This is a genomic window from Pseudogemmobacter humi, from assembly GCF_900609055.1.
GTDB classification, from domain to species: Bacteria; Pseudomonadota; Alphaproteobacteria; order Rhodobacterales; family Rhodobacteraceae; genus Pseudogemmobacter; species Pseudogemmobacter humi.
Genome location: NZ_UXAW01000066.1, coordinates 1 through 51,389 on the forward strand (window position 1 = coordinate 1; position 51,389 = coordinate 51,389).

The window sequence follows — 51,389 nt, forward strand, 5'->3', positions numbered from 1 at the left end:
GGCCAGGGGCGGGCAAGGGATCAGGCTGCCGCTCCTTTGCCGGGCGCGGGCGGGGAAAAAAGCCCCGGTCTGCCGCTGGCGGCGCAAAGAGGCGCGCAAGCGGGCCGCCCCAAAAATCTGGACGCTCCGAATACCATCGGCGGGAACCTTTCCTGTCAACAGATCCCGCAGCCACAGGGACATATTCACCCTTCCCGCGCCACGGGGATCTTGCCGTTTTCGCTGCGTTAACGCGACCTCCGCCGCCCGGTTCCCTCGTCATCGGAAAATAATCACTGTCACAGTTGTTTTCTTCACAAGGGGTTAATGCCGGATGGAACGCCCGCGAGCGGCGATGCCGGCCCGGTCTGCCGCCCGGCCTGCCTTTTGCCGCAGCGTCATTCAGGAACCATCCGCTGTCTGCTGCGTTTCAGCTTTTGCGGTGCGGCGCAAAGTCGCGTCATGAACGGGGAAATCAGGAGAGAGAACCATGGCGGTTTCCACCAAAAAGCCAGCGAAGCATCTGGAACAGGCTGGCGAGGAACTGCGCGAAGCCGCCTCGTCCGCGGTCGGGGCCGCGCGCGACGCGGGCGCCGAGGCGACACGCCGCGCGGCGAAGATCCGCGACAAGGCGGTAGATAAGGCCGAAGAGGCGCGCGACGCGCTGGAGGAAACCGGCGAGCGGCTCTCTGATCGGCTGCGCGAGGCGGCGGGCCGCGCGCGAGACAGCGTGCAGGCGGTGCCGGAACGCCTGGCCGAGGGCCTGTCGGTCGCGGTGGAGCGCGTGCGGGACGGCAGCCTCGCGGATGTGGCCTCGGACATGCGGCATATGGTGCGTAAGAATCCGGGGCTGTTCATGGCAGGGGCGGCGCTGGCGGGCTTTGCGCTGGCGCGGATCCTGTCGGCGCGCACGGGCCGCGACGATTGAGCCGGGATCCGCAAAGCGGCCCGGGGGTCAGTGCCCTGATCCTTCAGATCCTGGGTGGGGCCCTGCGTCTGATGGGCGGCGAGATCGCGCTGGCGCGGGCAAGCGCGCGGCGGGCGGTGGCGCTGGCGCTGCGGGGGCTGGTGCTGCTGGCGCTGGCGCTGGTGCTGGCCTCGCTGGCGCTCGGACAACTCGCGGATGCAGGCCATGCGGGGCTGGTGGCGGCCGGGCTCGGTCCGCTCGGGGCCTCGCTTACGCTCGGTCTGGGCCTTTTGCTGCTGGCCGGACTGCTGGCCTGGCTGGGGCTGCGGCTGATCCGCGCCGCGCCGCACGAGCCGCGCCGCAGCTTTTCCAGCCTGAGACGCGACATTCAGACCCTGATGGACCGGGAAACCCGCCCGGAAACCGATGCTTCCGAAGGAGCGAGAGATGACCGACGCGCGTGACCACGATCACCCCCGCCGGATCGAGGCCGATCTGGCCCGCGAACGCGACGAGCTGGCGCTTGCGCTGGCGGCGCTGCGCGAACGGCTGCGGCGGCCCGCCGAACCCGCCCGCAACGGCTTTGCCGCCACGGCGGCGCCGGTGGCGAAAGCCGCAGTCCGCGCGGCGCAAACCTGGCCGCTGGCCTCGGCCGTTGCGGGGGCCGGGCTGGCCTGGCTTGGCTGGCGTGCGGTGAACGGCCTGCGTGGGAAAGACGCCGATTCAGCGCCGGAATGGCTGGTCGAGGCCGGGGAACTGCATGATCGCGCCGCGAAACTGCGCGCGCGGATCGAAGAGGCCGCAGCGGCGGGGGGTCTGGACGAGGCCGGGGCGCGCGACAGTCTCGCGGAGGTGGACGAGGCGCTGAAGAAAGAGGTGCGTCGTCTGATGGGGCGTGGTCTCGACGGGCTGGAGGCCGAGGCGCGTGCCGCCGCTCTGGCCGCGAGGGAGGAGGTCTGGCAGGCGAAATACGGCGGCGGGCGCCCGAAGATCGCGGCGCTGCTGACCTCTGGTCCGGTGCTGGCGCTGGCCGGGGCGGCGCTGGCCGCGGTTATTCCGCGTGCCTCTGCGGCGAAAGACACCGAGCAGGCCGCGCGCGATGCGGTCGAGGCGGCGCGGCAGGTGATCGGGGAGGAGGCCGACCGCCTGACCGCCCTGGCGGAGGAGCTGAGCCGCAGTCTGCGCGAGGCGCTGGATGCCGCAAAGACGGGGGACGAGACCACGCGGCGCTGAATCCGTTCCCTGCCCCCGTGCCGGTGCCCCCGTGCGATCCCCCCGTGCCGGTCAGGCGATGGCATCCGCCTTTTGCGGGGCGGGGGCCGGGTCGGGATCGTCGCGGTTGTGGCTGATGGTGAAGGTGATCATCACCGTTATCCGCGGCCCCTGGTCCTCGACCGCCATGGTGGCGGAAAGCTGGTTGACGAAGCCGCGGATCAGCCGCGCGCCGATCACCGCCGGCGCGCCGGCATGTTCCCCGGTGGCATATTCGCCGGTCAGCCGCGCGCGCGCCGCGGCCGGACCCGAGACCTCCAGCCGGGCGGTGTTGCCCGCGCCGGGCACCGGGCCGAGGCGGATCAGGATCGGCGGACCCGCTTCACCGCCCGAGGGGAAGCACGACAGGATCTCGGCCAGCAGCAGCGCAAGCGGCACCGCCTGGGCCGAGCCCAGCACCAGCGGATGCAGGTCGGCGGTGATCGCATCCTTGTGGCCGGAGCGGCCGTAGATCTGATCGACGCGGCCGATCACCTCGGCCATCAGCTGATCCACCTCGACATCGGCGCCCCCGGCCATGCGGTAAAGCCCCAGATGAACGGTGGAGAGCGACATCACCCGGTTGTGCAGATCGTCGAGCACGGCGCGGATGTTCTCTTCCTCGGTCTCGCGCCGGTGCATGCGCAGGAAAGAGGCGATCAGCTGAAGGCTGTTGCCGGTGCGGTGATGCACCTCGCGCAGGAGCCCCGCCTTCTGGCGCAGCAGGTTCTCCAGTTCGGCCTCGTCGCGCAGGATGGTCGCGGTCATGGTGCGATAGGCCTCGGCGAGGCTGGCGATCTCGGCCGGCGGGTTGTCGAGATCCAGTTCCGGCATGCTGCGGCTGTCCGAGCCGAAGGCGCGCATCGCTTTGGCAAGGCGGCGGACGTGGCGCGTGACCAGCCGCTCGACGCCGAGGAAGGTCACGCCCACCCCGGTCAGCCACATCAGCGCGGGCAGCAGATAGGCGAGGGCGTTGCGCCCCAGAAAGCCGCCGTCGCGCGGCAGCGGCCAGACCCCGAGCAGGTGAAGATCATGCGTCAGCGGAACCGAGGCGAACATCCGGCGCATGCCGTCGGGGGTGGTGTCGGCGAAGCTCTGCGGCGGCGCGCTGTTGATCCGGGCCAGATCGCGGGTCGCGGGCAGATAATCCGCCGCCGCCGCGATACCCACCGAGGCATAGACCACCTCTCCGGCGCGGTTGCTGGCGATCAGCGCCAGCGGCCTCTCCGCCCCGCCCCGGGCGCTCATTTCACCGCCGGTCATCGCCGTTTCGGGCAGCGAGATCAGCACGAAGCCCATCGGCTCACCCGTGGCGGTGGCGACGGGCGACACCACCGAAATCTCGACTGCGCCCGATGAGGACCAGCCGGGGTCGCTGAAGATCTGCGGCGCGCGGGCGTCGCGCATCCGGGCGAAATGGGCAAGCCCCGTGAAATCCTGGGCCGAGCCGTCGGAGCTGCATTCCATCCGCCCCGACAGCGGCACGAAGGCGGCGCGGGCGATCCGCGGATCGGCGGCGGCATAGCTGGCCAGATGGGTGCGGCAATGCGCCATGTCGTCGCGCAGGACCGAGGCCAGAAGCTGGGCGGTGATCTGGCTGGCGCGGATCAGCCGCACCTCGCCGAGCGCCTCCTGAAGCGTGCGCCCGATCGAGGCCGCCATCGCCGTCTCATCCGCCTGGCGCTGGCTTTGCCGTGCCTGGGCCAGCGCCAGCAGGCCAAGCGGCAGCAGCGCGACCAGGATCATCGCGGCAAGCCGCAGGCCGAGGGCCGAACCGGAGCCCGCAGCAGACCCTCTGCCGGCCGCCGCGCTCATGCGGCGGTGACGGCGGACCGGCTCAGAACCGCTGCGGTCATGGTGTCGGTGCCCGAGAACAGATCCTCGCCCTCGGCCAGGCCCATAAGCTCGGCCAGGCGCGCGCGGGCGCGGCTGGCGCGGCTTTTCACCGTGCCGACCGCCACACCCATCATCCCGGCGGCCTCTTCGCAGGAATAGCCCGAGGCGCCGATCAGGATCAGCACCTCGCGGTGCTGCGGCGAAAGCTGGTCGAAGGCGCGCTGAAAATCGCTGTAGGCGAGGCGGCCGTCATGGGCGGGCTTTTCGAACATCTTCGCGGCATAGGTGCCGTCGCTGTCCTGCACCTCGCGGCGGGTCTTGCGCAAAAGCGAGTAATAGGTGTTGCGCAGGATGGTGAAGAGCCAGGCCTGGAGATTGGTCGCGGGATCGAACTTGTCCAGATTGGACCAGGCCTTGAGGATCGTTTCCTGCACGATGTCGTCGGCCATCGCCACATTGCGCGACAGGCTGATCGCGAAGGCGCGCAGACCGGGCAGGAGCGTGGCGATCTGGTCGCGCGGATCGGGGGGAGGAGCGTCATCCGCACCATCCGGCGATCCGCCCCCGGCCGCCGGTTTGCCGCGCGGGTTCATTTTGCGGCCTCACCGGCCTGAAGCCGGGCCAGAAGTTCCTTGAAACGGTCGGGCACTTCCTCGGTCAGAACCTCATCATAGACCCGCCGGAGATTCTCGTCGATCTGCGCCCTTACCGCTGAGCGATCCTTTGCCCGCCCGGGGTTGCCTGATAGCATCTTGCTCATAGTCCTGCCATTGGTTCGGGAACCAACGTCGCTTGCGCGCGTTCGGTTCCGCAGCGAGCGCGCATAATGGAGAATTTTTTTATGACCGATTCCAGGGCTTCCGCATTTTCACAATCGGTGGCCAGAGAGCTTCCCTGCCTTCGCCGCTACGCCCGCGCGCTGACCGGCAGCCAGACCAGCGGCGACAGCCATGCCCTTGCCGCGCTTGAGGCGGTGCTCTCCGATCCTTCGGCTGTTTCCGGGGCGCCTTCGCCGCGCATCGGTCTTTTCACCATCTTCCATCTGGTCTGGCAAAGCGCCGATTCCCCGGTGAGCGGCGGCGACAACCGGCTTGCCGCGGCGGCGCAGGTCCATCTGTCGCGGCTGACCCCCAATTCGCGCGAGGCGCTGCTGTTGCAGTCGATCGAGGGCTTCACCCTGGCCGAGATCGGGCTGATCCTCGGCACCGGCGAAGAGCGCGCGGGTGATCTGGTCGAGCGCGCCCTGCACGAGATGGAGCAGTCGATCCTCGGCAAGGTGATGATCATCAAGGACGAGGCGATCATCGCCATGGATCTCGCCGCCATTGTCGGCCTCATGGGCCATCAGGTGACCGGCGTTGCCCGCACCCGCGACGAGGCGGTGGCGCTGGCGTCAGGGATCCGGCCGGATCTGATCCTCGCCGATATCCAGCTTGCCGACAATTCCTCGGGGATCGACGCGGCGAACGACATTCTCGCGCGGTTCGAGGTGCCGGTGATCTTCGTCACCGCCTTCCCCGAACGGCTGCTGACCGGAGAACGGCCCGAGCCGGCCTTCCTGATCAACAAGCCCTATACCGAGGAACAGGTACGCTCGGCGGTCAGCCAGGCGATGTTCTTCTCCTCGACCGAGACGCTGAACGCCTGAAACGGGCCGGGCGCGGTGTTCCGCGCCCGGTTTCTCCGCATCACTTCAGATTGCGCACCACGTGGTCGGCGAAAGTGTCGATCATCGCGCGATAGACCCGGGCGGTGTCGATATCGGCGGCGGTCAGGTCGAAGCCCTCGCCCAGGGCGGGCATGCTGGCCTTCACATCGACCGTCAGTTCATAGCTGTCGCCCCGGCCCGGCTGCGGCGGGTCGCTGACCTTCACCAGCCCGCTCAGACGGGTGTCGGCGATGCCGATGGCCTCGGCGAAGCCGCTGGCCAGCGAAACCTCGTCGATATCGACGGTGATCATGGCGCCTTCCTCGGCGGTGCGGTCGGCCACCCGCGACAGGATCGCGGTTTCCAGATCGTTCTCCAGCGTGCCCCAGTATTCGGCGGCGGCAGCGTTCTGCACGGCGGCGATATCGACGGACACGTCGATCGACTGCACCGCATCGGCCCGGTCCTGGGCGAAGGCGGGCAGGGTCATCGCGCTGGCGGCCAGCGCGGCGGCAACGATTCGGGTAAAACGGTTCATCCGGTGTCTCCTTGATCCGGGCGCCGCGAAGAAGGCGGCGCTTGCAATGCCGGGACAACGCGGGCGCGGCGGGCGCGGTTCCTCTGCCGGGCGGCACCAAAAAGCCCGGGAACCGTGGAGCGTGTTTTGCATCACATTGAAAGATATGAACTTATCGGGAAGATCCTGCCGATGCGGGCCGGGCGCATCCCGTCGCTCTGCCGCTTTATTTGCGAAAACCTGCCGGAATCGCCGGACTCCCCTGGCGAATTCCCGCCGGTTTTAGCGCAGCCAGAGCCCCTCGCGTTTCAGCGCGTTGCGGATCATCTGTTCGCGCCGGGGCAGATCGTTGCGGTCGAACAGCGCGCGCGCCTTCCGGCCGCGGTTCTGATAGACCATCTGCTTCACCTGCGGCCAGTCGCGCAGGATGCGGCGGTTCTCCTTGTCGCCCGCCACCGCCTCCAGCATCGCCACCGCGGCGTCTGATTCCCGCGCATACAAGAGCGGCAGGCTGCGGTAATGGCAGGTGACATCGCGGTCCAGCCCCGCCAGTTCCGGCCCCGGCCGCCCGCCCCCGAACGAGGCGATCACCAGCGGCAGCGCGATCTGGTCGAGCCAGGGCCAGAGCTCCTGGCACACCAGTTCCGGCGGGCGGTTCTTGTGGATGTCGGTGGCATATTCCAGGAAACGGCTGCCGAAGGCGCGCGGGCTTTTGTGGAAGAACCAGCCCGCGTTGAAATACATATAGCGCTGCCAGTATTCGTCGGGCCAGGACAGGTCCAGCGAGGCCTGGAAATCCAGCCCGTAGCGGCGGTAGAGCGCGCCCCAGGTCTCGGCATAGCCCGGGCCGTAAAGCTCGATCTGCGGCCAGGTTCCCTCGCGCCGCATCGAGGCGGCGGGGCGGTCGAAATCGCAGGGCAGGGCCGAGACCGCGCCGGTGATCAGCGTATCGGTGTCGAGGAACAGGAAGGGCTCGTCCGGCAGCGCCGCCAGCCCCTCGATCTTGTTGCCATAGGCATAGGGCTCGCCGAAGATCCTGCTCTCGAACGGCACGAATTCGGCGCCGAGCGCGGTGAGCCGCTCGCGCAGCCCGCCCTCGGGCAGGCGGGGATCGTCGGGCCAGAGCCGGCCGGGCTGCGGCTCCATCAGCAGCAGGCGGCCCCGGAACCCCGGATCCGCGCGGCGCAGCGAAGCGGCCAGCAGCAGCGCCTCGAACCCGAGGCGGCCGCGCTGCACCACCGCGGCGATGTTGAAGGGGGCCGGTGTCATCGGGCCGGGGTAAAGCGCAAAGACAGGCAGGACATGCCGCCGTCAATCTTCGCGCATTCGGAATTGCCGATCTCGGTCAGGTCGTAGCCCGCCTTGACCAGACGGTCGCGGGTGCGCGGGAAACCGGCGGGGAACAACACCTTGCCGTTGAAGCGGATCGCATTGGCCGCAGCTTCCTCGCCCGCGGCGACCGGGATCACCCGGTAGCCGGCAAAGCAGCCCGAGGCGGCCAGCCGGTCGGTGGCCAGCACGGTTTCCTCGTCCATCAGCGAGCAGTCGGTCTTGAAATGCAGGACGCCCGGCGGGGTATGGACCTCATGCACCCTGTGGCCCCAGTCGGCGGTCAGCCGTGCCAGTTCCGCCACTCCGGCGGCATTGGTGCGCGCCGAGCGGCCGACGAGGATCCCGGTCTCGGTCATCAGGATGTCGCCGCCCTCGATGAAACTGTCCTCGCCTTCGATCCGGCGCAACTCGCCGTAGAGCGCGGCCAGATGCGGCGCCATTTCCGCGGCCTCGCCCAGACGGCTGGGCGCGCCGGGGCGCATGATCACCGCCCCTTCGGGCAGGCAGAGTGCGGTATCCTCGACGAAAACGCTGTCGGGATACTCCTCCAGCGGCGCGAGTTCGATCACCTCGGCCCCGGTCGATTTCAGCGCCGCGACATAGGCCGCGTGATGGTCGAGCATCAGTGCCAGATCCGGCGCCCCGGTGTCCACCGCGCGCAGCCCGTCCACGATGGCCGCCGAGGGCCGGCGGGTGATCGCATGGGTGAAAGTGTAGGAACGCGGCATCGTCTCTCCTGCGGCAGGGCCGCTTCATGGCTAGCCTGGAACCGGCCCGGGCGAAAGGGTTTGCTCTCTCGCGCGCGCCCCGCGGGGATCGGGCGTATGCCGCTGGCGGGGATTTTCGGAGATTGCCGCGTAATTTTTCAGATCGGTGTGGCAGGGGCGCAGAAGTCGGGCGTTTCTTTCTCCCGGCCGAATTCATGCCATTGGCCCGCCAGACCAGAAGCGAGCCTCGTCGCTTCAGCGCGTCGTTGCAGGATTTGCGGTTCGCCGTAGCTGTAGCGGGCAGGCTCAGGCTTACACCTGCCAGATACCCGAGAACATGGATCCGCAGCGGGAAGCCTGCCGACGCGCAATTTCTACACCAACGCCCCTCTCTGTTTCAGCCTGGCGGAATGCAGGTCGCCCCGTTCTTCGCATGATTGCGACGCATCTCGTCTCCGGCCCCCGCCGTCAGGCCGCAAGGCCCGGGTCATCGGTCGGCGGGGCAGCGGGCCTGATGCAGGCCTCTGCCATATGCGCCGGAGCCCGTCCGCGATGCCCCCAGGGCGCGCTGCCGGCGGGAAGAGGGGTCACGGCCCTTCCGGCCGCCCCTTCCCTTGTGCCGCCACATCGGCAAGACTGTGTTCCGGTAAGGCCCGGTCAGAGGAAGGAGGGTTGCATCAGATGTGTGAACTTTTTGCGAAGCAGGATCCCGCCCGCTATGTGCCGGTCACCCGGCGGATCCGGCTGAACGGGCAGAGCACCTCGGTCCGGCTTGAGGCCGCCTTCTGGACGATTTTGGATGAAATCGCCCGCGAGCAGGGGGAATCCACCGCGGCTTTTCTCTCGACGCTGCACCGCGAAGTGCTGGAATTCCATGGCGAGCCGGTGAATTTCGCCTCGCTTCTGCGCTGCACCTGCCTTGTGCGGCTGGAAACCGGACGTGCGGCGACGCCCCCGGCGCTGCGCGCCATCGCCTGAGGGCGCGTGACGGCGAATGTAGCATGATACTACCCGCAGGCGTCTGAACTGTCGCAGTTTTCAGCCAACCGGGGGAGAGCATGACGACAGAACGCGGAGAGGGGCCGGCGGTCAGCGCGGGCGCGCTGCTGGTGGCGATGCGGCGGATCGTCGGGCGCAATCACGTGCTGACCGGCGCGCGGGCCACGCGGCGCTATGCGACGGGGATCCGTTACGGCGGCGGCCCGGTCGAAGCGGTGGTCCGCCCCGGATCGCTGGTCGAGATGTGGCGGGTGCTGAACCAGGCCATCGCGGCCGGGCGGGTGGTGATCTTCCAGGCGGCGAATACCGGGCTGACCGGCGGCTCGACGCCCTGGGGCGCGGATTACGGGCGCCCGGTCCTGCTGATCAATGTCCTGCGGCTGACCGGCATCCATCTGCTGGGCCGGGGCCGCCAGGTGGTCTGCCTGCCCGGTGCCACGCTCGACCGGCTGGAGCGCCGTCTGAAACCGCTGGGACGAGAGCCGCATTCGGTGATCGGCTCAAGCTGTATCGGCGCTTCGGTGCTGGGCGGGATCTGCAACAATTCCGGCGGCGCGCTGATCCGGCGCGGTCCCGCCTATACCGAAATGGCGCTTTACGCCGAGGTGCGCGCCGACGGCTCGGTGGCGCTGGTCAATCACCTCGGCCTCGATCTGGGCGAGGATCCCGAAACCATTCTCGCGCGGGTCGAAGCCGGGGACCTGCCGGCGCCGGGGGCCGGGGGGGCCTGGGCCTCGGATCATGATTACGCGGCCCATGTCCGCGATGTCGAAGCCGCGACACCCGCGCGCTTCAACGCCGATCCGCGCCGCCTGCACGAGGCTTCGGGCTCGGCGGGCAGGGTCGCGGTCTTTGCCGTGCGGCTGGATACGTTCGAGGCCGAACGCGAGACGGCGGTGTTCTGCATCGGCAGCAACGATCCCGCCGAGCTGACACGGATCCGCCGCGACATGCTGACCGGCTTTGAAAACCTGCCGGTGGCCGGGGAATATATCCACCGCGAGGCCTGGGACATCGCCGCGCGCTACGGCAAGGATACCTACCTTCTGATCCGCTGGCTGGGAACGCAGCGCATCTCGGCCGTCTTCGCCCTGAAGGCGAAGCTCGATGCGCTGACCGAACGGCTGGGGCTGGGCGCCGCGCTCACCGACCGGATCGCGCAGGGTCTGTCGCGGCTGCTGCCGCAACATCTGCCGCGCCGGATGCAGGCGTTCCGCGACCGCTACGAGCATCACCTGTTCCTGCGGATGGGGGGCAGGGGGATTGCCGAGGCGCGGGACTATCTGGCGCGGTTCTTCCCCTCGGCCAGTGGCGACATGTTCGAGGCCACGCCCGCGGAAGGCGCGGCCGCCTTCCTGCACCGTTTCGCGGTGGCGGGCGCCGCCAACCGCTACCGCGCCATCCATTCCCGCGAGGTCGAGGACATCGTCGCCCTCGATATCGCTTTGCGCCGAAACGACCGCGACTGGGTCGAGGCGCTTCCCGCCGAAATCGACGGGCAGATCCTGAGGAAACTCTATTACGGGCATTTCTTCTGCCATGTGTTCCACCAGGATTACGTGGTGCGCAAAGGCACCGACTGTCTTGCGCTGGAACATGCGATGTGGGCGCTTCTCGACCGGCGCGGGGCGCGATACCCGGCCGAGCACAATGTCGGCCACCTATACGAGGCCGCGCCGGAGCTTGCGGCGTTCTACCGGCGGCTCGACCCGACCAACAGCCTGAACCCGGGTATCGGCCAGACCTCGCGCCGCCCGCATTGGCAGGATGATTGCGGCTGCCCGCCTTAAGCGCCCCGGATCGCACAGCGCCCTGCGCGCGCGGGCCGCCGGAGAGGCGCATGAGGCACGGAGCCGCAAAGTTCCTCTCGTCCTTGCAGGACGTCCCGCCTCGGCGGCGCCCGTCGAAGGCGATGCGGAGAACGGCGGGAAGGGGGTGAGGAAATGCCGCGCCTGTCCTGCGCCGCGGAAAGCCAGCCCGCCCCTGTTCGGCATCGGACGGCGCCCTGGTCGAAGGCCAGGGGCGGGGAAGGCCATATTCGGGCGCCGGAAGAGACCGACGCCTTTCCCCGAGGCGCTGCGGCAGGGCCCGCCGGGAAACAGGACGGCCTTTGCCGGGCTGACGAAACCTGAGGAACGCGCCTGTCTGCCGGGGTTTCTGGCGACGCGGAAGCCTTGACAGGACAAAAGGGGCGGAACTTTCGTTCCGCCCCTTTTTCGTGGCCGGCCCCTCGCTCAGAGGTTCTGCCGGCTCAGCTCGCCCGCGATGAATTCGGCCTGGCGGATCGCCAGCGCCACGATGGTCAGCGTCGGGTTTTCCGCCGCGCCGCTGGTGAACTGGCTGCCGTCCGAGACGAAGAGATTGGCGATGTCATGGCTCTGGCCATGTTTGTTCACCACCCCGTCGCGCGGGTTTTCCGACATCCGGTTGGTCCCCAGGTTGTGGGTCGAGGGATAGGGCGGCGTCGGGAAGGTGCGGGTCGCGCCCGCCGCGCGGTAGATCGCCTCGCCAAGCGCATAGGCATGGTTGCGCATCGCGACATCATTGGGGTGATCGTCGAAATGCACGTTCGGCGCCGGCAGGCCGAACTGATCGGTCGCCGTGGCCGAAAGCGTGATGCGGTTGGTTTCCTGCGGCATGTCCTCGCCCACGATCCACATCCCGGCCATGTTCTCGTAGCCGTCCAGCGCCGAGGTGAAGCTGCGGCCCCAGCCACCGGGATCGAGGAAGGCCGCCATGAACGGCAGGCCAAGCGCCAGCGTCTCCAGCTCATAGCCGCCGACGAAGCCGCGCGACGGATCGAGGCGCGCCTCGTCCTGGACGATCCCGGCCATGGTGGTGCCGCGCCACATCTTCACCGGCTTCTCGAACACGCCATAGACCGAGCCGGTGACGTGCCGCATGTAGTTGCGCCCGACCTGGCCCGAGGAATTGGCCAGCCCGTCGGGGAACATGGCCGAGGCCGAGTTCAGCAGGATCCGCGGGCTCTCGATCGAGTTCCCGGCGACGCAGACCACGCGGGCCTTCTGGAAATGCTGGTTGCCGTCCTTGTCGGCGTAAAGCACGCCGGTGACGCGGCCGGTGTCGTCATGCTCGATCTTCAGCGCATGGCAGCGCTCGCGCACTTCCAGGTTGCCGGTGGCCTCGCCCTTCGGAATGTCGGTATAGGCCGCCGACCATTTGGCGCCCCATTTGCAGCCCTGGAAGCAGAAGCCGGTCTGCTGGCAGGCGAGGCGGTCGTCGTAATCGACCGAGTTGATCGCCATCCGGCCGGTCGAGACCTCTTTATAGCCAAGCGCCAGCGCGCCCTTCTCCAGCACCTTGTAATTGTTGTTGCCGGGCAGGCCGGGGCGGTCGCCGGTGCGGGTCACGCCCAGCTTGGCCTCGGCCAGATCATACCAGGGCGCCATCTCGGCGCCGTCGATCGGCCAGTCGAGCAGATTGGCGCCGCCGACCTGGCCGTAATTCGTGCGCGCCTTCCATTCGTGCTCCTGGAAACGCAGCGACGCCCCGGCCCAGTGGATCGAGGTTCCCCCCACCGCCTTGACGATCCAGGCCGGCAGGCCGGAGAAATCCTTCGCCACCCTCCAGTCGCCCGAGGTGGTGCGGTTGTCGAGCCAGGCAAGCTGGCCGAAACTGTCCCATTCGTCGTTGAGGTAATCCTCGGGCAGATAGCGCCCGCCCGCCTCAAGCGAGACCACCTTGACGCCCCGTTGCGCCAGTTCGTTCGCAAGCACGCCGCCGCCCGAGCCGGTGCCGATGATCAGGACGACGGAATCGTCATTAAGGTCGAATTTCGCAACCATATCCCGGTCCTCCCTTACAGCCAGTTGATGTCGTCGAAGCCGCGGTGCAGATAGCCGCCCTGGCTGAAGGACTCGCCCTCGTAGCCGAACAGCGGCCAGACCGCCTTCTGGTTGTAAAGGCCGGTGACAAGACCGCCCCGGATCTGCTGGAAGAAGGCCGAGTTCTCCATCGCGCGCAACAATGCCACGCGGTCGTCCTCCCAGCCGATGGCGAGGTAATTCGCATGGCCCGCGCCTTCGGCCGCGGCGTTCAGCGCGGCGATCCCGGCCTCGATCCCGGGCGCGGCCTCGGGTGTGTCGTAGCCCTTGACGGCGATGACGTAGAATTCGTCCGCGATCCGGTCGTGCGGGTAGATGTCGCGCGCCATGCGGATCAGCGTCGCCATGGTCTCGGGTTTCAGCGCGGTGGCCTCATAGGCCCAAGCCGCATCGGGGGCGGCGACAAAGCCCGCGCCGACGATCATGCCGGCGGTTGCGGCGAAACTGCGGGAAATCAGCTGGCGGCGGGTCAGGGTCTGACGGCTCGGGCCGCGCCCCTCATACTGGGTGGTCATAGTCTCCTCCTTGCTGCTTTATCGGCTGGGAGTCCCCGCCCGGCTCCTCTTCCGCGCGGGGGAGCCGGGTCTTTAAAGGTAGCGGCCTGCGCGTTGCAGCACCTCGATCTGATAGCCGTCGGGATCGGCGATGAAGAAAAAGCGCGCGATCACCGCGCCGCCGGGGGCGAAATCCACCAGCTTGCGCGGGCCAAGCCCGGCGGCGTCCAGCCGGGCGTGTTCGGCATCCACATCGGCGACGGAAAACGCCAGATGGCCGTAGCCATCGCCGAGGGCGTAGGGTTCGGTGCGGCCCTTGTTCACGGTCAGCTCCAGCTCGAAGCCGGTTTCCGTATTGGCCAGATAGATCAGGGTGAAACTCTCGAAATCCAGCCGCTCGACGATCTTCAGCCCGAAGGCCTTGTCGTAGAATGCGACCGAGCGCTCTTCCTCAAGCACCCGAATCATCGAATGGATCATCTTTGCCATGTCTGCTCCTTGCCTTTCGGTCAGGAGACGGCAGTTTCCGGCGGCCGGGGTAGTATCATGCTACCGGCACGCGATTTAGGGGCATTTTATCTTGCCGGCCCCGGTCCTGCGGCAAGGCCCGGAGCCGTCTGCGAAGCGCGGCCCCTGGCAGCCCCCGCGTGCCGCCGGGTTGTGGGCCCGGTCGCCTCTCGTTTCTTCCGGGGGCGCGAGGCTCTTTCCCGCGCCGGACGCAGGCCTGGCCGGTCCGCCCTGCGCGACCCATTGCCCGAGGGCTTGCTGCCGCTCCTCTCCCCTGAAGTCGTCGAAGAGATCTCCGCAAGGCATGGGGCGGCTCAGACCCCCGGATGGATGGCCCGACCCAGGCGGGCCGGAGGCGCCCCGCCCTTGCCTTAAGGCCCGGCCATTCGTGCAGCACGGGCTGTGTCGCGGTGGAATGGTGCGGCTGATGCACCATTCCGCCTGCCGGAAACTGCTTGTTTACGACCTGTCGCAGCCTAGGCTCCGGGCAGAAGAAACGATACGAATTCCAACAGGAGAAGTTACAATGCAAAGCATGACGCGTCGTTCTCTTTTGTCGGTCGGCGCCGCTGCGGGCGTGGGCGCGGCACTGGGAATCCGTCCGGCCCTGGCCGGGGACTCTGCGCTTTACGAGGCGGCGAAGGCCGAGGGCGAACTGAACCTTTACTGGGGATCCTACGAGCAGAAGACGATCGACGAGCTGATCGCGGCCTTTACCGCCCGATATCCCGGGATCGGTGTCAATCTGTTGCGCCAGGCCTCGCAGACCGTCTACACCCGGCTGCGGCTGGAGATGGACAATGACGCGGTGCAATGCGACTCGCTCGGCACCACCAATGTGCTGCATTACAACGAACTGAAATCGCTCGATGCGCTGCGCCCCTACAAGCCGGCCGCGGCGGAGATGATCCCCGAGGCCTTCCGCACGCTCGACCCGGACGGGCTGTTCCATGTCGGCGCGATCAGCCTGATCTGCATCAACCGCTCGGCTTCGGTCGAGGGGCCGAAATCCTGGGCCGAGATGGTCGGCGGCGGTTTCGCCGGCGAGATTTCCTGCGGCAGCCCCGCCCATTCCGGCGATGTGGCGCATTGGACGGTGGCGATGCTGGCGAAATTCGGCGAGGATTTCCTGCGCGATTTCGCGGCGCAAAAGCCGAAGATCGGCCAGTCCAGCGTCGATTCCGTCACCGACATCCTGGCAGGCGAGCGCACCGTCGGCGCCAGCGCACCCTACAGCTATACGCTGACCCAGAAAGCCGCCGGCAATCCGATCGACGTGACGATGCCGTCGGACGATGCGATCCTGAACCTCGGGATCACGGGAATTCCCGCGAAGGCGCCGCATCCCAACGCGGGCCAGCTTTTCAACGAATTCCTCTATTCGCCGGAAGCCTCGCAGGTTCTGGTCGCCAACAACTGGCCCAGCCTGCGCAGCGATGTGCCCTGGGCCGGCGGGCTGAGCCTCGATCAGATCGGCTGGTATCGCAATCCCGCCGAGGGCCTGACCGAGGCCATGGCGGAGGCGATCGAAAAGTGGAAAGACATCGTGGCCTGACCACGGCGCTATGGCCGCCGGGCCCATACCGGCGGCCGCGAAATCCGGCGACCCGGGCGGCAGCGCCCGGGCTTCGCCCCTTTGCTGCCCGACCGTTCCGCGAGACCCCGAGATGACCTCACAGCCCCGCCCGGCCCTGTCCGGCATCATCGGCCACAACCTGCCGCGCTGGCTGGTGCTGACGCTGGTGACGCTGGCGCTTTTGCTTCTGGTTGCCCATCCGCTTGGCTGGATTCTGTGGAACAGCTTCCACGATGACAGCACCAAAGAGCTGACGCTCGGCAACTACCAGCGGATGTTCACCCGTCCGTCGCTCTGGATTCCCATCGTCAACTCTCTGCTGCTGGCCTTTTCGGTCGCCTTGTTCTCGACGCTGATCGGAGTGCCTCTGGCCTGGCTGGTCGCGCGCACCGACATGCCCGGGCGGGGGTTCATCCGGGCGATGACGATGACCGCCTTCGTGACCCCCTCGTTCATCGGGGCGCTCGGCTGGATCCTTCTGGCGGCGCCGAGGGCGGGCTGGCTGAACGTGGGCTGGCGCAACCTCACCGGGGCAGAGGGGCAGCTTCTCGACATCTACACCATGACGGGGACGATCTTCGTCTGCGCCATCTATACCGTGCCCTATACGTTCGCTCTGGTCGCCAGCGCCTTCGACGAGATGGCGGTCGAGCTGGAGGACGCCGCAACCACGCTTGGCGCGGGAAAATGGCGCACGATGCTTTCGATCACCGTGCCGCTGGCAAGCCCGGCCTTCCTTGTCGGCTTCATCCTGTCCTTCATCCAGGGCATGACGCTGTTCGGCGTGCCGGCCTTTCTGCTGACCCCTTCGGGCACACGGGTCGTCACCACCCAGCTTGCGGAATTCTATCAGCTTTTCCCGCCCGAGATCTTTCTGGCCGCGGCCTATTGCATGCCGCTGCTGATCGTGACGGCGGGGCTGTTCTGGATCCGCCGCCGTATCCTCGGGCGCCGCCAGTTCACCACCATCGGCGGCAAGACCCGCCGCACGCGGCGGATCGCACTGGGCGCGCGGGCACGCTGGCTGGGCTTCGCCTTTGCCATGATCGTGCCGGTCACCGCGGTCATCCTGCCCTTCGCCGCGCTGCTGCTGGTGTCCCTGTCGAAAGCCTGGGGGATGGGGCCGGTGTCGGGGAATTTCACCCTCGACTGGTATCGCTGGGCGCTGCTGGAAAACGGCGAGACGCAACGCGCCATCGTCAATTCGCTGCTCTATGCCGGGATAGCCGCCTCGGTCTGCATGCTGCTTGGCGTGGTTGTCGCCTATATCTCCGAGCGCCGGCTGTTCAGCGGCGCCGCCATCCTCGGCGCGCTGGCGACCACGCCGATCATCATCCCGGGGATCGTGCTCTCGGTCGGCTTCTTCTCGGCCTATACCCGCCCGCCCTTCGGTTTCTATGGCTCGGCCGTGCTGGTGATCGCAGCCTTCGTCGCGACCTTCCTGCCGATCGCCTATTCCCAGGGCACCACCACGATCAAAGGCATCAGCCCCGATCTGGAACGCGCCGCCCGCAGCGTGGGCGCCGGAGAGATCCGCACCTTCCTGTCGATCACCGCGCCCCTGATGCGGACGGGCCTCGTCTCGGGCTGGCTTCTGGTCTTCATCCCGATCATGCGGGAACTGTCGGTCGCGATTTTCCTCGTCTCGCCGAAAACGAATGTGATGACCACGCTGATCTACAATTACAAGGACGGCGGCAATTACGAGGCCGTGGCAGCGACCAGTGTGGTGCTGCTGGCCGGAACCCTGGTGATCGTGCTTCTGGCCCGGCTTCTGGTCGGTCAGGGCAGCCGCCGCACCCGCAAAACCCCGACCACGGACTCTGCCGCATGAGTGATATCCGCATCAAAGGGCTGAACAAGACGTTCGGCACCTATCAGGCCCTGCGCAATCTGAACCTGGACCTTGCCGACGGGCATCTGCTGGCGCTGCTCGGCCCTTCGGGCTGCGGCAAATCCACCACCTTGCAGATGCTGGCCGGGTTCGAGGCGCCGAGCAGCGGCGAGATCTGGGCGGGGGACCGGCTGATCTCAAGCCCCACCTCGGTGGTGCCGCCCGAGAAGCGCGGCATCTCGCTGGTGTTCCAGAACTATGCGGTCTGGCCGCATATGACGGTGGCGGAGAACATCGCCTTCGGTCTGAAGATCCGGCGGCTGTCGCGCAGCGAGGTGGCCGAGGGAACCAGGGCGGCGCTGGATGCGGTGCGCCTTGGCCAGCTTGCCGACCGCTACCCGTCCGAGCTTTCGGGCGGTCAGCAGCAGCGCGTGGCGCTGGCGCGGGCGCTAGCGGTCCGGCCCGGCATCCTGCTGCTGGATGAGCCGCTGTCGAACCTGGACGCCGCCCTGCGCGACGAGATGCGCTTCGAGATCCGTCGGGTGCATGACGAGCTGGGGATCACCACCGTCTATGTGACCCATGACCAGTCCGAGGCCCTGGTGACGGCGGACCGGATCGCGGTGATGAAACTGGGCGAGCTTCAGCAGCTCGGGGCGCCCGAAGAGGTGTTCGACCGGCCGGCAAATGAATTCGTCGCCTCTTTCATCGGCAACAACAACACCGTTCCGGGCATAAGCGCCGGCAAGGGTGCGCTCAGGTTCGGCGGCGAGACCGTCACCGCACTTGATCGCAGCGGGGCGGGTGAGGGGGGCGGGGCCGTTCTGATCATCCGCCCCGGCAAGATCCGGCTGTATGAGGAGGGAACCGCGCCCGCCGGTCTGGCGAACGCCCTGCCGGCGACGGTGCTGCGCTCGGCCTATCTGGGCGAGAGCCGCGATATCCTCGCCGAACTGGCGACCGGGGCCACGATGCGGGTGCTGGTGCCGCCGGAGCAGCGCCCGGCGCCGGGCGACAGGGTGGTCCTCGAACTGCCGGCCGCGCATTGTCAGATCCTGCCGGGAGGCTGATCCGGCCGCAGGACGAGGCGGCGGCCACCGGGCGCCAGTCCTGGCGGCTCGGCCAGTTCTACGCCGTCAGCATCCTGGCGCGCAGTCTGCTGATCGCGGTCATTCCCGCCATCGCGCTGTTGCGGCTCGGGGACGCGGGCCTCGTCAGCGCGGTCTATTTTGCGTCGAGCTGCCTGACGTTCACGATCAGCCTGGCGCTGCCGCGGGTGCTGCACCGGCTCGGGCTGCGCGGGATCCTTGCCGCGGGCACCCTAAGCGGGGTGCTCTGCGGTCTTTCCTTCCTGCTGCCGGGCCTTGCCGGTCTGGTTCCCGGGCTGACGCTGCATGTGCTGATGGTGCTTTGCTTCGAGAATGCCAGCAATCTCGCGGCTTTGCGGCTGATCGCCCGCCGCGATCAGCCCGCGTTCGAGGCCCGCCGCGTCATGCTGGCCGCCCCCGCCTATATGCTGGGCCCGGTGATCGGCACCGCCTTGCAGGAGGCGGGACTGGTGGGGCTGGTCTTTGCGGCGGCCGCGCTTTGCGCCTGTCTTGCGCCGCTTCTGGTTTTCATGGCCGGGCGCGGGGCCGCCGCCGTCCGCCCCGCCCCGGCGGCGCCTGCCGCAAGCGGTTTCGCGCTGCGCGGCTTCCTGTCTGCGCCGCGTTTGCGGGCGGCATGGCTGCTGGCCGTCGGCCGGGCGATGTGGTGGCAGATGCTTTTCGTCTACACCCCCCTGATGGCGCTGTCCCTTGGCGAGGGGCTGGCGCAGGCCGGGATCGTCGTCTCGCTGGCTTCGGCGCTTTTGCTGAGCGCGCCGCTCTGGGCGCGGCTGACCCGGCGGATGGGTCTCAGGCGGTTCATGATCGCCGCCTATATCCTTTGCGGGCTCTTCGCCTGCCTTGCCGGCGTGCTGGCGCAGTATTCCTTCCCGCTTTTCGCCGCCGCGATCCTGCTCTCGGCGCTTGGCGTAAGCGCGATCGACAGCGTGGCCAATACGCCCTTCCTGCGGGCCGTGCGTCCGCGAGATGCGGCGCGGATGGTTCCGATCTACAACACGTTCCGCGAAGTGGCGCAGATCGTGCCGGCGGGGGTCTATGCGCTTCTCCTGCTCTTCGCCGAGATCCGGCACATCTTCATCCTGACCGGGCTGAGCCTTGCCGCCTTCGCCTGGTTCTGCCGGTTCCTGCCGCGCCGGGGCTGATCCTGCCTTCGCCACGGCGGCCCGGGAGGGCGTCTCATCCCGTTTTGCCGGAATGGTGCCTTTCCCGCACCGATGCCGCAGCGAATAACTGATTGTTTGCAAGGTGGTTATGTGGAGCAATGACGCGAGGAAAACGGCGGAGGATCCGCCGGGAAATCCACGAGACAACCCTTTCGCACCCGCCGGTTGCAAGCCCCTATCCCGCGCGCCCTCTCCGGCGCGTGAAAAGGGCCACGTCGCGGGGGCGTTATCGCCAGAGGCCGAAATGCAAGACGAAACCACGACGAACCAACCCGCCGCGCCGCTTGCGGGGATCACGGTGCTGGATGTCACCCATATGCTTTCGGGGCCTTACTGCACCTGGATCCTCGGCGCCCTCGGGGCCGATGTGATCAAGGTGGAACGCCCGGATGCCGGCGATTTCACCCGCATCGTGGCGCCGTTCCACGAAGAGGAAAGCATCTATTTCCTTTCGGTGAACCGCAACAAGCGCAGCATCACGATCAATCTGAAAAGCGAAGAGGGCAAGTCCCTGTTTTGCAGCCTTGCCGCGCGCGCCGATGTGCTGGTCGAGAACAACCGGGCGGGGGTGATGGACCGGCTTGGCCTCGGCGCGGCCGCGATGCGCGCGATCAACCCGGGCCTGATCTACGCCTCGATCTCGGGCTTCGGCCAGGACGGGCCCTACAGCGGCCGCGCGGCTTTCGACGTGATCGCCCAGGCGCTGTCGGGCATGATGAGCATCACCGGCGAGCCCGACCGCGGCCCCGCCCGGGTGGGCGCCTCGATCGGGGATATCGGCGCCTCGCTTTTCGCGGTGATCGGGATCCTCGCCGATCTGGTGCGGCGCGGCCGGACCGGGGCGGGGGGGCGGATCGACGTTGCCATGCTCGATTGCCAGCTGGCGCTGATGGAAAACGCCATCGCCCGCACCGCCATCAGGGGCGAGGTGCCGGGCAGGCTGGGCAGCCGCCATCCGCTGATCGCGCCGTTTCAGGCCTTTGCGACCGCCGACCGGCCGCTGGCGGTCTGCGTCGACACCCAGGCGCAATGGGAGCGGCTGTGCCGCGCGCTCGGGCTGGAACGTCTGTTCGACGAGCCGGATTTCGCCACTGGCTCGTTGCGCGCCCTGCACCACGCAAGGCTGGAGCCGATCCTGGCCGGGACTTTCCGCACGCGCGACCGCGACAGCTGGCTTGCGATCCTGGAGGCGGCCGACGTGCCTTCCAGCGCGATCAATTCGGTGCCCGAGGCCATCGAAGACGCGCAGGTCCGCCATCGCGGCATGATCGCCGAAGTGCCGGAAGGCTCGGGCCGGCGTTTCGTGCGGGTGCCGATCCTGCGGCCGGGCGAGGCGGGCCACACTGAGACGCCGGCGCCACGCCTTGGCGAACATACCGAAGAGATCCTTGCCGGTCTGGGGCTGACGGTCGAGGATATCGCGCGGTTGCGCACCGCTGGCGCGATCTGAGAATACCGCAGGCAGAGGAACCGAAATTGACCAATCTTGTCGAGGCTTTCGATCTGGCGGGCCGGGCCGGGCGCCCGGTGCTGATCCCTTTCGCGGGCGGTGTCGGGCAGACCGCCGTCACCTGCGGCGATCTGCGGGCGCTGGCCGCCCGCTTCGCCGGAGTGCTGGACGAACTGGGCCTGGTGCCCGGCGACCGGGTGGTGGTCCGGGTCGAGAAAACCGTGGCCAATCTGGCGCTTTACCTGGCCACCCTGCAAAGGGGCGCGGTTTTCGTGCCGCTCAACACCGCCTATCGGCCGCAGGAGGTGGAGTATTTCCTGCGCGACACGTCGGCCCGGCTGGTGGTCTGCGACCCTGCCGATGCAGAGGTCATCCGCCCGGTGGCGGATGAGACCGGCGCCCGGGTGCTGACGCTCGATGCCTTTGGCGAAGGCAGCCTGACCAGGGCCGCGGGCAATCCGCAGCCCGCGATCGTGGCGCGGGACGATGACGATATCGCGGCCATTCTCTACACTTCGGGCACCACCGGAAAGCCGAAAGGCGCGATGCTGAGCCATGGCAACCTGCGCTCGAACGCCATGGCGCTGCGCGATCTGTGGCAGGTGACGGGCGATGACGTGATGCTGCACGCGCTGCCGGTCTTTCATGCGCACGGGCTTTTCGTCGGCTGCAATGTCATGCTTCTGGCCGGGGCGCAGATGCTGTTCCTGCCGAAGTTCGATCTGTCCCTTGTGCTGGACCTGCTGCCGCGCGCCACGGTGATGATGGGCATCCCGACCTTCTACACAAGGCTGCTGGCCGATCCCCGGCTCGACCGTGAAAAGGTGCGCGGGATGCGGCTTTTCACCTGCGGCTCGGCGCCGCTGCTGGCCGAGACCCATCGCGAATGGTCGGCGCGGACCGGAACCGCGATCCTCGAACGCTACGGCATGACCGAGACCGGGATGAACACCTCGAATCCCTATGAGGGCGAGCGCCGCCCGGGCAGCGTCGGCCCGGCCCTGCCGGGCGTATCGGTGCGCGTCACCCGTCCGGGCAGCGCGGAGGTGCTGCCCCCGGGCGAGATCGGCATGATAGAGGTGAAGGGGCCGAATGTCTTCCGCGGCTATTGGGGGCTTCCCGAAAAGACCGCGGCCGAATTCCATCCCGGCGGCTGGTTCATCACCGGCGATCTCGGCTTCATCCAGGAGGACGGTTATGTGCAGATCGTCGGGCGCGGCAAGGATCTGGTGATCACCGGCGGCTTCAACGTCTATCCCAAAGAGGTCGAGACCGAGATCGACGCGCTGGAAGGCGTGGCGGAAAGCGCGGTGATCGGCCTGCCCCATGCCGATTTCGGCGAGGCGGTGACGGCCGTGGTCGTGGCGCAGCCCGGCGCCGCGATCAGCGAGGCCGCGATCCAGGCGGCGCTGCGCGAGCGGCTTGCCGCGTTCAAACTGCCGAAGAAGGTGATCTTCCTGCCGGAACTGCCCCGCAACACCATGGGCAAGGTGCAGAAGGCCCAGCTTCGCGAAATCTATCGCGGGCTTTACTCCGCCTGAGACCGGACGGAGCGGAAAGGCCGCGGTGCGCGCCGCGGCCTTTCGCAGGTGCTGCGCTCACATCAGCGCGGCCAGCCTTTCGCGCGTCTCCGGCGGGAAAACCGCGGCGCGGCGGGTTTCGAGACTGGCGCAAAGCGAGGTCTGGGCCATCGTCGCCGCCAGATAGCCCTGCCGGGCATGGTGCATTTCCATCTGCGCGAACAGCCTTTTGTCGTCGTGATGCGTCAGCGAGAGGGTGACGCGCAAAGGATCGCCCTCGCGCAGCTCGCGGCGGAAGTCGATGCCCGCGTGGACGGTGAACAGCCCGAGCCGGGTCTGCCGCGTCCAGTCGGCGCCGATGCCGCAATCGCCGAAGATCTCATGTCCCAGAAGATCGAAGACCATCGCATAGCAGGCCATGTTCATATGGCCGTACAGATCGATCCAGCCGGGCGCGACGCGGCAGATGCGGTAATTCCCGCGCCAGTGCTGCGGGCGCGGGTCGGGGCCCCCGGATGGGAGGCCCAGGGTGATTTCCTGCATATTCTTCTCCGCTGCGGCCTCAGCTTCCTTTGAAAACCGGCTTTTGCCGGGTGGTGAAGGCCGTGATGGCGGTATGGTAGTCTTCGGATCCGTAACAGGCCATCAGCACGTCCTCGTCTTCCACCGCTGCGATCGCTGTGTCGCGCATCCGCCGCAGGATCTCTTTGGTGCCCCAGAGCGTCAGCGGCGCCAGCGCGGCCATTTCTTCGGCGATCATACGGGCGCGGGGCAGCAGCGACGCCTCGTCGTCCGTCACCTCGCGCAGCGCCCCGGCTTCGGCCAGCGCGCCGGCGGGCAGCAGGCGGGCCGAAAACACCATCTCTTTCGTGCGCGCGGGTCCGATCAGCGCCGTCAGCCGGGCGAAGTTCCGGGCCGAGAGGCAATTGCCCACTGTGCGCGCGATGGGAAAGCCGAAGCGCAGCGAGGGCGTGGCGATCCGCACGTCGCAGGCGGCGGCGATCAGGGCGCCCATCCCGATGCAGGGCCCGGCCATGGCGGCGATGGTGGGCACCCGCAGCGCTTCGAGCCGGGTGGTCACCTCTTCGGCGCTGGCCTCGGTCGCCAGCACGTCGCGGGGCGTCGCCACGGCGCCCAGGTCCGCCATATCGCCCCCGGCCATGAACGAGGGCCGGGCGCCGGGCATCCCCGTCAGCACCAGCCCGCGCAGATCGCGGTCGGTTTCCAGCTCGCGGAAAACCGCGATCATCGCGGTTTCCATCGCATGGGTCATCGCATTGAGCGCGGCCGGCCGGTTGAAGGCCAGCCATTCCACGCGGCCGGTCCGCAGGCGCAGGATCTCGCCGCCGGCCAGTTTTTCGCCCGCCGCCAGCATGGCTTCGGTCATCGGGGGGGTATTCTCTTCGGTCATTCCGGTCTTCCGTCTCAGAAATCGCCGGTGGTGGCGCCGCCATCCGCGATCAGGGTCTGGCCGGTCACATAGGACGCGTCGTCCGATGCAAGGAACGCCACCACCGCGGCGATCTCGGCCGGGTCGCCGAAACGGCCGGCAAGGATCTGGCCGGTCCATTTCGCGCGGATTTCCTCGGGCACCGCCATCACCATCGGGGTTGCGATCACCCCCGGCGCCACCGCATTGACGCGGATGCCGCGCTTTGCCCCTTCGATGGCGGCGGTGCGGGTCAGGCCGGTGATCCCGGCTTTCGCCGAGGAATAATTCGCCTGGCCGAAGGTGCCGAAGATCGCGGTCGAGGCGATGTTGATGATCGCGCCGCCCCGGTCCTGCTGAGCGAAAAGCCGGAAAGCGGTCTGGCAGCCAAGCCAGGTGCCGCGCAGGTTGACGTTGATCACCGCCTCCCAGTCCTCGTCCTGCATCCTGAGAAGCGAGCGGTCGCGGGTGATGCCGGCGATATTCGCAAGGATCGAGATGTCGCGGAAATCCGGGGGCAGGTTTTCGGTCAGCGCTTCCCAGCTTGCGCGTTCGGCCACATCCAGCGCCATCGCGATGGCCGGGCCGGACAGGCCGGCGGCCACCTGCCGCGCGGTTTCAGGATCGCGGTCGGCCACGATCACCCGCCCGCCCTCATCGGCGAGGCGGGCGGCCACCGCGCGCCCGATGCCGCCGGCGCCGCCGGTGACGAGGGCGGTTTTCCCGGAAAGTCCGCGCATGGCTCAGCCCTCCGCCCGGCGTTCGACCAGAAAGACATCCTCGCCCTTCTGCGGCACGCTGCCGTCCTGCTTCACCAGTTCGATCCCGACCCGCACCACGCCGCGGTCGGGTTTCGAGCCCGAGGGACGTTTTTCGAGGATCGTCGCGCGGTATTGCACGGTGTCGCCGATCAGAAGCGGGGCGGCAAAGCTGCGCGAGGTTTGCAGAAAGGCCATGATCGCCCAGTCGTCGATCCCCGAGCGCAGCCCGGTCGAAAGCGAGTGGCCCAGCATTCCATGGGCGATGCGGCGCCCGAAACCGTTTTCCCGGGCGGCGGTCTCGTCCATATGCAGCGGGTTGAAATCGCCGGTCAGCCCCGCGAAGGTCACGATATGGCTTTCGGTGATGGTGACGCGCGACGAGGAATATTCCGCGCCCTCGGTGATATCGTCAAAAAAGATCTGGTTCATTGGGGTTCCTTTCGGGCAGCGGGCCCATTGCGGATGCCGGATCAGACGGGACGGAACACCGGCAAAGCGGTCTCTTCGTCCAGGGGCTCGAAATCGACCCGCAGCTTCAGGCCGATGCGCATATCGGCCTCGTCGATTCCGCGCAGCGAGGACAGCATGATCACGCCTTCATCAAGCCGGACCATCGCGCAGTTGTAGGGCGGCCGTCTGGTGTTGCCGCGGTGGATCACGGTGAAAGAGAACAGCTCGCCGGTGCCTTTCGCCTCGACCCATTCGGGAGTGGCAGAGGGATCATGGATGGAATGGCCGCGCGGATACCATTGGTAACGGCCGGTCGAGGGGCAGCGCTGAATCAGCAGCCGCCCCTGTTTCAGCCCCTCCCAGAACGGGGCGCTGTCGTTGTCGGGAACGGGTTTCATCGCGGAGTCTCCTCAGACCGTCAGGATCGCGGTGGACGAGGCGCAGAACGTGCCGCCCAGCCCGTGGATCAGCGCCGTCTGCGCGCCTTCGACCTGCACGCCCGGCCCGTCGCCGCGCAACTGGCGGGCGCCCTCGATCAGCGCCAGAAGGCCGCGTTTGCCCGGATGGTTCGACGACATGCCGCCGCCATCCGTATTGCAGGGCAGGGCGCCGCCGATCCCGAGATTGCCGTCCGAGACGAAGGCCCCACCCTCGCCGCGCGGGCAGAACCCCAGGTCCTCCAGCGCAAGAAGCGGCGTGATGGTGAAGGCGTCGTAAAGCTGCGCGACATCGATATCCGCGGGGCCGAGCCCCGCCATGGCGAAGGCGCGCTGCCCCGAGATCACCGCGGGCGTCGAGAGATCCTCGGGGATCTGGCTGATCTGGGTGCGCCGCACGGCGGCGCCGAAGCCGGAAAGCAGCACCGGCCTGCGGCGCAGATCCCGGGCGCGTTCGGCGCTGGTCATCACGATGGCGCCGCCGCCGTCGGTGACGAGGCAGCAGTCCAGCCGCCGCAGCGGACTGGCGATCAGCGTCGAGCCGAGCACATCTTCGACGCTCAGCGGGCTGCGCATCTTCGCCTGCGGGTTTTCGGCGGCATGGCGGCGGAAGGTGACGGCGATTTCGGCCAGCTGCGCGGGAGTGGTGCCGTAATCCGCCATATGGCGCTGCGCCATCAGCGCATAGGCCGAAATCAGCGTCGGATCATAGGGAAGCTCGTACTGGCCCGGCCCGGCCGGAAGGACGAAAGGGTCGAAAGAGGGCGTGGTCAGCGGCCACCAGCGCGGGCAGGCGGCATAGGCGATCACCACGACTTCGGCCATGCCGGTGGCGATGGCCGCGGCGGCATGGCCGGCATGGACCAGGTAGGAACATCCCCCCACATCGGTGCCGTTGAACCAGGTGGGGGTGATCCCCGCGTAATCCGCGAATTCGGTGACGCTTTCGACCGCGCCGCCCTCGGCCCAGTCCCCCGAGGCGATGCAAAGCCCGTCGACATCCTTCAGGTGGAGCCCCGCGTCATCCAGCGCCGCAAGGATGCTGTCCATCATGATGCGGAACGGGTGAATCCCCGGCGCATCGCGCAACGGCGATTCATGCAGGCCGACGATCGCCGCCTTGTTTCGGATGCCCGGCATCTGGCCCTCTTTGGTTCTTGCGCTTGCCGCAGGGTCGGCAGGAAGGGCTCTTTCCACAAGCAGTTTGACGGCGGCAAAAAGTTGCATAAAATGCACCAATCCGGCCGCCGGTCCGGCCAGCGCCGCCCGGCTGCACCAGAGAAGGAACCAGAGCCAGATGAACGAGCCGCGCAACATTCCGCCGCTGATCTCGCTCCGGGCCTTTGAGACCTATTCGCGCCATGGCCTCGTGCGCGAGGCGGCCGAAGAGCTTTCGATCTCGCATACGGTGGTGTCGCGCCATATCCAGAATCTGGAATATTTTCTCAAGGTAAAGCTGGTGCGCAAAAGCGGCCGCAACCTTGTGCTGACCCGCGAGGGCGAGCGTTACGCGGAACAGATCCGCCGGGCGTTCGGCATCATCGCATCGGCCTCGGGCGGGCTCAGACGGGGGACCGAAAGCGCCCTGCATATCTCCTGCATGCCCGGGCTGGCGACGCGGCGGATCCTGGGGATGCTGTCCGAGATCGAAAGGACGATCCAGGTCGGCAACCTCACCTTGCAGCCGCAGCTTCTGGGCGCAGAGATGCTGAAAGGCGGCGCCGATGTCGAGCTGACCTACAGCGAGACCGTGCCGGCGATCCCGGGGCTGAGCGCCGAGATCTTTGCAAGCCCGCGGATCATCCCGGTCGCCAGCCCCGAACTGCTGGCGTCGGCGGGCGGGGTGAGGACGCTGTCCGATCTGACCCGGCTGCCGCTGATCCATGAGAAGACCTCCAGACAGTGGGAGGACTGGCTGACCAAGGCCGGCATGGTCGAGATCCCCGAACTGCGCGGCGTCAAGCTCTGGCAGGGAAACCTTTCGATCGAAGGGGCCCGGCTCGGCCAGGGCGTCGCCCTCGTCAGCACGCTGATCGCCAGACCCTCGCTGGAGCAAGGCGAGATCGTCGAGGTCCTGCCCAGCAATGTGCGGCTCGGGGATTATTACATGCTGGCGTCGGACCAGACCTGGAAACGGGCCGAAGTGCAGAAGCTGCGGGACTGGCTGCGCGCGGTCTTTGCCGGCGAGTGAGGTCTGGCGGAACATGCGCGGGCATGGGCCGGCCTGGCCGCGCCCTGCCCATGCCGCTGCGATGCGGGGACGGCCCCGGCTCTCCCGGCGCCGGGCAGAGCTTCTTTTGCGCCGTGCGGGCGGAACGGTCCGGCCTTTTCCGGTTGGACATCCGGTATCTGCGGCGAGATCTGCGGCAGGGCAGGGCAGGGCAGGGCAGGGCAGGGCGCGCGGCGGTGGAAATCCGGGCCATGGCAGGATTTTCTGGCGGGCGCTCGTCATATCCCTTTCGGGTAGCGTTCGCCTTGCCGCTGAGCCATGGCTCCGGGGCGTCTTGCCGGCCCCCGCGTGAACCGTGCCGCGGCGATCCCGGCCTGTGTGTGGGCCATTTCGCGAAAGCCCGCGATCCCCGGGCTCTGCGCAATTCCCGCATTACCCATGGCATTCCGGCCGTCTTCGGCGCCGGGCCCCGCCGCTGTCAGGCAGGCCGCACAGGGCCGACAACTGGCGAAAGCCCCGGGCCTGAACCCTCGCCCGGCGCGTGTCAGCCGCTGAACAGGAAATGCAGCACGTCGCCGTCCTGGACCTCGTAGCCCTTGCCCTCGACGCGGAACTTGCCCGCCTCTTTCGCGCCCGCCTCGCCCTTGCCGGCGACATAATCGTCATAGGCCACGGTTTCGGCGCGGATGAAGCCCTTCTCGAAATCGCCGTGGATCACGCCCGCCGCCTGGGGCGCCAGCGTGCCTTTGGTGATCGTCCAGGCCCGCGCTTCCTTGGGGCCGACGGTGAAATAGGTTTGCAGGCCCAGAAGCTCGTAGCCCGCGCGGATCAGCCGGTCGAGCCCCGCCTCGTGCAGCCCCATCTCTTCGAGGAACACCGTGGCATCCTCGGGCGGCAGCTGCGCCAGTTCCTCTTCGATCCGGGCCGAGATCACCACCGTGCCCGCGCCCTGTTTGGCCGCCATCTCCGCCACCCGGGCCGACTGGCCGTTGCCCCCGGCGGCCGAGCCTTCCTCGACATTGCAGACATAGAGCACCGGCTTCGCGGTCAGAAGCTGCAACAGCCGCCAGGCGCGGAGGTCATCGGCCGCGACCTGCACGGTGCGGGCGGGCTGACCGGCCTCCAGCGCCTTTTGCGCCAGCGCGAGCAGCCGGTCCTGATCGGCGCTTTCCTTGTCGCCGCCCTTCAGCTTGCGCGCGAGATTCGCCCGCCGCCGCTCGATGGATTCGAGATCGGCGAGCATCAGCTCGGTCTCGATGGTCTCGGCATCGGCCACCGGGTCGATCTTGCCTTCGACATGGGTGATGTCGTCATCCTCGAAACAGCGGAGCACATGGGCGATGGCGTCGCATTCGCGGATGTTCGCGAGGAACTGGTTCCCCAGCCCTTCGCCCTTCGAGGCGCCCCGCACGAGGCCCGCGATATCGACGAAGGTCATCCGCGTCGGAATGATCTGCTTCGATCCGGCGATTTCCGCCAGCTTGTCCAGCCGCGCGTCGGGCACCGCCACCTCGCCCACGTTGGGCTCGATGGTGCAGAAGGGGAAATTCGCGGCCTGGGCCGCCGCCGTCCGGGTGAGCGCATTGAAGAGCGTGGATTTCCCCACGTTCGGCAGACCCACAATCCCCATCCTGAAGCCCATGACGCCCTCCATTCGCTGATCCGGCCCTCTTAGGGGGCGAAAGGCCAGGTGGCAAGAAGCCAGCTCAGTGCGAACCCTCCCACAGCCGGCCGAACATCGCGACATTGCGCCGGATCAGCCGGTCGAGCCGGTCCTGACCGAATTCCGCCACCAGCGAGGGGCCCGCGTCTTCTGTAAGAAGCGAACGTCCCAGCCCCGCGCGCACATCGGAAGGCGCGAAGCCGAGCCAGGCGAGAAGCGTCGGATAGACATCCATCATGCTGCCGGGGGCTGCGATCTGCTCCCCCGCGCCGGGCCCGCCGATCAGCAGCACGAGATTGCGTTGCCGGTCGGCCATCCTGGGCAGTTCCCTGCGTCCGTGGTTCAGGTGGTCGGACTGGACGATGATGCGCAGCCCGTTCGGCCGCCCCGAGGCGCGGTGCATCGCCTGAAGATCGCCGATCAGCTCTTCGGTCAGCACCGCGAGACATTCGGACGCCGGAGCGATGGTGGTATGCTCTGCCCGGCCCGAGGCGGCGCAGGCAGAGGACAGGTAACTCGGCACCCCATGCGGCCCGATGGTCGCGATCACCATCGCGAAAGGCGTGGGATCGAGCATATCCGCCGCGAACCTCTGCCGCGCCAGATCATAGACGATCCCGTCGTCGGCAAGGATCGGACCGAGGCGGGCGCGGGCGATCTCGGCCGCGGTGAAATGATCCGCGAGCGACTCGTAGGTCAGCACGCTCTCATGGCCGTGGGTGCGGAAGAAGGCCGCCGTCCCGGCAAAGGCGTCGCTCGCGCCCATCAGAAAGCTGGTCCGGTAGCCGCGGCGCGACAGCTCGTCCCCGAGGCAGTCCACCCCGGGCATGAACCTGCCGCCCGTGGTCTCGACCACCGAGAAATCGACCAGGCCGCGCGGAAGAAGCGGCACACCGCAATGCGAGGCCACCATGCCAGCGATGGTCCAGCCGGTTCCCGCGACCTGACGGATGCCGGTCAGGCTGAGCGCCCGGGCCTCAAGCGCGGCCAGCGCGCGGGCGCTTTGCGGCGCCTCGGGAAGGGCGAGGAAGCGCCGGTCAGTGCCTTCGAGAAAGATCTGCACGATGTCCGGCGCCGGTCCGTCCGTCGGCGTGAAGTGGGGGGATTCGAGGCGCGTGGTCAGATCCAGACCGGCGGCGGGCGAGAGCAGCCCGGCGGCGGCGAAAAGCACCGCCGGATTGAGCAGCACGAAAGCCGCGCCGAGCGCGGCGGGCAGACGGCGCAGCCCCGGCAGCGCCGAAAGCGCCCATCCCCCGGCCAGCAGGCAGAAAAGTGATGCGGCGACCTCGGCGATCTGGCCGATCACCGTCATCGGGCCGATCCCGGTGATGCCTTCCTGCATGTGGAACAGGAAGGAGATCATGTCGACCTCGCCGAAGGTCCGGTAAACCGTGGCGAAAGGCAAAAGAAACAGGGCCGCCGCCAAAGCGAGCCAGAACCCCGCACGGGGCCGGCGCAGCACCCGCCGCCCGATAAGCCAGGCCCCGATCGCCATCGGCGCGGGCTGAAGAAAGATCATCTGGCCGATCCAGTAAGAGGGCAGCATCAGCACCGCCGCGGCGGTGGCCATCGGCAAGAGGATCAGAAGAAGGGCGATCTGGTCTTTTCGTCTGTCGGAAATCATCGCAGCACATCTGTTCGCAATAAGCCGGGGCCGTCACGGCATCGGGCCGGGGGCAGCGGCGGGGAAGGGGTCCGCGCCTGCTCTGCCATGGCTTCGTGACCCGCCCGGGGCGGGATCGGGGCCTGATCGGGGCATAGGCCATTGCTTTTCCGCCGCGGCTTCGGCAAACCGTGCGGCAGGCTAGGGGCGCAAGAGGAAGCACATGACACGGATCGACGATACTTTCGCGCGGCTGAAGGCCGAAGGGAAGAAAGCCTTCGTCGCCTATATCATGGGCGGAGACCCGGATGCGGAAACCTCGCTCGCGCTGATGCGGGGCCTCCCCGGCGCCGGGGTGGATGTCATCGAACTCGGGATGCCCTTCACCGATCCGATGGCCGACGGACCGACGATCCAGGCCGCGGGCCAGCGCGCGCTGGAAGCCGGCATGACGCTGACGAAGGTGCTGGACATGGCGCGCCGCTTCCGCGAGGGCGACCATAAGACGCCGATCGTGCTGATGGGCTATTACAACCCGATTTATTCGCGCGGGGTGGACCACTTCCTGGCGGAAGCGAAAGAGGCCGGGATCGACGGGCTGATCGTGGTCGATCTGCCGCCCGAGGAGGACAGCGAGCTCTGCATCCCGGCGCAGAAGGCCGGGCTGAACTTCATCCGTCTCGCGACACCCACCACCGACGCGCGGCGCCTGCCGAAGGTGCTGCAAAACACCTCGGGCTTCGTCTATTACGTCTCGATCACCGGGATCACCGGCGCCGCCAGCGCCGAGGCGGTCAATGTCGGCCCCGAGGTCGCCCGGATCAAGGCGGCGACCGACCTGCCGGTGATCGTCGGCTTCGGCATCACCACGCCCGAAAGCGCGAAGACCATCGCCAGGGTGGCGGATGGCTGCGTTGTCGGCTCGGCCATCGTGAAGAGCGTGGGCGAAGGCAGGCCGGTCGCGGAGATCCTCGCCCAGGTCGCGGCGCTCGCGGGCGGCGCGCATTCGGCCTGAGGGCCGCGCCCCGCGGAGATGCTGCGCGCGGAAGCTGGCCGAATACCTGCCTCCTGCCGGCCGTGGCGCCCCGGGTTTGCGTCCGATGCCTCCGGCGGGGGTATTTAAGTCAGGATGAAATGGCTTTTCCCTTTGCGGTTAAAAGACCGCAGGCGCGCGCCTGAACTTCCCCCTGCGACCCTGGGGGCTTTTCCGTAAGCGCGGACTCGGATTCGCTGCCGCGAAACCCGTTGCTCCGGCTTGCCCGGGGAAAAGCCCTTATGGCTTTCACCCTGATTTAAATACCCCGGGGGTGAGGCCGCAGGCCGAGGGGGCTGGCCCCCTCTCTTGCGCCCTCTCCGCCAGTCACACCGTATGCAGATAGAGGTCGAAATCGACCTCGGACACCCTGCGCATCACCCGGGCATATTCCGCCGCTTTGATCGCGGTGAAGGTGCGGTGCATGTCGGCCCCGAGCGCGTCCCGCAGGAAGGCCGAGCCTTTCGCGGCTTCGATGGCCGAGCGCCAGTCGGGCGGGATGTCGCTGTCGCCGCCGTCCTCATAGCCGTTTCCGGTGGTTTCCGGCCCCGGGTCGATGCGGTTCTTCAGCCCGTGGCGGATGCCCGCCAGCACGGTTGCCGCCACCAGGTAGGGGTTGGCGTCCACGCCCGAGGGGCGGTGCTCGATCCGCCGCGCGCGGATGTCGCCCGCGGGGATCCGCAGGGCCACCGAGCGGTTGTTCACCCCCCAGCTCGGCGAGACCGGCGCGTAGCTCTGCGAGGCGAAGCGGCGCCAGGAATTGGCGTGGGGGGCGAAGACCAGCATGGATTCCGCCATGGTCTCGCGCAGCCCCCCCAAAGCGTGGAGGATGGTCTCGGACCACTCGCCCTCGCGCTCTTCCATGAAGACGTTGCGCCCGGCCTCGTCCTGCATCGAGACGTGGAAATGCATCCCGGATCCGGCGTAATCCTCATTGGGTTTCGCCATGAAACAGGCCGTCACCCCATGCGCCCGCGCCTGCGCCCGCACGATCCGTTTCAGCCGCACCAGATCGTCGGCGGCGCTCAGTACGTCCTCGCGGTAATGCAGCGTCAGCTCATACTGGCCGGGGGCGTATTCCGAGATCATCGTCTCGGCACTGATCCCCGCCGCCTTCGCCCCCGCGTAAATGTCCGAGAACAAGGGCAGCATCCCGTGCAGGTGATCGACCGAATAGACCTCGGTCTTGTGGCTCTTGCGGCCGTCGAGCACGTCGCGCGCGGGCTGCATCCTGCCATACTGGTCGCGCTCGTTGTCGAGGAGGAAGAACTCCAGCTCGAACGCGCCCGCCGGGCGCAGCCCCCCGGCGGCCAGCGCCTCAACCTGGGCGGCCAGAGCATGGCGCGGGTCCGAGGTCATCGGCGCGCCGTCGAGCGTATACATCGACATGAACACCTCGCCGCGCGGCGGATGGGTGCCGTGCAAAGGCACCAGAGTGCCCGGGATCGGCCAGGCGCGCAGATCGCCGTCGCCCTGATCCCAGATCAGCCCGGTCTCGTGCACATCCTCGCCGCAGATGTCGAGGCCGAGGATCGAGATCGGCAGATGGCGGCCGGATTTGTAGAAGCTCAGCAATTCGTGGCGGCGGATGATCTTGCCGCGCCCGATGCCGTTGGCATCGTGCAGGATGATGTCGAAGGCTTCTATCTCAGGATGCGCCGCGAGAAAGGCTTCGGCCTCGGCGATGGTCGAGCCCGAGGGGCTGCAATCGGTCATGTCAGGCCCTTTCAGGCGGGAAGAGGTCGGCGAGCACCCCGGTGAAATTCGCCACCAGCCGGTCGATCTGCGCGCGGCGCGTGACCGGGCTGACCAGCATCATGTTGTGGAACGGCGCAATCAGGCTGCCCCGGTTCAGGAGGGCCACATGAACCGCGGCCTCGACGCGCGGGTGATGCGCCATCCCGGCCTCGGTGCCGTTTCTCAGCGGCTCTGGCGCGCAGATGAATTCGACCCGGGCGCCGACCCGCGCCACATGCCAGGGCGCGCCCGCCCGCGCGATGGCGCGGGCAAGGCCAACCGCCAGACGCGCCGCGCCCTTTTCCATCTTCGCATAGGCCGCGGGCGTCATCACTCCGGACAGATTGGCGACGAGGCAGGCGAATTGCATCGGATTGGCCGAAAGCGTGGTGCCCATGCCGGAATGGCCCGGGGGGCGCGCGGCATTCGCCCCGGCGTAGCGCTGCGCGACCGCTTCGGTCATCCCCCAGGCCGCCGTCGGCATCCCGCCCGCCACGCATTTGCCGACCACGAACATATCGGGCTTCAGCCCATGCACGCCGGTGTAGCCGCCCAGACCCGAGGAAATCGTATGGGTCTCGTCGATCATCAAAAGCGCGCCGTATTGGCTGGCGAGCCGCCGCAGCCCGTCATGGAAGCCCGGCGCGGGCAGCACCATACAGGAGTTGGTCATCACCGGCTCGGTCAGGATCGCGGCCACATCGCCCGCCGCCAGCGCCGCCTCGACGCCCGCCAGATCGTTGAACTCGCAGGCCACCGCGCCCTGCGCCAGATCCGCGACCTGGCCCAAAAGGCCCGCGCGGGTCTGCGTGCGGCCGTTCACCAGTTCGACCATCACATCGTCCACCGTGCCGTGGTAGCAACCGCTGAACACGAGGATCTTCGGGCGCCCGGTCACCGCCCGCGCCACGCGGATCGCGAAACGGTTGGCGTCGGTCGCGGTGGTGGCGATCTGCCAGCGCATCCGGCCGAAGCGTTCCGACAACAGCCGCCCGGCTTCCGCCGCCGCGTCCGAGGGCAGCATATAGGTCAGCCCGCGGCGCGCCTGGTCGCGGATCGCGCGGGCGACCGGGGCGGGCGAATGGCCGAACATCGAGCCGGTGTCGCCCAGACAGAAATCGTCGATCTCATGGCCGTCGATGTCGCGGATCACCGCGCCGCTCGCGCGTTCGATCACCGCCAGATGCGGCATCGGCCAGTCGCTCATCCAGTGCATCGGCACGCCGGCCAGCCAGTCGCGCGCCATCCCGCCCATCGCCGCGGCGGATTTCGGATTGGCCTCGGCAAACCGCTCCGCCTCGCGCGCGGCGAAGCGTTCCAGAAGATCGGCGCGGACCCCCGCGATGGTGGCACTCTCCGGCATGGCGGCACTCCCTGTCACGGGCATATCGCGCATAATTTGATCAAAAATCAAGAGCCGAGGCGCGTTACCGCCAGTCGCCCGCGAAATCCTTCGGCACCAGCACGTTCTGCGGCCCGAAATCGCGGATGTCGCGCTCGCCGCACAGCGCCATGGTGATGTCGATCTCGTTCCGGATCACGTCCAGCGCCTTCGACACCCCGGCCTCGCCCATGGCCCCGAGGCCGTAAAGCCAGGCCCGGCCGATCATCGTGCCACTCGCCCCGAGCGCCAGCGCCTTCAGCACGTCCTGGCCCGAGCGGATGCCGGAATCGAGCCAGATTTCCGTCTGCCCGCCGACCGCCTCCACGATCCCCGGCAGCGCGCGGATGGTGGACAAAGCCCCGTCAAGCTGCCGCCCGCCGTGGTTCGAGACCACGATCGCATCGGCTCCCGCATCCACCGCCATCCGCGCGTCGTCAGGATCGAGAATGCCTTTCAGCACGAATTTCCCGCCCCATTTGTCGCGGATCCGCGCGACCATCGACCAGTCGAGCCGCGGCTCGAACTGCTCATTGGTCCAGGCGTTCAGCGAGGCGAGATCGCCCACCCCCTTCACATGGCCGATGATGTTGCGGAAGGTGCGCCGCTTCGTCCCCAGCATCCCGCGGCACCAGCGCGGCTTTGTCATCATGTTCAGGATGTTCGGCAAAGTCAGCCGCGGCGGCGAGGAGAGGCCGTTCTTCAGATCCTTGTGACGCTGGCCGATGATCTGCAAATCCAGCGTGACCACCAGCGCCGAACAGCCCACCGCCCGCGCCCGCTCGATCACCGCATCGGTGAAACCCTCGTCGCGCATCACGTAAAGCTGGAACCAGAACGGATCGGGGCTGGCCTCGTGCACATCCTCCAGCGAGCAGATCGACATGGTGGAAAGCGTGAACGGAACGCCAAAGCGCGCCGCCGCCCGCGCCGCCTTGATTTCGCCATCGGCCGATTGCATGCCCGTGGAGCCGACCGGAGACAGCGCGACCGGCATCGCCACCTTCTGCCCCAGCATCTGCGTCTCCAGCACCCGCTCCGACAGATCGCGCGCCACCCGCTGGCGCAGGCGGATCTGCGCGAAATCCGCGCTGTTGTCGCGGAAGGTCTGCTCGGAATAGCTGCCGCTTTCGCAGTAATCCCAGAACATCCGCGGCGCGCGGGCGCGGTGCAGCTGCCGCAGATCCTCGATACAGGTGATGACGGGCATGGCGCGGCCTCCGGGCTTTCCCGAAGGCTTAGCGCCCGGGCGGGGTCGCGGCAAGACCCGCGCCTTCGCGGATCAGCCCGGCGATCAGCGCCGGGATCTCCGGGTGCAGCCCGAGCGCGGGCAGGATGCGGCCGGGGAAACCGGCCTCGCGCAAGGCTTCGGGCAGATCATGGGTGACATGGCCGCCGGACATGGCGAAGAACGGCAGGCAGACCGCGCCCGCGTCCCAGCCGGAGACCTGGTTCAGCCAGGGCGCCTGTTCGATGAAGGCGGCCTCGGCGCGGGCGACACCCGCCTCGCGCCCGATCCGCTCGGCCACACCCCGGGCCACCGCCGCCGGCGCGGGCGAACGGCCGCCCGAGCCATGCGCGGCGACCAGCACCTGATCCGCGCCGCTTTCGCGCACGATCCGCACCGCCAGATCCTGCACCGGACCGGCGCAGCCCATCGGCTCCAGCATCCGCCAGCCCTCCAGCCCGGCCTCGGCCATCCGCGCGGGCACCGCCACCCGGGTGAACCAGCCCGCCGCCATGAACACCGGAAACACCAGCCCCGGCGCCATATCGCCGCCCACACGCGACAGCGCCCCGGGCTGCGCCAGCGTCGCCGCCCGCAGATCCCAGCCCGGCAGATGTGCCGCCACAAGCGCCGCCAGCGCCTCCAGCTCGCGCGCCGCCGGATCGGGGTCCGAGGGCTGACCATGCGCCAGGATCAGCGCAGACTTCGCCCTTTCACCCTGATCCAAATACCCATTCTCCGCCATCCGCCCGGCACCGCCCTCAGCCGGCCCAGGCCCGGACCGCATCCGCGAAAGCGCGGGCAAGGACCGGCGCGGCGCTTTCCTCGTAATGGATCCCGTCCACTTCCGAGACCGCGACCAGCCCGGCCAGATCGACGAAGGGCAGGCCGCCCCGCGCCGCCACCGCCGCGATCTCCTGGCCGAGGCGCTGCGATTTCGCCTCCCCGCCCTCGAACACCGGGCCGAGGCAGCCCAGTTCCCGGATCGGCGGCGGCGCAGCCAGCAGCACGCCGGGCGCGCCGCCCATCGGCCCGGCACCGCTTGCGCGGATCACCCGCACGAGACGCTCCAGCGACAGCGCGATGTCGGTGGGCGTCACGCTGAACCGCGCCTTCAGATCGTTGGTCCCCAGCATCAGCAGCACCAGATCCACCGGCCGATGGCTTTCCAGAATCGCGGGCAGTATGCTCAGCCCGTTGCGGTGCGGCCCCTCGACCGGATCGTCGTGGAGCGTGGTGCGGCCCGGATGGCCCTCAGGGATCACCTCCCAGCCCGGCAGTTCCTGCGCCAGCAGCGAGGTCCAGCGGTGGCGATGCGCATAGCGCCCGCGCGCGCCGATCTGATGCACCGGCATGGTGCCATGGGTGTTGGAATCGCCGTAGCAGAGCAGGGTCCGGGTCATGGCGCCTCCAGGACGGCGCTGCCGTCGGCTTTCACCGTCACGCCCGGCGGAGGGGTCTCCAACAGCTCCAGCACCCGCCCCGAGGGGCGGCAGAGCCGCGCCCCCTTCGGCGTGGTCACAAAAGGCCGCTCGACCAGCACCGGATGCGCGACCATCGCGGCAAGGATCGCCTCGTCAGAAACGGCGGGATCGGTCAGCACAAGCTCGGCCGCCGGAGTGCCCTTCACCCGCAAAGCCTGGCGCGGCGTGACGCCCGCAGCCGCGAACAGCGCGCGCAACTGATCCGCGCTCCAGCCGGCTTTCAGATAGTCCACCACCTCGACCGGCCCGGCCGCCCGCAACACCGCCAGCACATTGCGCGAGGTGCCGCAGCCCGGGTTGTGGTAAATGCGCGCGCTCATCCGATCACCTCGAATTTGTCGACATCCACAAGGCCATGATCGGTGATCTTCAGATGCGGAATCACCGGCAGCGCCAGAAACGCCAGTTGCAGGAACGGCTCTTCCAGCGTGACCCCCAGGCCCCGCGCGGCGGCCCGCAGGGCGACCAGATCCTCGCGCACCCGCTCGAACGGCTCAAGGCTCATCAGCCCCGCCACCGGCAGCGGCAGCTCCGCCAGCACCCGCCCGCCTTCGGCCACCACGAAACCGCCCTCGATCTGCGACAGCCGGTTCGCCGCCAGCGCCATGTCAGCGTAATCCGCCCCGACCACCGCGATATTGTGGTGATCATGGCAGACGGTCGAGGCGATGGCGCCGTGCTTCAGCCCGAAGCCCTTCACGAAGCCGGTGGCGCGGTTGCCGTTCTTGCCGTGGCGCTCGATCACCGCGATCTTGACCAGATCGCGCGACAGATCCGGGCGCTTGTCGCCGTCCTCGGGTGCAATGTCATAAGTCAGATGTTCGGTGATGATCTTGCCGGGCAGGATGCCGATCACCGGCGTTTCGGCCCGGTTCCCGGCGGTGCGGAAATCGCGCGCCGTCACCTGCGGCGCCCTGACCGAGGCCCGCGCGACCGGAGCCAGCACCTCGCGCGCGGCGAAGGCATCGGGCGTCAGCTCCACGCCCCCCGCGAACACCCTTTGCGCCCGGCAGCTTTCCAGGCTGTCGATCACCGCGATATCGGCGCGCTTTCCCGGCGCGATCAGCCCGCGATCCTTCAGCCCGAAGGCCTCGGCCGCCGACAGGCTGGCCGCGCGGTAGACCGCCAGCGGCGATGAGCCGAGCGCGATGGCGGTACGGATCATATGATCGAGATGGCCATGTTCCGCGATATCCAGCGGATTGCGGTCGTCGGTGCAGAAACAGAGGTAAGGCGAATGCCGCTCGGTCAGGATCTCTGCCAGCGCATGCAGGTCTTTCGAGACCGAGCCCTCGCGGATCAGCACCCGCATCCCCTTGCGCAACTTCTCCATCGCCTCGGCGGCCGAGGTCGCCTCATGTTCGGTGCGGATCCCGGCGGCGAGATAGCCGTTCAGATCGCGCCCCGACAGCAAGGGCGCATGGCCGTCGATATGGCGGCCGCGGAAGGCGTCGAGCTTGGCGAGACAGCCGGGATCCTCCATCAGCACCCCGGGGAAATTCATGAATTCCGCAAGGCCGATGACCTTGGGGTGATCCATCAGCGGCACCAGATCCGCCGCCTCCAGCCGGGCGCCCGCGGTCTCCATATGGGTCGAGGGCACGCAGGAGGAAAGCTGCACCCGCAGATCCATCAACAGATGCCCGGCGCAGTCGAGGAACCAGCGGATCCCTTCCAGCCCGCAGACATTGGCGATCTCATGCGGGTCGCAGATCGCGGTGGTGACGCCCCTTGGCCCGACGCAGCGGTCGAACTCAAACGGCGTCACCAGCGAGCTTTCCACATGCAGATGGGTGTCGATGAAACCCGGCACCAGGATCCGGCCGGACACGTCGATCTCGCGCGCGCCCTGATATTCCGCCTGGATGCCGACGATGGTGTCGCCGCAGATCGCCACATCGGTCGCGGTCAGATCGCCGGTCACGAGGTCGAACACACGCCCGCCCTTCAACACCAGATCGGCGGGCGCGACGCCCCGGCCCTGGCGGATCATATCGGACAAAGATCGTTGCATCGGCTTCCCCTTTCGCCCGAGGAAACCGCGAAACCGCGCGGGCGTCCAGTGCCATTCCCCGCAGGTCTTGCCCCATCCGCCCCGGCGTGATCTGAAAGGGGGAACGACAGGAGAGCCCATGCGCCCCTTGCGCGGTATCGGTTACAAACTGGGATCGGTCCTTGTGTTCATCGTGATGTCGGCGATGATCAAGGCGACCTCGGACCATGTGCCCGGCGGCCAGGCGGTGTTTTTCCGCTCGTTCTTCGCGATTCCGGTGATCGTGGTCTGGCTGGCCCTGCGCCATGAGTTGCGCACCGGATTCTACACGAAAGACCCGCTCGGCCATGCCTGGCGCGGATTCGCGGGCACGCTGGCGATGGGGCTGGGCTTTGCGGGGCTGGCATATCTGCCGTTTCCCGAGGTGACGGCGATCGGCTATACCGCGCCCCTTCTGACGGTGATCTTCGCCGCGATGTTTCTGGGCGAGCAGGTGCGGCTGTTTCGCGTCAGCATGGTGATGATCGGCCTCGTCGGCGTTCTCATCGTGATCGCGCCGCGGCTGTCGGTGTTGCAGGCCGGCGCCGGAGACCACGCGGGGGCCTTCGGCGCGGCGCTGGTGCTGGGCGGCGCGGTCTTTGCCGCGCTGGCCCAGGTCTTCGTGCGCAAGCTGGTGCAGACCGAGCGCACGGCGACCATCGTCTTCTGGTTCTCGCTCACCGCGACGGTGCTCTCGCTGTTCACCATCCCCTTCGGCTGGGTGCGTCCGACGATGGAAGAGGCCGCGCTGCTGGTCGGCGCCGGGATTCTGGGCGGGATCGCGCAGATCCTGCTGACCTCGGCCTATCGCGAGGCCGATGCCTCGCTGGTCGCGCCGTTCGACTATGCCTCGATGATCTTCGCGCTGCTGATCGGCTGGTTCGTGTTCTCGGAGGTGCCGACCTGGACCATGCTCGGGGGGGCGGCGCTGATCATCCTTGCCGGGATCATGATCATCTGGCGCGAGCGGCGCCTCGGGCTGGAGCGCGCGCGCCAGCGCAAGGCGATGACGCCGCAGGGCTGAGGGTCAAATTCCTTGCAGAAAGGAATTTGGCTCCAGCACCCACCGGCGCGAGAGGGGCAGCCCGCCGGGGCCGGAAGGCGCCCTTTGTGGCGCCGAGGGCGGCTGCGGCGCATCGTCGCGAGATGGCGCCCGGGACCGGGGGCAGGCGCCCGCCCTGCCGGATCCGGTTGCGCGGGCGCGGAATTTCCCCATTATCCCAGAGCGTAACCGCGCGCGCCATGAGAGGTAAGCCCCGATGTCCCCTGCGCTTCTGGTCCTGACCCCCTTCCTTGCGCCGCTGCTGATATGGCCCGCGCGGCGGGCGGGGCGCGGGGCGACGCTTCTGCTGGCGGCGGCGGCGCTGATCGCCTGTCTTGCGGGTCTTGCGCTGCATCTGCCCGCGGTGCTGGCGGGCGAGGCGGTGCGCAGCCAGACCCCGTTGCCCGGCGGCCTGTCGTTCAGCCTGCGACTGGAGGCTGCGGGCTTCGTCTTCCTGCTGGCGCTGCTGGTCGGTGCGCTGGCCGCCGCGGTGCAATCGCGGCTGGTGTTCGAGCGCGGGCCGGTTCAGGCGCGGTTCCTCTCCGTGCTGCTGCTGATGACCGGGGCGGTGAGCGGGCTGATCCTCGCCGATACCGTGGCGCTGGCGGGGGTCTGCTGGGCGCTGGCGGCCCTGCTGGCGGCGCTCATGATCGCGCGGGCGGGCGATGTTCGGGCGGGCTGGGGCGCGGCGGGCCCGGGGCTGGCGATCACGCTGGCGGGCGGCGCGGCCTTCACCTTCGGCCTTGCGCAACTGGGCGGGCTGGCCGGCAGTTCCGGGATCACCATGATCGCGCATCGCGGCAAGGAGATCGCGGCGGCGGGCGGTGGGGGTATCGCCGTCGCGCTGATCCTTGGCGGAGCCATCGCCGCCGCCGGGCTGGTGCCGTTCCGCATCGGTCAGACCCGCGCTTTGCCCGCCCCCGCGCCGGCCGCCGGTTTCGTCCTGCTGGCGCTGCCGCTGGCGGTGGCCTGCCTGCTGTTGCGCCTTGCGCCCGCGCTGGCCGAAGGCCTGCTCTGGACCCCGGTTCTGGTGGGGTTCGGCCTTGTCTCGTGGCTTGCTGGCGCAATCTCGGCCCGGCGGCGTCATGGGCTTGCGGGGGTTGCGGCGGCGCTGACCGGTGCGCAGATCGGGCTGATCTTCCTGCTGACCGGGCTTGCGGCCGGAGAGGCGGTGGTGCCGGTCGTGGCGGCGCTGATCCCTGCCTCGCTGGTGCTGCATCTGACCGCGGGGCTGATCCGGCGCGAGACCGGAAGGGGCTCGCTGATCCTTCCCGGCGGGCTGATCAACCGGATGCCCTGGACCGCGCTTGCCGCCCTGATCGCGGCTCTGTCGCTGGCCGCGATCACGCCGCTTGCGGGGTATCACGCGCTGTTGGGCGCGCTTGAGGTCGCGTCCGGCTTTCCCCAGGCCCCGATGCGCTGGCTGAGCGGCGCGGGGATCGCGCTCGGGCTCGCGCTGAGCGTGGCGGCGGGGCTGAACGCCCTGCGCCTTGCCGCCGCGCACCCCGAGCCCGAGGCCGGGGCGCCGGTGATCCGCGACCCGCGCTGGCCGTTGCTGGCGGTGCCTTACGCGCTGGCGGCCCTGCTGGTGGTCACGGGGATCCGACCCGCGCTGATCCCGCTGGGGCAGGGGCCGTTCTGGCCCGGACCGGAAAACCCCGCGGCCTGGCTCTGGCTGGCAGCTCTGGGCCTTGGCTTCCTCCTCGACGGGCTGCTGCCGCGCCGCGCGCTGCCTGAGGCGGAGTGATCAGCCGCACATTAGCCGCGCCACGTCCAGCATCCGGTTGGAAAAGCCCCATTCGTTGTCATACCAGCCGAACACCCGCAAAAGGCCCTGAGGGGTGCGCCGGGTCTCGGGGCAGGCCATGACGATCGACTCGGGGCGCGCGCGCAGATCGCTTGACACCAGCGGCCGGTCGGTCGCGCCGATCACGCCGCCCGCCGCCGCGCGGAAGGCGGCATTGACCTCTTCCACCGTCACGCTCTCGCGCGTGGTCACGCAAAGATCGACGCAGGAGACGCTTGCCGTCGGCACCCGCACCGCCGAGCCCTGCATCCGCCCGGCGATCTGCGGCAGCACCCGGTCCACCAGCCGCGAGGCGCTGGTGGTGGTGGGCACCATCGACAAGGCCGCCGCGCGCGAGCGGGCGTAATCCGCGGCGGGCGCATCCACCGTGGGCTGGCTGCCGGTGTAGCAATGCACCGTGGTCATCGAGCCGGTGACGATCCCCCAGGCGTCGTCGATCAGCCGCGCCAGCGGCGCCAGCGCATTCGTCGTGCAGGATGCGTTGGAGACCACCGACTGCCCGTTCAGCCCGGCCTCGTTCGCGCCCAGAACCACGGTGTAATCGGCGCTGTCCGAGGGGCCGGAGATCAGCACCCGGCGCGCGCCGGCCTGGATCCCGCGCTCGGCCACGCTGCGGTTGCCGCCCATGCCGGTGCATTCCATCACCAGATCGACGCCGTTCAGATCCAGCGTGGTGATGTCGGGCGTGCGGTGCAGCGGGATCGCATGACCGGCCAGCACCAGCCGCCCGCCGTCCAGCGCGACGCCGCCCTTCAGCGGGCCAAAGACGGAATCATATTCCAGCAGATAGGCGCACATCCCGGCATCGGCGATGTCGTTGATTCCGGCGATCTCCAGCCCCGGCCAGCGCTCTGGCGAGGCCAGCCAGGCCCGCAGCACCGAGCGCCCGATCCGGCCGAATCCATTGATGAAAACCCGCATTGCGCGCCGCGCTCCCTGTTTTGTGCGCAGTCTGACCATGGGGGCGCGGCGCTGACAATCCATGTCATAAAATTTGATCAAATCCGGGGGCGGCCTTGCGCCTGCCTCGCCTGCCCCTATGGTCGGCTGGCGGATCGAAGGAGAGCCACCGAATGAACGTCTTGCTGGAACCCTGGGACACACCCTTCGGCCTGCCGCCCTTCGCGCGCATCCGCGACGAGGATTTCGCCCCCGCTTTCGACGAGGCGCTGCGCCTCGCCCGCGCCCGCATCCATGAGATCGCCACCGGCGACGGCGCGGATTTCGACGCGGTGATCGGCGCGCTGGAACTGGCCGAGCGTGAACTCGATCAGGTGGCGGGGGTGTTCTACAACCTCTCCGGCGCCGATTCCAACCCGACGCGCGAGGCGCTGATGCGCGATCTCGCCCCGAAGATGAGCGAATTTTCCAGCGAGATCACCAACAACAAGCCGTTGTTCGCGAAGATCGAAACGCTCTGGCAGGCCCGCGAGAGCGCGGGTCTGAACCCCGAACAACTGCGCGTGCTGGAGCTTTACCGTCGCATGTTCCTGCGCGCAGGCGCCCAGCTTGAGGGCGCGGCGGCGGAGCGGCTCACAGTTGTGAAATCGCGGCTGGCGAGCCTCGGGACGACATTCAGCCAGAACCTGCTGGCCGATGAGCGCGACTGGTTTATGGAACTGGCCGAGGCCGATCTGGAAGGATTGCCGGATTTCGTCACCTCGGCCGCCCGCGCCGCCGGGGCCGAGCGCGGGCTCGGGCCGGTGGTCACGCTCAGCCGGTCGCTGATCGTGCCGTTCCTGCAATTCTCGCCCCGCCGCGCGCTGCGTCAGAAGGCTTACGAGGCCTAGACCGCCCGCGGCGCGAACGGCGGCGCGACTGACAACCGCGCCATCGCCGCCGAGACGCTGGCCTTGCGCGAAGAGCGGGCGAAGCTGCTCGGCTACCCCGATTTCGCCCATTTCAAGCTGGAACCCGAGATGGCGAAAACGCCCGAAGCGGTGCGCGACCTGCTCATGCGGGTCTGGGAGCCCGCGAAGCGCAAGGCGCTGACGGACGGCGCGGTGCTGGAGGCGATGCTGCACGCGGACGGCATCCCCGGCCCGCTGGAACCCTGGGACTGGCGCTACTATTCCGAGAAGCGGCGCCGCGCCGAGCATGACCTCGACGAGGCGGCGCTGAAACCCTACCTGTCGCTAAACGCCATGCTGGGCGCGATGTTCGACTGCGCGGGCCGGCTGTTCGGGCTGGAATTCCGCGAGATCGACGGCCCGTTCTACCATGCGGATGTGCGCGGATGGGAGGTCACCCGCCAGGGCCGCCATATCGCCGTGTTCCTCGGCGATTATTTCGCCCGCGGCTCGAAACGCTCGGGCGCCTGGTGTTCGGCGATCCGCAGCCAGAGGAAACACGGCGGCGACACCCGCCCGGTGGTGGTCAATGTCTGCAACTTCGCCAAAGGCGAGCCGTGCCTTCTGTCTTACGACGACGCCCGCACCCTGTTCCACGAATTCGGCCATGCGCTGCATCAGATGCTGTCCGATGTGACCTATGGCTTCATCTCGGGCACCTCGGTCGCGCGCGATTTCGTTGAACTGCCGAGCCAGCTTTACGAGCACTGGCTTGAGGTGCCTGAAGTGCTGGAGCGCCACGCCCGTCACTATGAGACCGGCGCGCCGATGCCCGCAGACCTGCGCGAGCGGCTGCTGGCGGCGGCGACCTGGGACCAGGGCTTCGCCACGGTCGAGTTCATCGCCTCGGCCATGGTGGATCTGGAGTTCCACTCGGGCCCCGCCCCCCAGGATCCGATGCAGAAGCAGCAGGAGGTGCTGGCGGCGCTCGGCCTGCCTCAGGCCATCCGCATGCGCCACGCCACGCCGCATTTCGCGCATGTGTTCTCCGGGGACGGCTATTCCTCGGGCTATTACAGCTACATGTGGTCCGAGGTGATGGACGCCGACGCCTTCGCCGCCTTCGAGGAAACCGGCGATGCGTTCGACCCGGAGACGGCGGAGCGGCTGGAACGCTTCATCCTCTCGGCGGGGGGCTCGGAGGATGCGGAAGTGCTTTACCGCAAATTCCGCGGCGCCATGCCGGGGGTGGAGGCGCTGCTGAAGGGCCGGGGCCTCATGGAGCCCGCGTAACGCCGTGCGCAGGGGAGGTTGCCATCCCCGCCGGTTTTGTGCATTGAGAAGGCGACGGTCCCGTGGCTCAACTGGATAGAGCAGCCCCCTCCTAAGGGGCAGGTTACAGGTTCGAGTCCTGTCGGGATCACCATTTTTTCAATGACTTACGGTGTTTCGCGGGTTTTCCCTCTGGTTCGGTGAACCAATCCCACTCCCCCGGTCTCCAGCGAGCCCGCCGCTTTGCGCAGATGGTCCGGTAAGAATCGAGCGCAGGTGCTGCAGGTGACATTGGGTTTGCGGCGCCGTTGAGGCGCTTCTCAACACCAGGCGGGTGCAGGTCCGGGTTCTGGCACGCCCGCCCCCCGGCTGGTTTGGCAAGATGGCGGCATCTGCGAGCATCGGCGCGTCCGCCTTCGCTGCGGTTAACGCGATCCGGGGCGCGGCGGCAGTGGCGCATCCTCAGCAGCCCCGGCTGAAGGCATCTCCAGGGGGCAGAGCTGGCATAGCGAAGGCCAGGTCACCGGTCAGCAGATCACAGAGAAAATGTTCACCTGGATCAACCAGGGCATCAGGGAAGGCTGGCTCTCTGGCCCAGAGCGATGCTCAGACGCTCGCGGCGCCGATCGCGCATCAGGATGCCGGCGGTGATTATCCTCGCGCGCGGCATCGCGGGCGGCTGGTCACCTGTGGACTGGCCGCCGCGCCCGAGGCGGCGCAGATGGAGCCGGGTCTGGTGCTGATGACCGGCGCAGGCATTGCAGCCCCGAGCGGGGCGCCTGTGCGCTCGCCCGGAAGTTCGGTGGACGACCTGATCGGCTGGCTGGCCAAGTCATCGCATGGATCGCCACCAGCCGCTCCGGTCGCAGCTCTCGACGCGGAGCGCGACCGACAGGAGGTCGGGGATAAAATCGACCAGTATCTTATTGCGACACAATGGGTTGCGCTTCAAATAGGGCGATCCCGCGTAGGGTCATTTTCTGCCCTTAAATATCCCCGCCGGAGGCAGCCGACGCCGGGGCCGGGCGCGTCGTGTCCGGTTATCGCCTCCCCTGGGCGTTTTGCGGCAGGTCCAGCCACAGTGCGCCGTCGCGCCAGCCGCCGCGGATGATCCGCCCGGGCTGCGCAAGGTCGGGATGATCGGCGATCCGGTCGCGGAAGCGGTCGTTGCTGACGATCACCGCGCGGTTCGCGCTGGCATAGCGCAAAAGGAACGGATCCGCCTGCTGGCCCTTCGGCACCACCATCACCCGGTCGCCGCGCAGGTTCAGCGCCTTGCGGAAATGATGGTCGTGCATGTAGCGGCCCGCCAGCAGATGGCCGGCATTGGCGTCGAAGATGATGCCCGCGTCATAACCCCTTGCCTCGACATGCCGCAGCACCTCGGCAAGGGTCTCGAGTCTGGGCTTGCCGTCCTTCCAGTGCATGACGTTCGAGCCGTCCAGCACCGCCAGCGGCCGGCGCTGTCGCGGCCAGAGGGCGAAGACGAGCGCCGCCAGCGCCAGGACGGCCAGCGCGATCATCAGGGCGGCGGGCAGTCCGGTCATCGGAGACTCAGCCCTTCTTCGCGCCGATCTTCGGCTCGGTCCCGGCGCGGATCCGCACCAGATTGGCCCAGTGGCGGATGTAGATCAGCAGCGTCAGGAGCAGGACCAGAAACAGCATCCGCCCGCTGTCGAAGACCAGGAGCCAGGCCGGCACGGTGGCCGCCGCGACCAGCGCCGCGGCCGAGGAGATACGGATGACGAGCGCCGCCGCAAGCCAGGTCGCGCAGGCCGCCAGCCCCACCGGCCAGGACAGGGCGATCAGCGTGCCGAGAAAGGTCGCCACCCCCTTGCCGCCTTTGAACTTCAGCCAGACCGGGAACAGATGGCCGATGAAGGCCGCAAGCCCCGCCAGCTGCATCGCGTCGGGCGCGCCCACCAGCCAGCGCGCCAGCAGCACCGCCACCGCGCCCTTGGCGCCATCGAGGATCAGCGTCGCCAGCGCCGCCCCCTTGCTGCCGGTGCGCAGCACATTGGTCGCGCCGATATTCCCCGATCCGATCCGGCGCAGATCGCCAAGGCCCATGCCCTTGGTGATCACCACCCCGAAGGGCACCGAGCCGAGCAGATAGGCCAGCAAAGCGGTAAGGATCAGCGTGTTCGCGGGCGTGATCAGTTCCGGCATCTCAGGCCTCCGCCCGGAAGACTTCGCGCCCGCCGACCCAGGTGGCGAGCACCCGCCCCTCCATCCTTGCGCCGTCGAACGGGGTGTTCTTCGATTTCGAGCGCAGCGCGAAACGGTTCATCAGGAAGGGGGCATCCGGGTCGAACAGCACCAGATCGGCGGGCGCCCCTTCGGAAAGCCGCCCCTGGGAAAGGGAGAGCCGGTTCGCCGGGTTCAGCGCCAGGGCGCGGAACAGTTGCGGCAGGCTCAGATGGCCGCCGTGGTAAAGCCGCATCGCGGCGGGCAGCAGCGTCTCCAGCCCCACGGCGCCGGGGGCGGCTTCCTCATAGGGCAGGCGCTTCGATTCCTCGTCGGCCGGGGTGTGGAAGCTGGAGATCACGTCGATCAGCCCGTCGGCGAGCGCGGCGATCATCGCCTGGCGGTCGTCTTCGGCGCGCAAGGGCGGGGTCAGTTTGAAGAAGGTGCGGTAGTCGCCCAGATCCAGCTCGTTCAGCGTCAGATGATGGATCGAGGTGCCCGCGGTGACATCCAGCCCCGCCGCTTTGGCCCGGGCGAGCGCCGGGAGCGCATGGGCGGTGGTGATCTGATCGGCATGCCAGCGCGCGCCGGTCATCTCGACCAGCGCGAGGTCGCGCTCCAGCCCCATCCGCTCGGCGATCGGAGAGACCGCCGGGATGCCGCGGAAGGCGGCGAATTTACCGCTGGTCGCCGCGCCGCCTTTTGAGAGGACCGGCTCCTGCGGGTGCCCCACCACCAGCGCGCCGAGCGAGCGGGCATAGGTCAGCGCCCGCGACAAGGCCCGCGTGTCGGTGGTGACGGCGAAGACATCGGTGAAGGCCAGCGCGCCCGCGTCGAGCAGAAAGCCGATCTCGGTCATCTCGCGCCCCTCGCGGCCCTTGGTCAGCGCGGCCATATGGCGGATGCGGACCGGCGCGGATTCGGCGGCGCGGCGGGTGACGAATTCCAGCGTCTCGGGCGTGTCGATGGCGGGCAGCGTGTCGGGCCGGGCGATCAGCGTGGTGACGCCCCCGGCCGCCGCGGCAAGGCCCGCGGAGCGGAAGCTCTCGCGGTGGCGCTCGCCCGGCTCGCCGATCTTGACGCCCCAGTCCACGATCCCGGGCGCAAGGCATTTGCCGCCGCAATCGACCACCACGGCGCCTTTGGGCGGCTTCTTCGCGGTCTCGCGGATCACGCCGTTCCCGACGGTCAGGCTGCCCGGGGCGTCGGTCAGGGTTTCGGGGTCGATCAGGCGGGCATTGGTGAAGTGAACGAGGGTCATGGGGATCCATAGCCGGGCAGGAAAGCGCCTGCCCGGGTGTAGGGCGCGCGCGGCCTTCTGTCCACTGGATTGCGGGTGCGGAGGAAGAGGATTCCGCGAGGCGGGCCTCGCGGAATGGCGCGCCGCGCGGGGGTATTTGTATCAGGATGAAAAGCCCTTTCACCTTGACTTAAATACCCCCGCCGGAGGCATCCGTCCGAAGCCCGGGGGCGCCACGCCGGGAGGGTCAGCCCATCAGCACGAACCCAACGGTGAACAGGATAAGGAAGACCAGCACGGCGGTTGCGACCATGCCACCCTGGCGCGTCTCGGATTTTGTCGGTTTGCGGTTCGGATCGGGGGTGGTCACAGGAAGGCTCCTTCCGGCAAGGCGGCACGCAGCGCCTGCCGGTTCTTGCCGCCGAAGACGAATATGATCCATGTGCCGTCCGGGCTGCGAACTGTCAGCCGCGCCTGGCCGGACCGATGCACCCGCAGACCGTCAAGCGGAATGATCCGGCGCTGTCTGTGCGCCAGCAACCGACCCTCGATGATCAGCGCGTTTTCGGTCAGCCGGTATTCTATCGCGATGCCGCCAAAGGGAATGACCAGCAGCAGGAACAGCAGCATAAGGCCCATCACGGCCCCGAAGGATACGAGGGCGATGAGGATGAAACTCGCCGCGATACCGTCGGGCAGTTCGCCGGTGACGATACGTCTGATCATCTGCGGAAGCGCCAAGACAGATCCGGGCACGAAGATCAGGGCAAGAAGGAACGCGGTCAGCCAGCCGGCCAGGGGCGATATACGGGCCTGCCAGACGGGCGGAGCCTCTGATCCCTCCGGCCCAGGACCGCCGTGCCGCGCCAGGCCTTGCCCGGTGCTTTGCGCGGCGCTCTGTCCCGGCGTGCGCATTCCGGATGCGGGTTTTGCGGAGCCCGCCTCAGACATAGCTGTCCATCAGCCTGCGGCCGCGCTCGGCCCGCAGGTTGCGCGCGAGCAGGTCCATGCAGGCCATGCGCACCGCGACGCCCATCTCGACCTGGTCCTGGATCACCGAGCGGTTGATGTCGTCGGCGATCTCGCCGTCGATCTCGACGCCGCGGTTCATCGGGCCGGGGTGCATCACGATGGCGTCGGGCTTCGCGAAGGCCAGCTTTTCCGCGTCCAGCCCGTAGCGGTGGTAATATTCCCGCATCGAGGGCACGAAACCGCCGTCCATCCGTTCCTTTTGCAGCCGCAGCATCATCACCACATCCGCATCCTTCAGCCCCTCACGCATGTCGCCGTAGATCCCGGCGCCAAGCTCGGCGAAGCCCGGGGGCATCAGCGTCGGCGGCCCGATCAGCCGCAGATTGTTGCCCATCTTGCCCAGAAGGATCAGGTTCGAGCGCGCCACCCGGCTGTGGGCCACATCGCCGCAGATCGCCACGGTCAGCCGCTCGATCCGGCCTTTCGAGCGCCGGATGGTCAGCGCATCGAGCAAAGCCTGGGTCGGGTGCTCGTGCCGCCCGTCGCCGGCGTTCAGCACCGCGCAATCCACCTTCTGCGCCAGCAGATTGACCGCCCCCGAGGCGCCGTGCCGCACCACCAGGAGATCCGGGTGCATCGCGTTCAGCGTCATCGCGGTGTCGATCAGCGTCTCGCCCTTTTTCACGCTCGACGTGGCCATATTCATGTTCATCACATCGGCGCCGAGGCGTTTGCCGGCGATCTCGAAGCTCGACTGGGTGCGGGTCGAGTTCTCGAAGAACATGTTGATCTGGGTCATCCCGGCCAGCGCGTCGGATTGCTTGACGGTGCGGCGGTTGAGATCGACATAGCGGTCGGCGAGATCGAGGATGGTGGTGATCTCAAGCGCCGAGAGCTGCTCGATCCCCAGAAGATGGCGGGCGCGGAAGGCCATGGGCGTGATCCCCTTCGGATGTTCCCCGCTTATGGCAAAGGGCGGGGGGCGGGGCAAGCGGGCGCC

48 protein-coding genes, 1 tRNA gene and 1 pseudogene are annotated in these 51,389 nt (G+C 68.2%); 19 read left to right on the forward strand and 31 right to left on the reverse strand.

What is annotated here, in order from left to right:
* From XINFAN_RS22230 to XINFAN_RS10065, 4 genes are all read left to right on the forward strand, one after another.
* On the forward strand, positions 1-231 hold a 231-nt coding region (locus XINFAN_RS22230; RefSeq protein ID WP_233352185.1), incomplete at its 5' end, for a hypothetical protein.
* Between the two features lie 238 nt (positions 232-469).
* Positions 470-907 carry a hypothetical protein gene (locus XINFAN_RS21680; protein ID WP_160144586.1) on the forward strand — a complete coding sequence of 146 codons (438 nt, stop codon included), beginning with the start codon at positions 470-472 and terminating at the stop codon, positions 905-907.
* A complete protein-coding gene (locus XINFAN_RS10060) occupies positions 904-1,350 on the forward strand; it encodes a phage holin family protein (protein ID WP_124086440.1) in 447 nt (148 codons plus the stop codon). Before XINFAN_RS21680 ends, XINFAN_RS10060 begins: the two co-directional genes overlap by 4 nt.
* The gene (locus XINFAN_RS10065; RefSeq protein ID WP_124086442.1) at positions 1,334-2,119 is read left to right on the forward strand and encodes a hypothetical protein; all 786 of its coding nucleotides are present in this window, start codon (positions 1,334-1,336) and stop codon (positions 2,117-2,119) included. The genes XINFAN_RS10060 and XINFAN_RS10065 overlap by 17 nt, the downstream gene beginning before the upstream one ends.
* 51 nt (positions 2,120-2,170) lie before the next feature.
* Here XINFAN_RS10065 and XINFAN_RS10070 read toward each other — a convergent pair whose 3' ends face one another.
* The 3 genes from XINFAN_RS10070 to XINFAN_RS21685 form a co-directional block, all read right to left on the reverse strand.
* Positions 2,171-3,883 carry a sensor histidine kinase gene (locus XINFAN_RS10070; RefSeq protein ID WP_124086444.1) on the reverse strand — a complete coding sequence of 571 codons (1,713 nt, stop codon included), beginning with the start codon at positions 3,881-3,883 and terminating at the stop codon, positions 2,171-2,173.
* Positions 3,884-3,948: 65 nt separating this feature from the next.
* Complete coding sequence (locus XINFAN_RS10075; protein ID WP_124086446.1) at positions 3,949-4,566, reverse strand: RNA polymerase sigma factor; 618 nt, start codon at positions 4,564-4,566, stop codon at positions 3,949-3,951.
* Positions 4,563-4,724, reverse strand: a complete 162-nt coding sequence (locus XINFAN_RS21685; RefSeq protein ID WP_160144588.1) for a NepR family anti-sigma factor — start codon at positions 4,722-4,724, stop codon at positions 4,563-4,565. Before XINFAN_RS21685 ends, XINFAN_RS10075 begins: the two co-directional genes overlap by 4 nt.
* A gap of 90 nt (positions 4,725-4,814) precedes the next feature.
* Here XINFAN_RS21685 and XINFAN_RS10080 point away from each other — a divergent pair, with 90 nt between their 5' ends.
* Positions 4,815-5,621, forward strand: coding sequence for a response regulator (locus XINFAN_RS10080; RefSeq protein WP_124086448.1), 807 nt, complete (start codon positions 4,815-4,817; stop codon positions 5,619-5,621).
* Between the two features lie 40 nt (positions 5,622-5,661).
* Here the strand turns inward: XINFAN_RS10080 and XINFAN_RS10085 are convergent, their stop codons facing one another.
* The 3 genes from XINFAN_RS10085 to XINFAN_RS10095 form a co-directional block, all read right to left on the reverse strand.
* Positions 5,662-6,159: a hypothetical protein gene (locus XINFAN_RS10085; protein ID WP_124086450.1), complete on the reverse strand. Its 498-nt coding sequence runs from the start codon at positions 6,157-6,159 to the stop codon at positions 5,662-5,664.
* Between the two features lie 261 nt (positions 6,160-6,420).
* Entirely contained in the window at positions 6,421-7,407 is a 987-nt protein-coding gene (locus XINFAN_RS10090; protein WP_124086452.1) for a GT-B fold glycosyltransferase domain-containing protein, read from the reverse strand.
* A complete protein-coding gene (locus tag XINFAN_RS10095) occupies positions 7,404-8,198 on the reverse strand; it encodes a dimethylarginine dimethylaminohydrolase family protein (RefSeq protein WP_124086454.1) in 795 nt (264 codons plus the stop codon). Before XINFAN_RS10095 ends, XINFAN_RS10090 begins: the two co-directional genes overlap by 4 nt.
* A gap of 660 nt (positions 8,199-8,858) precedes the next feature.
* Here XINFAN_RS10095 and XINFAN_RS10100 point away from each other — a divergent pair.
* Positions 8,859-9,155, forward strand: coding sequence for a ribbon-helix-helix domain-containing protein (locus XINFAN_RS10100; protein ID WP_124086456.1), 297 nt, complete (start codon positions 8,859-8,861; stop codon positions 9,153-9,155).
* A gap of 80 nt (positions 9,156-9,235) precedes the next feature.
* Positions 9,236-10,966, forward strand: a complete 1,731-nt coding sequence (gene dld, locus XINFAN_RS10105; RefSeq protein ID WP_124086458.1) for a D-lactate dehydrogenase — start codon at positions 9,236-9,238, stop codon at positions 10,964-10,966.
* A 444-nt stretch (positions 10,967-11,410) separates the two neighbouring features.
* Here the strand turns inward: dld and XINFAN_RS10110 are convergent, their stop codons facing one another.
* The 3 genes from XINFAN_RS10110 to XINFAN_RS10120 all read right to left on the reverse strand — a co-directional run bounded on the left by XINFAN_RS10110 (position 11,411) and on the right by XINFAN_RS10120 (position 14,004).
* Complete coding sequence (locus XINFAN_RS10110; RefSeq protein WP_124086460.1) at positions 11,411-12,982, reverse strand: GMC family oxidoreductase; 1,572 nt, start codon at positions 12,980-12,982, stop codon at positions 11,411-11,413.
* 14 nt (positions 12,983-12,996) lie between these two features.
* Positions 12,997-13,536 carry a Twin-arginine translocation pathway signal gene (locus XINFAN_RS10115; RefSeq protein WP_124086462.1) on the reverse strand — a complete coding sequence of 180 codons (540 nt, stop codon included), beginning with the start codon at positions 13,534-13,536 and terminating at the stop codon, positions 12,997-12,999.
* A 72-nt stretch (positions 13,537-13,608) separates the two neighbouring features.
* The gene (locus XINFAN_RS10120) at positions 13,609-14,004 is read right to left on the reverse strand and encodes a VOC family protein (RefSeq protein WP_124086464.1); all 396 of its coding nucleotides are present in this window, start codon (positions 14,002-14,004) and stop codon (positions 13,609-13,611) included.
* 553 nt (positions 14,005-14,557) lie between these two features.
* On the opposite strand from XINFAN_RS10120, the gene XINFAN_RS10125 reads away from it, so the two are divergent.
* The 6 genes from XINFAN_RS10125 (at position 14,558) to XINFAN_RS10150 (ending at position 22,692) form a co-directional block, all read left to right on the forward strand.
* Positions 14,558-15,577 carry an ABC transporter substrate-binding protein gene (locus XINFAN_RS10125; protein WP_199286399.1) on the forward strand — a complete coding sequence of 340 codons (1,020 nt, stop codon included), beginning with the start codon at positions 14,558-14,560 and terminating at the stop codon, positions 15,575-15,577.
* A 112-nt stretch (positions 15,578-15,689) separates the two neighbouring features.
* Entirely contained in the window at positions 15,690-17,432 is a 1,743-nt protein-coding gene (locus XINFAN_RS10130) for an ABC transporter permease (protein ID WP_124086468.1), read from the forward strand.
* Positions 17,429-18,502 (forward strand): ABC transporter ATP-binding protein, encoded by a 1,074-nt coding sequence (locus XINFAN_RS10135; RefSeq protein WP_124086470.1) that lies wholly within the window; start codon positions 17,429-17,431, stop codon positions 18,500-18,502. Before XINFAN_RS10130 ends, XINFAN_RS10135 begins: the two co-directional genes overlap by 4 nt.
* Complete coding sequence (locus tag XINFAN_RS10140) at positions 18,478-19,680, forward strand: MFS transporter (protein ID WP_124086472.1); 1,203 nt, start codon at positions 18,478-18,480, stop codon at positions 19,678-19,680. Before XINFAN_RS10135 ends, XINFAN_RS10140 begins: the two co-directional genes overlap by 25 nt.
* Positions 19,681-19,945: 265 nt before the next feature.
* On the forward strand, positions 19,946-21,151 hold the full coding sequence (locus XINFAN_RS10145; RefSeq protein WP_124086474.1) for a CaiB/BaiF CoA transferase family protein: 1,206 nt from the start codon (positions 19,946-19,948) through the stop codon (positions 21,149-21,151).
* Positions 21,152-21,177: 26 nt separating this feature from the next.
* Positions 21,178-22,692 (forward strand): malonate--CoA ligase, encoded by a 1,515-nt coding sequence (locus XINFAN_RS10150; protein ID WP_124086476.1) that lies wholly within the window; start codon positions 21,178-21,180, stop codon positions 22,690-22,692.
* Positions 22,693-22,749: 57 nt separating this feature from the next.
* On the opposite strand, the gene XINFAN_RS10155 is transcribed toward XINFAN_RS10150, so the two are convergent.
* Genes XINFAN_RS10155 through XINFAN_RS10180 form a run of 6 tightly spaced genes read right to left on the reverse strand, consistent with a single transcriptional unit; the run spans position 22,750 to position 26,888 of the window.
* Positions 22,750-23,214: an acyl-CoA thioesterase gene (locus tag XINFAN_RS10155; RefSeq protein WP_124086478.1), complete on the reverse strand. Its 465-nt coding sequence runs from the start codon at positions 23,212-23,214 to the stop codon at positions 22,750-22,752.
* A gap of 19 nt (positions 23,215-23,233) precedes the next feature.
* Positions 23,234-24,082: an enoyl-CoA hydratase gene (locus XINFAN_RS10160; protein ID WP_199286400.1), complete on the reverse strand. Its 849-nt coding sequence runs from the start codon at positions 24,080-24,082 to the stop codon at positions 23,234-23,236.
* A 14-nt stretch (positions 24,083-24,096) separates the two neighbouring features.
* Positions 24,097-24,840, reverse strand: coding sequence for an SDR family oxidoreductase (locus XINFAN_RS10165; RefSeq protein ID WP_124086480.1), 744 nt, complete (start codon positions 24,838-24,840; stop codon positions 24,097-24,099).
* A gap of 3 nt (positions 24,841-24,843) precedes the next feature.
* Entirely contained in the window at positions 24,844-25,290 is a 447-nt protein-coding gene (locus tag XINFAN_RS10170; RefSeq protein ID WP_124086482.1) for a MaoC/PaaZ C-terminal domain-containing protein, read from the reverse strand.
* Positions 25,291-25,331: 41 nt separating this feature from the next.
* Positions 25,332-25,709: a Zn-ribbon domain-containing OB-fold protein gene (locus tag XINFAN_RS10175; protein WP_124086483.1), complete on the reverse strand. Its 378-nt coding sequence runs from the start codon at positions 25,707-25,709 to the stop codon at positions 25,332-25,334.
* Positions 25,710-25,721: 12 nt separating this feature from the next.
* Positions 25,722-26,888, reverse strand: coding sequence for an acetyl-CoA acetyltransferase (locus XINFAN_RS10180; protein ID WP_124086484.1), 1,167 nt, complete (start codon positions 26,886-26,888; stop codon positions 25,722-25,724).
* A gap of 157 nt (positions 26,889-27,045) precedes the next feature.
* Between XINFAN_RS10180 and XINFAN_RS10185 the strand changes: the two genes are divergently transcribed.
* The gene (locus XINFAN_RS10185) at positions 27,046-27,939 is read left to right on the forward strand and encodes a LysR substrate-binding domain-containing protein (RefSeq protein WP_160144587.1); all 894 of its coding nucleotides are present in this window, start codon (positions 27,046-27,048) and stop codon (positions 27,937-27,939) included.
* Positions 27,940-28,462: 523 nt separating this feature from the next.
* On the opposite strand, the gene ychF is transcribed toward XINFAN_RS10185, so the two are convergent.
* The gene (gene ychF, locus XINFAN_RS10190; protein ID WP_124086488.1) at positions 28,463-29,560 is read right to left on the reverse strand and encodes a redox-regulated ATPase YchF; all 1,098 of its coding nucleotides are present in this window, start codon (positions 29,558-29,560) and stop codon (positions 28,463-28,465) included.
* Between the two features lie 64 nt (positions 29,561-29,624).
* Positions 29,625-31,205, reverse strand: coding sequence for a sulfatase-like hydrolase/transferase (locus tag XINFAN_RS10195; protein WP_124086490.1), 1,581 nt, complete (start codon positions 31,203-31,205; stop codon positions 29,625-29,627).
* A gap of 202 nt (positions 31,206-31,407) precedes the next feature.
* Here XINFAN_RS10195 and trpA point away from each other — a divergent pair, with 202 nt between their 5' ends.
* Positions 31,408-32,199 carry a tryptophan synthase subunit alpha gene (gene trpA / locus XINFAN_RS10200; RefSeq protein ID WP_124086492.1) on the forward strand — a complete coding sequence of 264 codons (792 nt, stop codon included), beginning with the start codon at positions 31,408-31,410 and terminating at the stop codon, positions 32,197-32,199.
* Between the two features lie 345 nt (positions 32,200-32,544).
* Here trpA and XINFAN_RS10205 read toward each other — a convergent pair whose 3' ends face one another.
* The 7 genes from XINFAN_RS10205 to ade all read right to left on the reverse strand — a co-directional run bounded on the left by XINFAN_RS10205 (position 32,545) and on the right by ade (position 40,061).
* Positions 32,545-33,933: a glutamine synthetase family protein gene (locus XINFAN_RS10205; protein ID WP_124086494.1), complete on the reverse strand. Its 1,389-nt coding sequence runs from the start codon at positions 33,931-33,933 to the stop codon at positions 32,545-32,547.
* 1 nt (position 33,934) lies between these two features.
* Positions 33,935-35,317: an aspartate aminotransferase family protein gene (locus XINFAN_RS10210; protein ID WP_124086497.1), complete on the reverse strand. Its 1,383-nt coding sequence runs from the start codon at positions 35,315-35,317 to the stop codon at positions 33,935-33,937.
* 64 nt (positions 35,318-35,381) lie between these two features.
* Complete coding sequence (locus tag XINFAN_RS10215) at positions 35,382-36,545, reverse strand: alpha-hydroxy acid oxidase (protein ID WP_124086501.1); 1,164 nt, start codon at positions 36,543-36,545, stop codon at positions 35,382-35,384.
* A gap of 28 nt (positions 36,546-36,573) precedes the next feature.
* A complete protein-coding gene (locus XINFAN_RS10220) occupies positions 36,574-37,290 on the reverse strand; it encodes a sirohydrochlorin chelatase (protein ID WP_233352186.1) in 717 nt (238 codons plus the stop codon).
* A 34-nt stretch (positions 37,291-37,324) separates the two neighbouring features.
* Positions 37,325-37,966, reverse strand: a complete 642-nt coding sequence (locus tag XINFAN_RS10225) for a GDSL-type esterase/lipase family protein (protein WP_124086507.1) — start codon at positions 37,964-37,966, stop codon at positions 37,325-37,327.
* Positions 37,963-38,367, reverse strand: a complete 405-nt coding sequence (gene arsC / locus XINFAN_RS10230) for an arsenate reductase (glutaredoxin) (RefSeq protein ID WP_124086510.1) — start codon at positions 38,365-38,367, stop codon at positions 37,963-37,965. The genes XINFAN_RS10225 and arsC overlap by 4 nt, the downstream gene beginning before the upstream one ends.
* On the reverse strand, positions 38,364-40,061 hold the full coding sequence (gene ade / locus XINFAN_RS10235) for an adenine deaminase (protein WP_124086513.1): 1,698 nt from the start codon (positions 40,059-40,061) through the stop codon (positions 38,364-38,366). Before ade ends, arsC begins: the two co-directional genes overlap by 4 nt.
* Positions 40,062-40,179: 118 nt before the next feature.
* Here ade and XINFAN_RS10240 point away from each other — a divergent pair, with 118 nt between their 5' ends.
* Positions 40,180-41,103 carry a DMT family transporter gene (locus XINFAN_RS10240; protein ID WP_124086516.1) on the forward strand — a complete coding sequence of 308 codons (924 nt, stop codon included), beginning with the start codon at positions 40,180-40,182 and terminating at the stop codon, positions 41,101-41,103.
* A gap of 235 nt (positions 41,104-41,338) precedes the next feature.
* Positions 41,339-42,868: a hypothetical protein gene (locus tag XINFAN_RS10245; RefSeq protein WP_124086519.1), complete on the forward strand. Its 1,530-nt coding sequence runs from the start codon at positions 41,339-41,341 to the stop codon at positions 42,866-42,868.
* Here the strand turns inward: XINFAN_RS10245 and XINFAN_RS10250 are convergent, their stop codons facing one another.
* Entirely contained in the window at positions 42,869-43,849 is a 981-nt protein-coding gene (locus XINFAN_RS10250) for a type I glyceraldehyde-3-phosphate dehydrogenase (RefSeq protein WP_354002131.1), read from the reverse strand. It abuts the gene before it with no gap.
* 152 nt (positions 43,850-44,001) lie between these two features.
* Between XINFAN_RS10250 and XINFAN_RS10255 the strand changes: the two are divergent.
* Both XINFAN_RS10255 and XINFAN_RS10260 read left to right on the forward strand, forming a co-directional pair.
* Positions 44,002-46,011 (forward strand): annotated as a pseudogene (locus XINFAN_RS10255) (M3 family metallopeptidase).
* A 56-nt stretch (positions 46,012-46,067) separates the two neighbouring features.
* Positions 46,068-46,144 (forward strand) — tRNA-Arg (locus XINFAN_RS10260).
* Positions 46,145-47,030: 886 nt separating this feature from the next.
* Here XINFAN_RS10260 and XINFAN_RS10265 read toward each other — a convergent pair.
* From XINFAN_RS10265 to XINFAN_RS10285, 6 genes are all read right to left on the reverse strand, one after another.
* Positions 47,031-47,537 (reverse strand): NYN domain-containing protein, encoded by a 507-nt coding sequence (locus XINFAN_RS10265; RefSeq protein WP_124086521.1) that lies wholly within the window; start codon positions 47,535-47,537, stop codon positions 47,031-47,033.
* 7 nt (positions 47,538-47,544) lie between these two features.
* Entirely contained in the window at positions 47,545-48,159 is a 615-nt protein-coding gene (gene plsY, locus XINFAN_RS10270; RefSeq protein WP_124086524.1) for a glycerol-3-phosphate 1-O-acyltransferase PlsY, read from the reverse strand.
* A gap of 1 nt (position 48,160) precedes the next feature.
* Positions 48,161-49,438: a dihydroorotase gene (pyrC, locus tag XINFAN_RS10275; protein ID WP_124086526.1), complete on the reverse strand. Its 1,278-nt coding sequence runs from the start codon at positions 49,436-49,438 to the stop codon at positions 48,161-48,163.
* Between the two features lie 226 nt (positions 49,439-49,664).
* Positions 49,665-49,787, reverse strand: a complete 123-nt coding sequence (locus XINFAN_RS22400; RefSeq protein WP_267898352.1) for a hypothetical protein — start codon at positions 49,785-49,787, stop codon at positions 49,665-49,667.
* Positions 49,784-50,158 (reverse strand): hypothetical protein, encoded by a 375-nt coding sequence (locus XINFAN_RS21575; RefSeq protein WP_148087144.1) that lies wholly within the window; start codon positions 50,156-50,158, stop codon positions 49,784-49,786. The genes XINFAN_RS22400 and XINFAN_RS21575 overlap by 4 nt, the downstream gene beginning before the upstream one ends.
* Before the next feature lie 202 nt (positions 50,159-50,360).
* Positions 50,361-51,323, reverse strand: a complete 963-nt coding sequence (locus XINFAN_RS10285; RefSeq protein WP_124086529.1) for an aspartate carbamoyltransferase catalytic subunit — start codon at positions 51,321-51,323, stop codon at positions 50,361-50,363.
* Positions 51,324-51,389 lie beyond the last annotated feature (66 nt).

Excerpts from the sequence above, each read along its gene's own strand:
- XINFAN_RS10215 (WP_124086501.1), bottom strand. The coding sequence starts at position 36,545 with ATGCCCGTCATCACCTGTATCGAGGATCTGCGGCAGCTGCACCGCGCC.
- XINFAN_RS10135 (WP_124086470.1), top strand. The coding sequence starts at position 17,429 with ATGAGTGATATCCGCATCAAAGGGCTGAACAAGACGTTCGGCACCTAT.
- ade (WP_124086513.1), bottom strand. The coding sequence starts at position 40,061 with ATGCAACGATCTTTGTCCGATATGATCCGCCAGGGCCGGGGCGTCGCG.
- XINFAN_RS10195 (WP_124086490.1), bottom strand. The coding sequence starts at position 31,205 with ATGATTTCCGACAGACGAAAAGACCAGATCGCCCTTCTTCTGATCCTC.
- XINFAN_RS21680 (WP_160144586.1), top strand. The coding sequence starts at position 470 with ATGGCGGTTTCCACCAAAAAGCCAGCGAAGCATCTGGAACAGGCTGGC.
- XINFAN_RS10175 (WP_124086483.1), bottom strand. The coding sequence starts at position 25,709 with ATGAAACCCGTTCCCGACAACGACAGCGCCCCGTTCTGGGAGGGGCTG.
- pyrC (WP_124086526.1), bottom strand. The coding sequence starts at position 49,438 with ATGACCCTCGTTCACTTCACCAATGCCCGCCTGATCGACCCCGAAACC.
- XINFAN_RS10160 (WP_199286400.1), bottom strand. The coding sequence starts at position 24,082 with ATGACCGAAGAGAATACCCCCCCGATGACCGAAGCCATGCTGGCGGCG.
- XINFAN_RS10205 (WP_124086494.1), bottom strand. The coding sequence starts at position 33,933 with ATGACCGATTGCAGCCCCTCGGGCTCGACCATCGCCGAGGCCGAAGCC.
- XINFAN_RS10145 (WP_124086474.1), top strand. The coding sequence starts at position 19,946 with ATGCAAGACGAAACCACGACGAACCAACCCGCCGCGCCGCTTGCGGGG.
- plsY (WP_124086524.1), bottom strand. The coding sequence starts at position 48,159 with ATGCCGGAACTGATCACGCCCGCGAACACGCTGATCCTTACCGCTTTG.
- XINFAN_RS10110 (WP_124086460.1), bottom strand. The coding sequence starts at position 12,982 with ATGGTTGCGAAATTCGACCTTAATGACGATTCCGTCGTCCTGATCATC.
- XINFAN_RS10265 (WP_124086521.1), bottom strand. The coding sequence starts at position 47,537 with ATGACCGGACTGCCCGCCGCCCTGATGATCGCGCTGGCCGTCCTGGCG.
- XINFAN_RS10180 (WP_124086484.1), bottom strand. The coding sequence starts at position 26,888 with ATGCCGGGCATCCGAAACAAGGCGGCGATCGTCGGCCTGCATGAATCG.
- XINFAN_RS10090 (WP_124086452.1), bottom strand. The coding sequence starts at position 7,407 with ATGACACCGGCCCCCTTCAACATCGCCGCGGTGGTGCAGCGCGGCCGC.
- XINFAN_RS10100 (WP_124086456.1), top strand. The coding sequence starts at position 8,859 with ATGTGTGAACTTTTTGCGAAGCAGGATCCCGCCCGCTATGTGCCGGTC.
- XINFAN_RS10080 (WP_124086448.1), top strand. The coding sequence starts at position 4,815 with ATGACCGATTCCAGGGCTTCCGCATTTTCACAATCGGTGGCCAGAGAG.
- XINFAN_RS10225 (WP_124086507.1), bottom strand. The coding sequence starts at position 37,966 with ATGACCCGGACCCTGCTCTGCTACGGCGATTCCAACACCCATGGCACC.
- XINFAN_RS10085 (WP_124086450.1), bottom strand. The coding sequence starts at position 6,159 with ATGAACCGTTTTACCCGAATCGTTGCCGCCGCGCTGGCCGCCAGCGCG.
- XINFAN_RS21685 (WP_160144588.1), bottom strand. The coding sequence starts at position 4,724 with ATGCTATCAGGCAACCCCGGGCGGGCAAAGGATCGCTCAGCGGTAAGG.
- XINFAN_RS10070 (WP_124086444.1), bottom strand. The coding sequence starts at position 3,883 with ATGATCCTGGTCGCGCTGCTGCCGCTTGGCCTGCTGGCGCTGGCCCAG.
- trpA (WP_124086492.1), top strand. The coding sequence starts at position 31,408 with ATGACACGGATCGACGATACTTTCGCGCGGCTGAAGGCCGAAGGGAAG.
- XINFAN_RS10185 (WP_160144587.1), top strand. The coding sequence starts at position 27,046 with ATGAACGAGCCGCGCAACATTCCGCCGCTGATCTCGCTCCGGGCCTTT.
- XINFAN_RS10095 (WP_124086454.1), bottom strand. The coding sequence starts at position 8,198 with ATGCCGCGTTCCTACACTTTCACCCATGCGATCACCCGCCGGCCCTCG.
- ychF (WP_124086488.1), bottom strand. The coding sequence starts at position 29,560 with ATGGGCTTCAGGATGGGGATTGTGGGTCTGCCGAACGTGGGGAAATCC.
- XINFAN_RS10245 (WP_124086519.1), top strand. The coding sequence starts at position 41,339 with ATGTCCCCTGCGCTTCTGGTCCTGACCCCCTTCCTTGCGCCGCTGCTG.
- XINFAN_RS10210 (WP_124086497.1), bottom strand. The coding sequence starts at position 35,317 with ATGCCGGAGAGTGCCACCATCGCGGGGGTCCGCGCCGATCTTCTGGAA.
- XINFAN_RS10250 (WP_354002131.1), bottom strand. The coding sequence starts at position 43,849 with ATGCGGGTTTTCATCAATGGATTCGGCCGGATCGGGCGCTCGGTGCTG.
- XINFAN_RS10125 (WP_199286399.1), top strand. The coding sequence starts at position 14,558 with ATGACGCGTCGTTCTCTTTTGTCGGTCGGCGCCGCTGCGGGCGTGGGC.
- XINFAN_RS10115 (WP_124086462.1), bottom strand. The coding sequence starts at position 13,536 with ATGACCACCCAGTATGAGGGGCGCGGCCCGAGCCGTCAGACCCTGACC.
- dld (WP_124086458.1), top strand. The coding sequence starts at position 9,236 with ATGACGACAGAACGCGGAGAGGGGCCGGCGGTCAGCGCGGGCGCGCTG.
- arsC (WP_124086510.1), bottom strand. The coding sequence starts at position 38,367 with ATGAGCGCGCGCATTTACCACAACCCGGGCTGCGGCACCTCGCGCAAT.
- XINFAN_RS10165 (WP_124086480.1), bottom strand. The coding sequence starts at position 24,840 with ATGCGCGGACTTTCCGGGAAAACCGCCCTCGTCACCGGCGGCGCCGGC.
- XINFAN_RS10155 (WP_124086478.1), bottom strand. The coding sequence starts at position 23,214 with ATGCAGGAAATCACCCTGGGCCTCCCATCCGGGGGCCCCGACCCGCGC.
- XINFAN_RS10120 (WP_124086464.1), bottom strand. The coding sequence starts at position 14,004 with ATGGCAAAGATGATCCATTCGATGATTCGGGTGCTTGAGGAAGAGCGC.
- XINFAN_RS10285 (WP_124086529.1), bottom strand. The coding sequence starts at position 51,323 with ATGGCCTTCCGCGCCCGCCATCTTCTGGGGATCGAGCAGCTCTCGGCG.
- XINFAN_RS10170 (WP_124086482.1), bottom strand. The coding sequence starts at position 25,290 with ATGAACCAGATCTTTTTTGACGATATCACCGAGGGCGCGGAATATTCC.
- XINFAN_RS10130 (WP_124086468.1), top strand. The coding sequence starts at position 15,690 with ATGACCTCACAGCCCCGCCCGGCCCTGTCCGGCATCATCGGCCACAAC.
- XINFAN_RS10240 (WP_124086516.1), top strand. The coding sequence starts at position 40,180 with ATGCGCCCCTTGCGCGGTATCGGTTACAAACTGGGATCGGTCCTTGTG.
- XINFAN_RS10075 (WP_124086446.1), bottom strand. The coding sequence starts at position 4,566 with ATGAACCCGCGCGGCAAACCGGCGGCCGGGGGCGGATCGCCGGATGGT.
- XINFAN_RS10065 (WP_124086442.1), top strand. The coding sequence starts at position 1,334 with ATGACCGACGCGCGTGACCACGATCACCCCCGCCGGATCGAGGCCGAT.